Genomic DNA, 56,218 nt, shown 5'->3' on the forward strand with positions numbered 1-56,218 from the left:
CTACTTCCTTATGGTCGCTGGTAGATTGACTAGACGCTACGACCGCTTCTGGCCCGTCTGTAACCTCCGAGAATGTCCGCTCTTCGGCCGCTGTCGGGGGGTGACCGGACATCGGTCTGCCAGTCGCTTAGTGAGTCCATGCCTTAGTCGGTTGGATACTCCAACATAAAAAATGCCCCGCAGTGCGGGGCCTTCGTCTTCGCGGGGTCCGACGCGGCCTATCGCCGCGCGCCCACGCCGTATAGCTCGCGCTCGCGGCCGATATCCTCCGGAGACAGCGGCGGGCTTGCGGCATCGAAGTCGGTCCAGCGGGCCTTCTGCCGGCGAAGCTGCGGTCTCGAAGGTTCACGGACATCTCATCGAGCAGCGCATCGAGGGCGTGCGCGATCCTGCTCGGGCACTTTCGCGGCTCACGAAACACGGCTGAAACAATCCTGAAACCCGATTGTCCTGAACTCCTCAGCCGCGGGCCCCGACCAACGGATCGAAAAGGAGAGACAATCATGATCCAGATCGGTTCGAAGGAAGAAGTCGCGTTGCTTTTGGCGCTGTTCGGCACCCACACTCAGCCGGTCAGGAAGCCGAAGCCGAAATCCTCGCGCGGGTGAGGCGCGAATCCCATGTCGGGTTTGGCCGATTGCCAGAGCCTCCTGCGTCTCCTGATAGCGAGGGGAGACCCCCAGGCGATCCCGCTCGCCGAAAATGCCATCGATCAGTATCTGGCCATCACGCCGGCCGGCGCGCGTGGGCGCGGCCTGTGCGAGCTCCAGCGCGACGCACGCGACCAGCACGGGGCCGCGGTCGGCGTGCAGCGCTCGTTCGCGGAGACGGTGGACGCCTACATTGCACGAAAACTGACGGAGGAATGAGCGGGCCTGCGGGGGGCGATGGCGATCGATGTGCGCGACGACGGCGGTCCCGTGATGCTAGGTGACATTCTGGTTTGAGATCGAGAATCTCAAGACGCGATCGCGCGCGCGATCATTGAGGCGTGAGCAGGTTCGGCGGCGGCTGCTCGGGCTCCAGCACGGCGACCTTGCGGTCGAGCTGCCAGACCTCGACCTTGCCGTGCCGGGTGAACTGCTGCGCGAAGCTGAGGGCGGAGGCGTCGGACGCCGCCTCGAACGCCTCGGCGGAGCGAAAGACGCCATCATCGCCGACGAGGTAAGCGCGATATTGATGGCAGTGATCGCTCATGTCGGAGTCCTCAGGCCGGGCGAATGCAGCCAGGCGTCGATCTGCATGGCGGTCTCATCCTGCCGCGCCTTGCGCAGCAGCAGTTCGCGGCGGCGTCCCGGCGCCAACACGCGGGCTTCGTCGCGACAGCGCGCGGCCTCGTCTGCCAGCCGTTCGGAAAGTGTCTTGGTTTGTTTGAAGCGTCGCCGCTTCAGCATGGCGCATCTCCCTTTGTCTAAGTGGGGCGGGAGCGCAATCAGGCGTTCTCATCACCGATCTCATGCCACGGGCCGTGCGGTGATGGATTAACCCTACGCCTCCGCTTGTGGAGAGTCAGTATCTTTTGATATGCTGCGAGAGCTAATTTCGAGAGCAAGTTCAGTCCTTTGTGCCAGTTACTCATCTTGAGTGCAGGCAATTTGTAATATCCAGTTTTGAACAAAGGCAGCCTCAGGTCGTTGACCCGCCATCACCGGCCAAGGCTCTGTCCGTGGGCGTCGGTGGCTGAGAGACCGAGCGCGCTCCCGCCTGCAAAGCAAGGGAGCACGGCCATGCCGGCTAGCGACAATCACACGAACCGCATTCACGACGAGGCTGCCGCCATCGCGAGGCAGAACGCCTATATGCGCGATGTCGTGGCGCAATCGTTGGAGATCCTGAAGCAGGCGGTGCCGGACACGTTCCTGGGCCGCAGGACTCACGAGCCTTTCGCCAGCGAGCCTAGCTCTTCGCCAGAGGACGAGCGCTGACCGTCGGCGCGGTGGCGATCGTGGGCAGTAGGCCGGTTTGCAGCGCGCGGGTTTGGCTGGCATGGGCGCTCGCTCTCGGTGTTCGGCCATGCAAGGAACGTTAATTGACAATGTTCCTCTTTTGTTCTAAATGATGAATGGTTCAACCTTTGGGCGAGAAGCGAATTTCGTCCCAGATTTCTGCGGGGTTAGTCGATGAGTAGCTCGCTTCTCGCTTTGGTCTTATTGGACAGTCCGGCAACGCCCGACATGTCCGCCGTTGGCAAGATCCTTCGCGTCCGACATCCGGATTTGGCGACGGAGCCGACGGACAATGGAGGTGTGCAACAGGCTCAGGCAAACTCGCCGCTCATTCGCTGCGGCAATGAGCTCGTTGCGGTCATGTCGATGCCGGCTCCCATTCCGGAGGATACCGGCCTGTGGGCGCGCGCTGTCAGGACGTGGCCAGAGAGCAAGGCGGTAGCTGCCCGGCATCGAGGTCACCTGATCGTCTCAATGCTTGGAAAGAACGAGCGACCGCTCGTCGCCGCGCGTCTCACCACCGCAGTCATCGGCGCGTTGATCGCCGCAATGCCGGAATGCTGCGGCGTGGTGTGGGCCGGCCAGGTCGCGCGGCCGTCTGATCTTTGGCTGGACATGTCCAGCCGATCGTTTGCGCCGTTCCCCGACTATCCCTTCACGCTGTGGGTCGACATTCTTCCCTTCCAGTCGGATGGGAAGATCGGCGCAATCACGGTGGGATTGTCCGCTTTCGTCGGGCGCGAGATTGAGTTCAGGACCGGTAAGCTGACGTTGCCGGTACTGATCGACAAGGTGGCCGGATTTTCCGTCTATCTGATCGAGCATGGAAACGTGGTGAAGGATGGCGACACGATCGGCGCAAACGTGAGCGAGCGTATCGCGGTTCGGCACAGGAATTCCGAGGTTTTTGGTGGTTTGCCTGTGTTTTCCTGTACTGACGACTTCGCACGCTCATCTCAATGAACTGCTTCCTACTCGTAGACGCGGTTAGGTGCGCTGCTTGGACCGATCGTTTGACACGTCGGGCAAAACACTGGCAGAATGGCATCATCGAAAGAGTCCGGATCAAGCCCGCGGGATGCCGCGGGCTTTATTGTTGAGCAGTTCATCCTGGTCTCCGCTTGGTGGGAGGCCGCAATCGGCAACGCTCATATTTTTATTTTCCGTGTGGCACACTACGATGCGGCTATCATATGCGATCAAGACCTCAAGGACGCCTGCAAGTCCACGGGCCTCAAGAGAATTCGGTTTGAGGACGTTTCAAAGCTCTGAGATAGTGCTGTGAACCGAGCCGATAGGCGAAGGGAGGGACGATCAATGCCCGCGTCCGGTAATGGAGCGCGAAAGAAAAAGGCGCCAAAACTCTATAGGGTCGAACTGGATTTCAGAATTCGCAGGCCGCCCGGTTGGGAAATGGAAAATTTCGACGCCTTGGGCGTCGGCCCCGTGCTGCATTCACCACAAGGCGAGCGAAGCTTTCCTCCGCTCTCTGAAACACCGCGGCTGCTGATCGACAAATCTCTCGGGCGGCCGCCGGTCGATTGGGAGTTATTTCACGACTTTGGGCTCGCATCCGATCGGATGATGAGCGTTCTCGAAGCTGTGGATGCAGAGGGGGTGGCCTTTCTGAGGTGCGAAACGCGGTCGCTGAGAGGAGGAGCGCCCGCTTATTGGCTTTGCGATATCGTACGCACGCTCGATGCAATCGACGAGGAAAAGTCGAACGTCGAAGTCCTGGATGATGGGACGGATTTCCGGCGGTACAGTTACATGGCGGATTCCAGCTTCGTCTTTCGAGAAGAGGTCATCGGTTCGGCTCATATTTTCCGGCCACGCTTCTTGGACGGACGAGTTATTTGCGATCAAGTCATGAAAGACGCCTGTAAAGCTGCCGGTCTGAAAGACCTGAGATTCCAAGATCCCTACGCCAATTGGAAGTACGCTCGGCCTTAGTCCTTTTGCGCTGAGGTTCGTCGAAAGTCTCGTTAGCCTCCCATCTATAGACGCATACGAAAATTGCTCGCGTTCGAAGGCGTTTGCGCGACGTCAGCGCGGATAGATTCCCCAATCTTCATGATGTAGCCAAAACCTCTGCTGTCCCGAAGTCATCCGGCAGACGCCGAAGGCGACAGCAGCTACGTGGCACGCGGATCAGTCGCGCCCGAAAATGCTCGGCGCCTCACCCGGGTCAACGAGTCCAACGCGGGCAGCGTGTTCACGTCCGGGAGTGCGCCGGTCCCGTATCTGCCTTCCACGGAATTCAACGAACGGTTTGGCAGTTGGGCCGTGCCGACCGCTAAGAGCGGGCAACCGCAGCCGAGCAAGCCGATCGGTATGTTTGCCGACGAGCCAAGCTACCTCATTCCACCACCGATCTTCGGAGTGGATGGTCCGGGCAATCCGCGCAAGGACGCCGAGGAGTGGTTCTCGCGCTGGATATGGCCGTTGCTTCCGCCGGAGTGAAAACTGATTATGGAGTCGTGTAAATCGTTCGAGATCGTTCGTTTGACACGTCGGGCAAAACACTGGCAGAATGGCATCATCGAAAGAATTCGGATCAAGCCCGCGGGATGCCGCGGGCTTTGTTGTTGAGCAGTTCATCGTGGTCTCCGCTTGGTGTCGTTGCAGGCACGATGTTCAATGAGGCTCAGTCATGAGTGACGAGAAAGCAATTTCTGTTGCGAAGCCACCCAGAGCACGAAAACGCCGCCTCTACAGAATGAGCCCCGACTGGCGTGTGGGAGGCAAGCCGGGCTATTGGCTAGAGGACGAGAGTATCCTTCCTCCCTATGAGGTATCCCGTCTGCCGGCTTCTACCGCGCGTGCGCCTGTCGTGTTTGATAAATCAGTCGGTGATTTGCCGCATGACCTAGAGCCCTACTACCGCTGGTGGCTCATTTCGGACCGGACAAAGGCAGTATTCGAGAGGCTTGACCCGGAGGCCTTTGTATTTGTGCCATGCGATGTGCGAGTACCGCACGGCAGCTACGATGGGCCGAATTATTGGCTCTGCGATGTTGTCCGCGTCCTCGACGCGCTTGATGAAGCGCAATCGCGCTTGATCATCGGAATCCGGGACGATATCCGCTATCTCGATCATGGAAAGAAATATTACGAGATAATACTTGGCTCCAAACTGGTCTTCAGGGAGGCCGCGATCGGAAAAGCACATGTTTTCCGTATGGCTCACCACGAAGCGGCCGTCATATGCGATCAAGACTTTAAGGACGCCTGTAAGTCCGCAGGTCTCAAGAGAATCTGGTTTGAGGATGTCTGAAAGCTCTGAGCCGGCCCGGCCCGTTGCTGCGCAATGGGGTCTGGTTCGATCGCGGACTGCGGCGCAACCCTGAATAGGTTGGAAGGCCCTGGCTCGGAAGAGTCGAGGCGGACCAATTTCTGTTAGCGGACAAGGCCAGCGACACGCGAGCAGACGGCGGTTGGCACGCCGATACTCCTTCGTACGATTGGAAACAGAACTGCCAAGCGCCCATGTCCTTCCGACTGGCGAATAATTCAGCGCTCCGTGAGCCGCGTCCATCGCGGATGATCTGATCGAGCGCTTCGTCTCCATGCCCTAGGAATCCTCTTTGACAAGCGCGCGGGACTTCCCGTTGCGACCGCGCTCGCGCGCCTTATCCCCTAGTTCATCAGGCCACATCCTAGTGAGACCCACTCGTGAGGGTGCATGTCGATTTTCTTTGATCATCACATTATTGCCGAGCGCTTTAGAAGCCACGACGCGTTTCGCGGTATAGACAAGAAAACGTTCGATATCGACGCTCCCACAAACCGTATCTATTTGCCAGCAGATCGGAAGGTTGCCGCGGAATTAAATGTGTCTCCTCATCCCGGTAGACACGTTGATATGTACATCAAAGCGGTCTGTGGCAAACTTGATCAGATCGCAAAGATCGAGAGTCCAAGCGAGCGATATGCCGAGATAAGGACTCTCATCGACGCAATGCGCGTCGGATTCATCAACGGCGATCTCTACACAAATGTGCCCATCGACAGAACGCGAGAGGAGGTCGATCACGGCATTGCGAAGGTTTTGACAGACCACAAAGCTTACCTCGGTCAGTATCCGGATCAACTCCGAGCGGTCAGAGACCTCGAGCAAAGAGGAGCGAATGCCGGTATGGACCATCTGATCAAATGGTTGCTCTACCTGGATAACCCGGAGAGGCAGAAACTGTTAGATGAGGTGATTGCCCGCAATCCTGACGTCAACATAACGGCTGGCAATCGAGACCTGGGCGGAACGCATTGGTCCAAGTTCGAAGCGTCCGATCCCTCTTCGAGCATTCTTCACACACCCGGCTCGACACCACCCAACCCGAGCGACTTTCCGCCGCTGCCGGGCTACAGTTTACCTTCTCTCGCCGGGCTGAACGAACAAGAAAGGCTCACGCGAATTGATCCGCGCTACACAGGTGTGCTGCCGGCTTTTCCCGTGCCAAGTCCGGCTCAACATCGGCTCGGTCAATTGCCTCCGACCACCGCCACGCCGTCGGACCCGTTGGTTCTCAAATTCGACCCGATGACCGGTTGGCCGCTCCCATTCTACGACAATCCCCCGATCGGCGGTCCTTCGAGTAACGGCTCATCTCTGGCCCAAGATCTTCTCCCGTGGATGGCCGGAGCGGCCGCGTTCAGTGTGGCGGCTCCGTTCATTCCCGCTTGGCTGCTGCTTCTCTTGGGGGGCGCGGCGGCGGGTAGCATCCCCGCAAGGGCGCAGAGCGTTAAAGGCGAGGCTACGGGGAGCGCGGCGGCCAGCGACAGAGGAGTTTTCTCCGCGGGCGCGCCTGCATATAACACGTTCGGCAATGGCGGTATTGCCGACAACCCCACCAACAGCACCGGCTATTCCGCATCATTCGGATGGCCGCTAGCCGGATTCTCCCCGTTTGATAAAGAAGCGGGTCACGCCAGCACCTTTACCGATCGCTTCGGAAACTGGACCGACACTCCAGTTGGCACCATACCTGCCCAAGGCGGACCTGAGGTGCCGCCCTCTCCAGCCGCAGGAACTGTCGCGCCCGAAGATGTCCGGCGTCTTACCCGCGTCAATGCCTCGAACGCGGGCAGCGTGTTCACGTCCGGGAGTGCGCCGGTCCCTTATCTGCCTTCCTCGGAATTCAAGGAGCGGTTTGGCAGCTGGATAGTGCCGACCGCTGACGGCCGGCCACCGCAGACGGGCAAGCCTATTGGTGCGTTCGCGGATGAGCCGAGCTACCTCATTCCACCACCGATCTTCGGAGTGGATGGTCCGGGCAATCCGCACAACGACGCGGAGGAGTGGTTCTCGCGCTGGATAGGGCCGTTGCTTCGCCCGGAATGAAGACACTGATTATGGAGTCGTGTATGCCGTCGAGCTCGTTCGTTTGACACGTCGGGCAAAACACTGGCAGAATGGCATCGTCGAAGAAGTCCACATCAAGCCCGCGGGATGCCGCGGGCTTTCTTTCTTTGGAGCATCCGACACGTGCGTGCGCTACGCGGCAGCCGGTCCGAACCACCTCGTCAGCGCGTCCTCAAGTCCGCTCTCGTCTCCCACCCAGGCCACATGCCCGTCGGGCCGCACCAGCACTGCGCCTGGCGCGACGACCTGTCCGATGGCCGGTAGCTCCCATGGGCCGTCATAGGCGACATCGAGGACACCGATGCGATCCGCCCAGGGCGCAATCTCTATGCCGCCTCGCTTGCCAAAATTGAGCAGCACGCCGCGCGCGCCGTGCAGCAGCGTGAACAGTTTTAGCTTCTGACCTTCGACCGTCAGATCGAGATTCGGCATGCGGCGCCCGAGCAGCGCATGCCCTTCGCCGAGATCATAGCGGATGTCGAGCCCGCTCATCATCGCACCAAAACGCCGGCGCGGCTCGTCCATGGCGAGCAGATCGGAGATCACGTCGCGCGCGGCCTTGCGGCCATCGTCGCCGCGGCGGAGCAGGGCGATTTGCGCCATGGTGTTTTGCAGGACGCGCGCGGCCACCGGATGGCGTTCGGCATGGTAGCTGTCGAGCAGGCTGTCGGGCGAGATGCCTTTGACCACCTGCGCCAGCTTCCAGCCGAGATTGACGGCGTCCTGCACGCCGGTGGTGAGGCCTTGCCCGCCGACGGAGTGATGGATATGCGCGGCATCGCCGGCGAGCAGCACGCGTCCCCTGCGATAGGACACGGCCTGCCGTGCAGCATCGGTGAAGCGGGAGATCCAGGCGGGATTCTTGAGACCGAAGTCGGTGCCGTAGACCGCGACGAGGGCGTCGCTGAGATCGCGCAAAGTGGGCTCGCCGGTGCGCGCGAGCGTTGCTTCCGTCACGACGACCAGCACGCGTCCGCTCTCCGTTTTGCTGAGGCCGTGAAAGCCGAGCGCGTCGTGACGCAGGCCCAAGGCCGGCGCCTCGCTCATCTCGACCTCGGCCATGAGATTGCTGAGCGTCGGATCGAAACCGGCGAAGTCGATGCCGGTGGTTTTGCGCACCAGGCTGTGACCGCCGTCGCAGCCGACGAGATAGTTTGCGCGCAGCGTCTTTCCGCCCGTCAGCGCGATATCGATGCCGGTCTCGTCCTGCGCAAAACCCGTCACCTCGGCATTGCGATAGACCGGCACCGCGAGCTCCTCGACCCAGCCGGCCAGGATGCGCTCAATGCGGCTCTGCCGCAGCGCGAGGCCGTAAGCGTGGCGGGTGGGGAGATCGCTGATGTCGAGCCTCGTCCAGGCGAAGCCGGCGAGCTGGGTGATCTGGCCCTCGCGCAGAAAGCGGTCGGCGACGCCGCGCTGATCGAGGATCTCGATCGTGCGGGCGTGCAATCCGCCGGCGCGCGTCTCGACTAGCTCCTGGTTCGCGCGCCGCTCGACCACGGCGACCTCGACGTTGGCGAGCGCGAGCTCCGCGGCCAGCATCAGGCCGGTTGGGCCAGCGCCGGCGATCACCACGGCATGATGGGCCATCGCCGCGGTCCTCGCGCCGGCGCGATGCGCTTGCTGGCGTGAACAGGCAGTCGGAAGCAATACAGGCATGGCGTGACCCCTCGACGTGTTGTTGGGCCACGGGTTCTACGGCAGGGACGGGGACTTGAAGCAAGCCCCTCGCGCACCACATATCTAGCTGGGAGGAAGGGCTTGCCGCTCCGCGTTTGCCGCGTTGACACGTCGGGCAAAACACTGGCAGAATGGCATCATCGAAAGAGTTTGGTTCAGCCCGCGCGGGAGCAATCCGCTGCGGGTTTTCTTTTGGCATGCTGGTCAGCAAATGCCGGCGGTTCGCTGCATGATGTCGGCGAGTTCCTCGAACGAGAACGGCTTCCTGATCATCGGCAGGCCGCCGCGCCGGGGTTCGCGACCGGATAGTTGAAGCACCGTCAACTCGGGGCGGACCCGTTTGGCCAACTCGGCCAGTTCATGACCATCCATGCCGGGCATGTTGATGTCGGTGATCAGGATGGAGATGTCCTGGTTCTCGTTGAGCTGATCGAGCGCATCCGGACCGTTTTGGGCGCTGATCACCTGGCAGCCAAGATCTTCCAGCATGCCGACGATCACGTCGAGGACGGCGGCGTCGTCGTCAACAACCAGGACAGTGTGACTCATCGAACGAACGTTCCTTCTGACGACCGAATAAACGCGCCTCTCGTCGGGTAAGTTCCGGCAAGCCTAATCGTCCTTCGACAAATCGCCGGGTTTCGTGGGAAGGTCGATGGTGCCGCCATCGCCGTGCACGAGGTCGCGATCTCCGTCCTCGGTCTCGCCGGAATCTTCAATGATCGCTTGTTGCGTATCGCGCGCCTTGTCGATGCGCGGCTTGTTATCGCTGTGCGGCCTATTATCGCTGCGCGGCTTGGCCCCGGGCAGGTTTCGCGATGTCTTTGGTGACGTAGCCTTCAGTGTCATTGCCGATCCTCCTGATCGGCTAACTATCGCCGGGCCCGTAAGTTCGTTTGACACGTCGGGCAAAACACTGGCAGAATGGCATCATCGAAAGAAGTTTGGTTCAGCCCGCGCGGAGAATATCTGCGGCGGGCTGTTTTATTTTCAACATAGGTTTTGACACGTCGGGCAACACACCGGCATAATGACATCATCGAGACGAGTTTGGTTCACCCGCGCGGACAACATCCGCCGCGGGTTTTTTCGTTCTCGATTCCAGAATCGGACGGCGGCCCACGCATTGCGGCCACGCACTTGCTTGATACGCGTTGAGGGAGCGCCGATCGGCGTGCCGCCGTCCGAACCATTGCTGGCCGTGCACGCGCGAACGTGCCGGCCCGCGGCGCAGGGCCCGTTGCCCGCGCCGCTGCGGTCTCCGGGACCGGAGATAGGGTTCGCGCCCGAAACGATCGCGCCGCATTGCGCGATCTGCCGCGCATTTTCTTACTTAGGGAGGGACGATGACCGCTTACCTGATATCGCTCGCGCTCGCGAATCTCATCGCAATCGTGCTGTGGGAAACGTTGTCTTGAGCGGGGAGGCCGAAGGCGAGCTTGAGAGCGCGCCGGTTCGTTTGTCCGCGACGAGAAAAACGTCCAGAGCGCGGACGTTGACCGAGATCCGCTCGCTGGCGCGCAGCCACACCAGGACAGCCATCCGAGTGCTCGTCGGCATCATGCGCAGCGATGACGCAACGCCCGCAGCTCGTGTCTCGGCGGCCAACGCCATCCTCGACCGCGGTTGGGGCAAGGCCGCGCAGCCGGTCGAGAACGGCGACGACTTGCCGCTGGAATTGGTTCATCGGGTCGAGCGCGTCATCGTGCATCCGAAGGATGCGAGCGATGCCGATGTCGAGCGCGAAGCCTGAGCTAATGGAAATCTCGATTCGGAATTTTCGATTGATCGTTTGACACGTCGGGCAAAACACTGGCAGAATGGCATCATCGAGATTGAGTTGGTTCAGCCCGCGCCGCGCAATGAGCGCGGGTTCTTCGTCACGGTAATTCTCTCGCTAGTTCCTGGTCTGCTTGTTGGTCCGGCGTTGCCCGGCATAGGCGCGCTGCACCTGGTCGCTGCAATAGGACAGCTTTCGGCCGTCGCCGGTGAAGTGTCTGTCCTTGATGATCCAGAGGATGACGGTCTTGTCGTCGATCTTCTTGAACATCAGGTTCTCACGGTCCGGAGTGATGTCGAGATTCTGTACGCTGACGGCGTCCCCGCCTGAATCGGGCTGCAATGCGCAATCGGCACCGACCCTGACGGTGTCGGGGAGTTGAACACGCGTGCGGTGGATATCGCACTTGTTCGAGGCAGTAACGATCGACTTTCTTGCGAACGTAACGACCGTGTCGCTGAATTTCGCGCAACGGTCCTCGAAATCGGCGCCCGGCGCGGCATAGACGCCATCTTGCGGATGAGCGCTCTTGAGAGTGAGCTCCACTTCGGCCTTCCGCTTGGCTTCCTCGGCCTTCTGCTTGGCCTCTACCTTGGCTCTCAACGTGGCCTCGGCAAGCGCGCGCTGTGTCTTCAGAGGGCAGTAGGCCGCACGCCAGGGAGGATCCTTGAGCTTCCCATTCAGGCTCTTCTGGACGGAGATCGCCGCCGTATCGAGCCGTTTGATGAACATCACCTCGTTGAATTGTCTGGTTGCCCAGTTGGGATCGCGAGGGTTGAGGTTCTGCGCCAGATTGTAGTCGTCACAGACCATGTCAACGTTCAGCGAGCCCAAGCTAAGATCGGTGATTTTCTTGACGTCGCAGACCCATTCGTAACCGCTGACCGATTTCTCGCCGAGATCGATCGTAAGGCCGCCGCTTTCATTGCAGTTGGACTGGAAATTCTTGCCGGGCTCGGCATAGACGCCGGCCTTGGGACGCCACTTGTCGAATGCCGGTGCAGGCCCGCCCTGTGCGAAGGCGGCGGACGTGAATGTGGCCAGTGTGAGCACCAGCATTGCATCATCCAGAACTCTGAGGACTGACGACTTCCTCGAGCAAACCTCCCGTGCCTAGTTGGATCGAATGTCCGCACCTGCGCACCCCTGCGGGTGAGATAGTTAAGCGATTATTTTTAGTTGAGCAAGCCGACCGAAGTTGCGGATCGCAGGGTATGGGTCGGGCGTGTCGGCTTGCGTCTCATGAAATGGAGAGTTGGATATGTCCTGGGAAGACATGATGCGGCGCATTTTGCAACCCGCCGGGCGCGTGGCACCTCATGTTACGAGCGGATATGGAGAGACGACGAACAGGCCAACTGGCTCATCCAATCCGCATCGAGGTATCGACTTCAACTATGTGGGCGGACGAGAGGCTTCGTCTGAACAAGAGCAATCCGGCCGTGCGATCGCCGGTGGATGGCGTGGTCGAGAATGCTGGTGAGGATAAGTGGGGAACGATCTCGATCAGAGACAAGAACGGCCTCCTTCATCAGATTCTTCCTGACCCGAGCTCAGCAGGGACAACCCGACACCCCGAACAACGAAGACTGGTCCGCAACGTGGCGCAGGCGCATCGGCCTGCCCTAGGGCGAGCGAGCGCACCCATTGTCCATTCTAAAAATTCCAACCGCCAAGATCTTCGAGCCGCTGCTCAAACCTGCGCGCTACAAGGGCGTTTACGGTGGACGCGGCTCGGGCAAATCGCATTTCTTCGGCGAACTGCTGGTCGAGACCTGCCAGGCCGAGCGCGGCACGCTCGCAGTCTGCATTCGTGAGGCGCAGCGGACGCTGGCGCAATCTTCCAAGCGCCTGATCGAAGGCAAGATCGCGAGCCTTCGCCTCGGCCACGGCTTCAAGCTCTACAGCGACAAGATCGAGACGCCCGGGGACGGGCTCATCATCTTCCGCGGGCTTCAGGATCACACGGCCGACTCGATCAAATCATTGGAGGGGTTTCGCATCGCCTGGATCGACGAGGCGCAAAGCTTGAGCGCGCGCAGCCTTGCGCTGCTGCGGCCGACGATCCGTGCCAAGGACTCCGAGCTATGGGCGAGTTGGAATCCGCGTCGCAAGAGCGATGCGATCGACGATTTTTTGCGCGGGCGACAGCCTGACGGGGCCGTCGTCGTCAAGGCCAACTGGCGCGACAATCCCTGGTTTCCTGACGTGCTCGAGGAGGAGCGATTGCTCGACCAGAAGCTCTATCCGGAGCGCTACGATCACATCTGGGAAGGCGAGTATGCAAGCGCCTTCGAGGGCGCCTATTTCGCCTCGCTGTTGTCGGAGGCTCGCGCTCAGGGACGGATCGGAAAAGTCGCGGCCGATCCGCTGCTGCCGCTGCGCGCCTTCATCGACATTGGCGGCGCGGGCGCTGCGGCGGATGCCTTCACGATCTGGATCGTGCAATGGGTTGGCAGCGAGCTCAGGGCAGACTTCCAGCACCTGCGGCGATGGCGGAAGAGTGTGGAACAGGCTCAGAGCTATACGTTCAAAGCCGTGATCACGGTGCTCGCCACCGGTCTGATGGGGGCCGTCTGGCTGGGCGTCAAGGTCGTGCTGGGCAAGTGAGGCCTGTGCGGCGACGACGTCGCCGCGCGACGGATCGTGGTCGCTCCTCGCTAATGGGTATGCCATGTACAGAATTCGTGTGGTCGATGCGTCTGATGATGACGTTGCCGACACCTTGGCCGATCTGCACCAGCTGACGTTTTTCGATGCCGCGGCGATGCCTCGGTTCGACATTGGAGCGTGGTGGCTGGCCTATCACGGCGATGACGCGGTCGCCTTTGCCGGTGTTGTACCGTCGACGCACGTGCGAAATGGCGGCTACTTCTCAAGAGTTGGGGTCTTGCGGCGGCATTGGGGGCACGGGCTTCAAATCAGGTTGATGCGGGCGATCGAGGCAAGGGGGCGCCGTATCGGATGGGACAGCGTCGTTTCGGATACGACGGACAATCCGGTATCCGCCAATAATTTCATCGAGGCGGGCTATCGGCTCTATGAGCCCGAGATACCCTGGGCCTGGTCGCATACGCTCTACTGGCGAAAGTGGCTGCGCTGAGCGGTGGAGCGGTGTTTCCCGTGATGCGGAACGCGGCCCGTAACGTCGAATAGTCCGTAAGAGATGTGGCGCAGCCTATATGCGCAGAATGTCGAGAGGCCCGGCAGCCCGATGGCTGCCGGGCCTTTTTTGCGTTTTCAGGCGATGCAGGTGAAACACTTGCGAAGTCGGTGGCGCCGCGCTTTAAGTTCGATCTTGCAGGAAATTCGGCGGCTATAAGCCGATGTAAAGGAGCGCTTTCAATGCCCACCAAGCCTCAATTGCCGGAACGTTCGTCGCGGGCGACGGGAGGGCAAACTGCGCTCGATGGTCTGCTGGTCGTCGATTTTACGCGTGTCGTCGCCGGGCCGGCCTGCACACAGACGCTTGCTGATTTCGGCGCGCAGGTCATCAAGATTGAAAACCCCGACGGCGGCGACGACACACGCGCCTACGAACACGCCGAAATCGGTGGAGAGAGTGCCGCCTATCTCAGCCTGAACCGCAACAAGCGCGGCATCGTGCTCGACCTTACCGTGCCGGAGGCTCGCGAGATCGCGCTCGACCTGATCCGCAAGGCGGACGTCGTCGTCGAGAATTTTTCCAGCGGGGTCATGAAGAAATTCGGCCTCGATTACGAAGCTGTCGCTTCGCTCAATCCACGGCTGGTCTACTGCTCGATCTCCGCCTACGGACGCACCGGACCGTTCGCTTCGCGTCCGGGCTTCGATCCCATCACGCAGGCGGAAAGCGGCTTCATGTCGCTCAACGGGTTTGCCGACGGCCCGGCGGTTCGTACCGGTCCGCCGATCGTGGATATGGCCACGGGAATGTCGGCCTGCAACGCCATCCTGCTGGCCTTACTGGCGCGGGACCGGCTCGGTCGCGGGCAGCATGTCGAGGTCGCTCTGTTCGACATTGCGATGGGGATGACCGGTTTCTACGGCATGGCCTATCTGATCAACGGCGAGAATCCTGGCCGGTTTGGCAATTCGCCGAGCGGATCTCCCACCGTCGGCGTCTACGAGGCCTCCGATGGGCCGCTCTACATGGCTTGCGCCAACGACCGGCTCTATCGCCGACTCGTGGTCGAGGTGCTCAACCGGCCCGATCTGATCAACGATCCGCAATTTGCGACGCGGAAAGCGCGCTCCGAGAACAAGGAGCTCCTGCGGGCGGCTATCGCCGAGGTCTTCGCAAGCGATACACTCGAGAGCTGGATGGCAAAGATGAAGCTGGCCAATATCCCGGTCGGCTATCTCCGGACGGTGGAGGAGGGGTTCAATGCGCCGGAAGCGCGCGAGCGCCACCGCTTGAGCCGGATTCCGCATCGTACAGCAGACTGGGTCCCCAACATCGAGCCGCCGATTGCGATGAGCCTGACTGGGGCCATTGATCCCGTGGCTGCTCCGCTGCTGGGTGAGCATACGAAGCAAGTCTTGCACGATACGCTCGGCTACGACGAACGTCGCATCGCGGAGTTCGCCGAAAAGGGCGCCTTTGGATCGGCCAAGCCTTCGACCGATTTGAGCTAGGCAGGTACCACGCGACCGCACTGCGAGCGCGGCCTCGACTTGATTTGGCGAAGGTCCCGCCGCATAAATGTGTGAGAGCGAGGGATACGAATGGCGCCTGGTCGAGAGCCGAGCATGAGCGAGCCCGCTGGACTGGAAGCCGGTGAACGCGCCTATGCGGCAATGATCGCGAAGGCCCGGGCGCTCCTCCCGCGGCTGCGAGAACGGGCGGCGCGGACGGAGGAGCTACGGCATCTTCCGCCGGAGACTGAAAAGGATCTTCACGACGCCGGCCTGTTCCGGATGCTCCAGCCGAGACGGATTGGCGGCGCGGAGCTTGACTATGTCGCCCTGATCGACTGCGCCGAGCTGCTCGGATCGGCGGATGCCTCGGTGGCTTGGAACCTCGCCAATTTGGCGAGCCATCATTGGATGCTCGGCATGTTCGAGCAGAAGGCGCAGGATCTGGTCTGGGACGGTGATCCGGACGTGCTGATTGCGTCGTCGTTCATTTTTCCGGCCGGGCGCGCTACGAGGGTCGCGGGTGGATATCGGCTGCATGGTAGCTGGCCGTTCTCCTCGGGCGTCGCCTCCTGCGAATGGAATATGCTTGCAAGCGTTGTTTACTCCGACGACGAAGCCGATGGCATCGCATACCGGATCTTTTTGCTGCCGAAAGGCGACTATAATGTCCTCGACACCTGGAATGTCGCGGGATTGCGCGGGACGGGATCTTGCGACGTGGAGGTCAAGGACGCCTTTGTGCCTGATTATATGACGGTCGCCGTCGGCGATCTCGCCGGGGGCCCAACGCCGGGAAGCAAGGTCAATCCGAATCCGCTGTATGCGCTCCCTGTGTTCTCGCTGTTTCCTTACGTCCTCTCCGGTGTCGCGCTGGGAAACGCGCAGGCGTGCCTCGACGATTATGCCGAGGTCGCGCGTCATCGCATCTCGACCTACAACCGTGCCAAGCTGAGCGACTTTCAAAGCACGCAGATCAAGATCGCGGAGGCCTCGGCGAAGATCGATGCGGCGCGCCTGATCATGCGCTCGGCCTGCCTGGAAGCGATGGAGGACGCTCGGTGCTGTCGTATTCCTGATATGGCGACCAAGACCAGACATCGGCGTGATGGAGCCTTTTCGGTAAATCTGTGCACCGAGGCGGTCTCCATGCTGTTTGCCGCGAGCGGAGCGCGCGGCCTGTTCACGACGGGCGTGCTGCAGCGGCAGTTCCGCGATGCGCACGCGATCAACTCGCATCTCGCGTTCAACTTCGACGCGGCCGGGACCAATTACGGACGCGTGGCGTTGGGCCTGCCGTCCGAGAATCTCACGCTGTGAGGCCGGCCGATGAATGATCTGCCGAAGCAGCCGGCCGTTCCCGATCCAGCCAACGAATTCGCGAGCGACAGCTCGTCGATCGATCCACGCGATTTTCGCAACGCGCTCGGCACCTGCGCAACAGGCGTGACGATCATCACGGCCGCGGCTGCTGACGGGAAGCCCTACGGCCTGACCTGCAATTCGTTTGCCTCGGTCTCGCTGAATCCTCCGCTGGTTTTGTGGAGCCTCGTCGTCTATTCCTCGAGTCTGCCCGTATTCCAGAACGCCAGTCATTTCACGGTCAACGTGCTTGGTGCTTCGCAACAGGCGCTCGCGAACAAATTCGCAAAATCGTCCGACGACAAATTCACCGGCGTCGATTGGGCGCCGGGGCTTGGCGGTGCGCCGGTGCTGGCAGACAGCGTCGCCAATTTCCAATGCCGCTCCGTCAATCGCTACTATGGCGGCGACCACGTGATCTTTCTCGGCGCAGTCGAGGCTTATGCTTACGGCGCGAAGGAGCCGCTGCTCTTCGCGCGCGGGACGTTCGGTCGCTTTCTGGCCGACGATGAGCGCAAGAAGGCACCGTAACGCGCTGCCGCCCTAGACAGCTTGACGCTCCGACGCTGAAAGCTTGTAGATCTCCAGCGCGTCCGCTTCCGCGCCTCGCGCTGCCTTCGCCAACCTGAAAAGTTGCCCCGCAAGCGAGGCCATCGGCACCGGCGTCGACGTCGCCTGTGCGACATCGGCGACCGTGTCGAGGTCCTTGAGCATTGTGGCGATGTGCCCGAGCGGCGGGGTGTGAATGCCCTGAACCATCCGCGGCACGAAGAGCTGGAGCGGGATGGAATCCGCGAAGCCGCCGGCGAGCGCCTCGGGCAATCGGTTCGCGTCAATTCCGGCGTTCACGGCAAGGCGTGTTGCTTCCGCGAGGACGGCCATCGCGCATCCGACGATCACCTGATTGCACAGCTTTGTGGTCTGGCCGGCGCCGATCGGGCCCATGTGAGTGAACCTGCGCGCCATGGCCAGCACATAGGGCCGCACCCTCTCGATGTCGGCCGCTTCTCCGCCAGCCATGATCGCAAGGGTGCCTTCCTCAGCGCCCTTCGTGCCCCCGGACACTGGCGCATCGATCCAGCCGGTACCGTTCGCGTCTTTCAGTCGCGTTGCAAGGTTTCGTGCGGCGTCAGGATGAATCGACGAGAAGTCGACGACAAGCTTGCCGGCGCCGGGAGCCGATGAAAGACCATCGCGCCCGAAGATCACCTCTTCGACGGCGGCGGCGTCCGTCACGCACATGAAGACGATCTCCGAGCTTGCCATCACGTCGCGGGGCGTATCTGCGCGGCTTGCGCCGGCCTCGACGAGCGGAGCCATCTTGTCCTGCGATCGGTTCCAGATGGTGACCTGATGGCCAGCCCTGAGCAGGCGCCGGGTCATCGGTGCGCCCATGAGCCCAAGGCCGATATAGCCGAGACTTTCGACCTCTTGCGGGTTTGTCCTGCTCGTATCAGCCATAGGTTGCCTCCTTCTGTCGCAGCGCAACGTCGCGCGACCGCTAGCTGACCTTACATGGCGCATCGCTCGGTGGCACCGTGGCGCATGCATGGCTTGCCTGATTGTTTGAACCATGAAACATTTGGACCGGTCGGGTTGGGTGGCGCCCGTCGGCGCCGGAGCAGCGGAGTGGGCACGATGCGAACCGTTTCGAGATGGATCCTGGCATTGAGCGCGGTTGCGGCCGTGATCGCGGGCTCAGGCCCGTCGCGGGCGCAGCAGACCATCCGCGTCGGCTGGACGATCCCGGCCGAAGAATCCAAGTACTGGATGATGCGCCGCCCGGCCGAGTTTCCCAACCTCGGCAAGGCCTACAACATCGAATGGACCCAGTTTCAGGGCACCGCGCCGATGACGCAGGCACTTGCAGCCGGGGCGCTGGATTGCGCGACACAGGCGCCGCTGTCGCTCGCCAATGGCGTGGTCGGCGGCAATCTCAAGGCCTATATCGTGGCACAGCACGTCTTCGAGAAGCCCGGCGGCTTCTCGGTCTATTGGGCCGTCATGGATAACTCGCCGATCAAGACGATCGCCGATCTCAAGGGCAAGACCGTCGGCATTTCGGTGATCGGCGGCGGCACGCAGGGGCCGTTCAACCTGCTCCTGAAGCAGAATGGCGTCGATCCGGGCAAGGACATCAAGCTGGTCGAAGTCGGATTTGCCGTCTCCGAAGACGCGCTCCGGCAGGGCCGCGTCGATGCAGTCAACATGAACCAGCCCTTTGCCGCGCGCGCGGAGGCAAAGGGTGGCACTCGAAAGCTGTTCTCGCTGTCGCAGGTGATGCCGAACATCGTGCATATCCTGGAAGCCTGCCGTGCCGATTTCGTCGACAAGAACCCGGAATTGGTCAAGGCCTATGTCCGCGACATCACGTCGGGCATGAAGAAGGCGCTGGCAAACCGCGAAGAGACCCTGAAGGTCGTGTCCGAGGTGCTGAAAGCGCCCGTTCCAGTGCTCGAAACATATCTGCTCAAGGACAACGATTTCGGCCGCGATCCAGGTGCGGCACCGAATTTCCCCGCGATCCAGAAGATGCTGGATATCTATGCAGAGACAGGAATGCTGCCGAAACTGGATGTCTCACAGTTCAAGCATCCGACTATCGTCGCTCCGCTGCAATAAGCGAGCGGGCGAATTGTCCGAGGAGGGATCGTGGCGTCCCGGCTCATCCGGGACGTAGCATGAAGAAGATGCACGTATGAAGAAGTTGCGATCACGGGTCACCACAGACGGTCTCGATCGAGCCCCGCATCGTGCGTTCATGCGCGCAATGGGTCTCGACGACGCCGCGATCGCCAAGCCGATGGTCGGCGTCGTCAGCATGAAGGGCGAGCAGACGCCCTGCAATATGACCCACGACTTTCAGGTCGCCGCGGCCAAGACCGGAATCGAGGAGGCCGGTGGCACACCGCGGGAATTCTCCACCGTGTCGGTTTCCGACGGCATCAGCATGAATCATGAGGGGATGAAGTTCTCCCTGTTTTCGCGCGAGCTGATCGCCGACTCCATCGAAGCAGTCGTCCATGGTCTGGCTTACGATGCCCTGATCGGATATGGCGGATGCGACAAGACGCTTCCCGGCGTGATCATGGGCATGGTTCGCTGCAACGTGCCATCCATTTTCATCTACGGCGGCAGCTCGCTGCCGGGCCGCGTGGACGGGCGGATCCTGACGGTGCTCGACTCCTATGAGGCCGTCGGCAGCTTCATGACCGGTGAGATCGACGGCGCCACGCTCGAGCGGATCGAGCGCGCCTGCCTGCCGACGATCGGTGCGTGCGCCGGTCAGTTCACCGCGAATACGATGGGGATGGTCTCGGAGGCGATGGGCCTCACCATCCCCAACGTCTCGATGGTCCCCGGTGTCTACGCCGAGCGCGCGCAGATCTCACGCCGGGCCGGACGCCTGATCATGGAGATGCTGGAACGCGGCGGCCCACTGCCGCGCGACATCGTGACGCGAAAGTCCCTGGAGAATGGCGCCGCGATTGTCGCTGCGACGGGAGGTTCGACCAATGCCGCCCTGCATCTTCCGGCGATCGCGAACGAGGCGGGCATCGCGTTCACCATCGATGACGTCGGCGAGATCTTTTCCAGGACACCGCTGATCGGGAATCTGCGGCCCGGAGGCAAATATACGGCGAAGGATGTCTACGATATTGGCGGCGCCGCCGTGGTGATCCGTGAATTGATCCAGAGCGGGCATATCGATGGTAGCTGCATCACCATCACGGGCCGCACGCTTGCCGAAGAATATGGTGCAGCCAATGCACCCGATGGCGAGGTCGTTTACGCGGCCCGCGCGCCGATCATGCCCGATGGCGGCGTGGCGGTGCTGAAGGGCAACCTCTGTCCCGACGGCGCAGTGATCAAGGTTGCGGGATTGAAGAGCCAGTTCTTCGAAGGCGTCGCACGCGTTTTTGAAGACGAGGAGGCTTGCGTCGCAGCGGTTCGCGACCGCAGCTACAAGGCGGGCGAGGTACTGGTGATCCGCAATGAAGGGCCGGTTGGTGGCCCCGGCATGCGCGAGATGCTTGGGGTCACCGCGCTGATCTACGGGCAAGGCATGGGCGAGAAAGTGGCCCTGATTACCGACGGACGGTTTTCTGGCGCGACCCGCGGCATGTGCATCGGCTACGTCTCCCCTGAGGCGTTTGTTGGCGGTCCCCTGGCGCTTGTTCGTGACGGCGACAGGATCCGGATTGATGCCGCAAACCGGCGGATGGATCTGCTGGTCGAAGAGCAGGAACTTGCGGTGCGCCGACGCGATTGGAAGCCTCGCCCGCCGCGTCATCGTGCCGGCGCGCTGGCGAAATATGCGAGATTGGTTGGCCAGGCACCGGGTGGAGCAGTCACGCATGAGGGGCCTGCGGAATGGCCCTGGTTCGGATGACGCACCGCCGGGTGCGAAAACGACCACTGTCTGGCAGGTTTCTTGCTAAGCTCGTGCCGCTGAAGGTGAACGTTCGGCAGGTTCGTCGAGTAATGTTTACGCGCAAGTGAGGCGAGCGACGGGATGACGGTAGTGCCTTCGAGATCGAGTGAATGGGTGAAACCGGTGACGTTACAAAACCGGGCTTCTGCGATCATTCAGATCGACCGCGTCTCGCAGGTTTTTCAAACCTCGGCGCGCAAGGATCATGTGGCGTTATCGGACATCTCGCTCACGATCGACGAGGGCGCATTTGTCTCAATCCTCGGTCCGTCCGGCTGTGGCAAGTCCACCCTGCTCTACATCGTCGGGGGCTTCGTCAGCCCGACCAGCGGCGCGGCGAAGATGAAGGGGCAGGCCATTAGGGGGCCGGGACCGGATCGCGGACCGGTTTTCCAGGAATTCGCATTATTCCCCTGGAAGACCGTGCTCGGCAATGTGATGTATGGCCCGCGCCAGCAGGGCGTGCGGACGGCGGAAGCTGAAGCGCAGAGCCGGGCCTTGATCGAAATGGTCGGCCTCAAGGGCTACGAGAACTTCTATCCCAAGGAGCTGTCGGGCGGCATGAAGCAGCGCGTCGCGCTGGCGCGAACGCTCGCCTACCATCCCGAAGTCCTGTTGATGGACGAGCCGTTCGGTGCGCTCGACGCGCATACCCGGACCCGCTTGCAGAACGATCTCTTGAACATCTGGGAGCGTGATCGCAAGACGGTGTTGTTCGTCACCCACTCGGTCGACGAGGCTGTCTTCCTCTCCGACAAGGTCGTCATGATGTCGAAATCGCCCGGCCGCATCCGGCAGGTCATCGACATTGATCTGCCGCGGCCGCGCCGTCGCAACGAGCTGTTGCTCGATCCACGGTATCAGAAATACGTCGTCGATATCGAGCACATGTTCGATGAGAGCGACGCAGCCGGCGCGCCCGCATGATGTGGTCGGCTGCCATAGTCAAGCGCGCTGCCCCGGTGCTCGTCTGCATCGGATTGCTGGCGGTGTGGCAGGTCGCGTCACTCGCGCTGAAGAACGACAGTTTTCCGACGGCGATCGAGGCGATCCGGGCGATCCCGGATATTCTTGGCGATAAGGAATCCCTGATCAACATTCTGGCCTCGCTCCGCCGCATGGCGATCGGGTTTGGCGTGGCCGTGCTTGTTTCGATTCCACTTGGTCTTTTAATGGGACGTAGCGCTGCGGTCGCGGCCTCCTTCAATCCGCTTCTGATGGTGATCTATCCGGTGCCGAAGGCGGCGTTGATGCCGATCATCATGCTGTGGCTGGGCGTTGGCGACATCACGAAAACGTTGGTGATCTTCCTCGGCGTCAGCCTGCCAGTGATTTATCACAGCTTCGAAGGCGCCAAGGCTGTGGAAGAGAAGATGCTGTGGTCAGGCGCCGCGATGGGGCTTTCTCCGGCGCAACGCCTGGTGCGCATCGTGTTGCCCGCGGCACTGCCGGAAATTCTGACCGGCTGCCGCACGGGATTGGTGCTGGCGCTGATCACGATGATCACCAGCGAGATGATCGCCCGCCAGTCCGGCGCCGGGAACATCCTGTTCAACGCGCTCGACATGGGCCAATATGACACCGTCTTTGCGATGATCATCATCGTGGGGGCAATGGGAATCTGCCTCGACGCGATTTTCGAAAGGGTTCGTGCCCGCCTTGTGCGCTGGTCCGAGCCTCAGTTCGACATGCCGCTGAGCTTCTCATGATGTCGCGCCTTCTCGCCCCAAACGTCGTTCTTGGCATTGCCCCGATCGTGCTGGTTGTCGCGTTGTGGCAAGGCTTGGTGTCATTCGGCTTCGCACCCGCGATTTTGCTGCCGCCTCCAGGCTACGTCTTCAGCCGGTTATTCCAGCAGCTCGTGACGTGGACGTTTCAGCAGGAGATCACGGCCACCCTGATCCGGCTGTTTGCCGGGTTCGCGATTGCGGTCGTGCTGGGTGTCAGTATCGGCATCGCCGCCGCCGCCAATCCCGCGATCAACGCAGTGGTTCGGCCGATCGTGCGCGTATTGGCGCCATTGCCCAAGGTCGCTCTCTATCCAGCATTGCTGCTGCTGCTCGGCTTTGGCCACGGGTCGAAGATCACATTGGTGGCTGCCGATGCTCTCTTCCCCATTCTATTGTCCACCTACTACGGCGCGTCGACCGTGGAGCAGAAGCTGATCTGGTCGGCCATGGCGGCGGGGACGCCGCGCTATGAAATCCTCTTCAAGGTCGTGCTGCCGGCGGCGATGCCGTCGATCCTGACCGGCTGCCGGATCGGTCTTGTCATCTCCTGCATCGTGGTGTTTCTGGCCGAGATGATCACCTCGACGGATGGGCTAGGTCATGCGCTCGTGACGGCAGCCCGAACCTTTCAGGCCGTGGACATGTTCGTCCCCTTGATCACGATCTCGCTGCTGGGTTTGATCCTGAACGGCTTGCTGGGGGCCGTGCGATCGTATCTGCTCCGGGGCTTCCCCGAAGCGTAACAGACAAATAAGAATTCTGAAGACAGGGAGTGAACCATGCTGGCTGATCGCATCGAGGCAAAATGGATCGACGCATTCTGCGAGATCTTTGAGCGATGCGCCGTCAAGGCCGGCGATACCGCGGCGATCCTCTCGGAAACCCAGTCGCGTGCGTTGAACGTGCACCTGGCGGAGCTCGCGCTGCTGCGGATGGGAGCACGACCGTTTCATGTGGTGATGCCGACATCGCGTAACCGTCATGTCGTTCCGGTTCGCTCGACCGGGGCGAGCGAGGCGATCCAGCGGCTGGGGCCGGTGATCAGCGCGCTTCAGCAGGCCGGCTTTGTGGTGGATTGCACCATCGAGGGCCTGATGCACGCGGTGGAGACACCCGAAATTCTCAAGGCGGGCGCGCGCATTCTGGTGATTTCGAATGAGCATCCCGAGGCGCTGGAGCGGATGGTGCCAGATCCCGCGCTCGAGAAACGCGTTCGTGCCGCGGCAAAAATGCTGCGCGGGACCAAGCGGATGCGGGTCACTTCAAAAGCAGGAACGGCTCTCGATGTTGATATGGTCGGAGCCTCCACGGTCGGTGTGTGGGGCTGGACCGACAAACCCGGCACGCTGGCGCATTGGCCCGGTGGAATCGTCGTCAGCTTTCCCAAGAGCGGCACCATCAACGGCACGCTGGTGATGGCGCCCGGTGACATCAATCTCACCTTCAAGCGTTATCTGACGTCGCCGGTGAAGATGACGCTGAAGGACGATTATGTCATCGAGCTGGAAGGCGAAGGTACAGATGCCGCGATGATGCGCAGCTATCTCGCCGCCTGGGGCGATCGCGAAGCCTATGCGGTCTCGCATGTCGGTTTTGGCATGAACCCCGGCGCGCGGTACGAGGCGCTCTCGATGTACGACCAGCGCGATACCAATGGCACGGAGCTTCGCGCTGTGTCCGGCAATTTCCTGTTCTCGACCGGCGCGAACGAATTCGCAGGCCGCTACACGGCAGGTCATTTCGATCTGCCAATGATGGGAACCACCATCGAACTCGACGGCGTTGCCGTCGTCCGTGAAGGTGTGCTTCAGGACGTCTTCGGCTAGCCGCGATCGACCACCGGCGGCCGCGCCAGGCCAAAGTGGCGGAGCAGGTCGACCATGGCTTTGAGTCGCTCGACACGATAGGCATCGACATCGAGGCCGGAATAGTCGAGGAAGCCCGCGCCCGTCCGCAGGCCAATTCGTCCCTCGCTCATGTTGCGCGAAATCACCTCTGGCGCCCGATAGCGGTCGCTGCCGAGTGCGCCCTCGAGATAGCGGCTCGCATAGTAAAGGATGTCGCCGCCGCCCCAGTCGATGAATTCGAGCAGGCCGAGCACGGCGTAGCGGAAGCCGAAGCCGTAGCGGATCGCCTTGTCGATTTCTTCCGCGCTGGCGACACCCTCCTCAACCATACGAGCGGCCTCGTTCATCGCCAGCGCCTGGATGCGCGGGACGATGAAGCCCGGCGTCGCTGCGCAGACCACGGGAACTTTGCCGATGCCCTCGAGCAGCACCTTGACCTCGTCGATGATGGCGGGATCGGTGGCCTTGCCAGGCGAAACCTCGACCAGCGGGATCAGATAGGCCGGATTGAGCCAATGCACGTTGAGGAAGCGGCGAGGATTCACGATCGCGCCGGAGAGATCGTCGACGAGGATGGTCGACGTCGTCGATGCAATGATCGTGTCCGGGCCGACTTGCCTTGAGGCGGCCGCCAGCACCTTCCGCTTGAGCTCGACGACCTCAGGAACGCCCTCGAAGACCATAGCGGCCTCGGAGAGCGCTGCACCGCTTTCGCCGGCCGCCACTACTGAGACCCGCGCGATGAGCGGATCGACGTCCGCATCGGTCAATAGCCCCAGCTTCGACAGGCTGGCAAAGGTCTTCCTGACTTCGCCGAGCGCGTCCGCCTCCAGCTTGGCGAAATCGTCCGCGGAGCGCGCCTTGATGTCGATCATCGTGACCCTGTGCCCCGCATAGGCGAATGCGACGGCGATACCGCGTCCCATGCGGCCGGCCCCGAGACAGACGATATTGACGCGATTGGTCATCGATCAGAATCCATTGCGAAGCAGCGTCTGCAATTCAGCCTTGCTGAGATTGCCGAGGCCCAGCGTCTCGAGCGTTCGGCCCCCTCGCGCAAAATCCTCGCCACAGACCGCGCCGCCGATCGCCAGGAACGCTTTGGCCAGCGGTGTGGCCTCGCCAGCCAGGCCGGCGACGGAGACCAGCAACGACAGCCCGAGCCGCAGATCCTCGCGCATGTAGCGGTGCTCGGTCAGCACGATCCGTTCGCGCCAGTCGCCGGAATCAGTCAGCCGGTCGTGCGAGCCACGGCCATACATCCAGATCTCGCCTTCCTTCGCGTAGTGATGAGCGAGCGGGAAATGCGGCGCGCCGTAACCGAGCGCCTCGCGCACCGCGATGCGCTCCGCGTCGAGAGCGTCGGTGACCCGGCGGATCGCGGCTTGCGTGCCTTCCTTGTGAATGTCCCAGCGCTCGAAATGTTCGATCGGGCCGGCGTTCATCACGATCAACGGCGGATGGATGATAGGTCCTGCATTCATCAGCGCGCCGGACAGCGCATCTCCGCACGGTTCGATCGCACCCGGGAAAGCGCGTCCAATGACTTCGAGCGCATGCGCTGCCTGATCGAGCGGGAACACGCCGACCGGCAGTCGCTTGGCGCGGATGGTGATCGCGACCTCGAACGGTCCATGCTTGCGGGTCAGCCAGGGCAAGGTTCCGGTCTCGGCAAAGCTGGCCTTGGCATGGTTGCCGGCATCTCGGGCCGCTTGGGCGAAGATCATCGAGCCGAATGTCGCCGGCGGTAGAAAAACGACCTGGCCGTCCCGCAGATGCGGGGCGAGCAAACCGGCAATATCCGGCTGTGCGAAGGCCGGGGCGGGGCAGAGGATCAGCTCGACGCCGTTGACGGCTCCGGCGATGTCGGCCGTGACCAGCGCGAGCTTCACGTCGTGGCGGCCGTTATGATCCTTGACCAGGATGCGCGAGCCGGCAGCGCGATGCGCTGCGACCTGATCCGCGTCGCGGCGCCAGAGCCGGACCTCATGCCCCGACAGCGCAAAATCCCCCGCGGCCGCGAAAGAACCGTTTCCCCCACCCAGAACCGCAATCTTCAAGATGTTTCTCCTTGCGCGCGCGATTGCGCATCGAGCTGCTTCAGCAGGAAATGCTGCACCTTGCCCAGCGCCGTGCGCGGCAAGTCGGTGACGAAGACGATATCGCGGGGAACTTTGAATCGCGCGAGCTGCGCCTGGATGTGCGTTCTGAGCTCATCCGCTTCGAGATGCGAGCCGGATCGCCGGATCACATAAGCGATGGGGACTTCGTCCCAGCGCGGGTCCGGCCGGCCGATCACGGCGCATTCGCTGACATCGGGATGTTCGAGCAGGACGCGCTCGACCTCCGCTGGGTAGACATTCTCGCCGCCGGAAATGATCAGGTTCTTCTTGCGGTCGCGCACCCAGAAATAGCCGTCCGCATCGCACAGGCCGATATCTCCGGTGCGGTACCAGCCGTCCTGCAGCGCTGCGCGCGTGGCGTCCGCATTGCCCCAATATTCGAAAAACACGTTGGCGCCGCGCACCGCGATTTCGCCCGGTGTGCCAGCCGGCACCTCGACACCGGCCTGATCGACCACCTTTGCCTCACAACACAAGCCAGCGAGTCCAGTCGATCCCACACGCGACAGATCGCCGCCGAGGCGGGTGTAGATTGCGATAGGGCAGGTTTCAGTGGAGCCGTAGACCTGAAGCACGGGAACGCCCCGCGCGGTGAAGCGGTCGATCAAGTGCGGCGGTACGATGGTCGAGCCTGTGGCGACGGCCTTGAGCGACGAGAGATCGGCCGTCGCCCAGGCGGGATGCTCGCTCACGGCCTGGATGATCGCCGGCACCATCACGGTCAGCGTCGGCCGCTCGCGTTCGATCGCCGCGAGCGCCGTATCCGGCGTGAAGCGGGCGTGGATCGTGACGGTTGCGCCCAACTGCAGCGCGGGCGTGGTCTGGATATTGAGGCCTCCGACATGAAAGAACGGCAACACGGTCAGCACGTGGTCGTCCGACGTCATGTTGTGCATGTGCTGGCTCATGACGCCGTTCCAGAACAGCGCCTCTTGCCGCAGCACCGCGCCCTTCGGCCGACCCGTCGTTCCTGAGGTGTAGACGATGAGGAGCGGGCAGGAGAGGTCGGTGTGCGGGTTGCGGCCGCTGCCATGGCTGCGAGCCAGCAGACCTTCGAATGTCGTGCCGCCAGGCGGCGCGAAGTCGAGGCCGACGACAGATGTCCCCGGCGCAGTCCGCCCAAGCTCGGCAAGCACTCCCTCAAATGCCTGCTCCAGCACCAGGACCTTAGCGCCGGCATCACTCAGAATGAACAGCTGCTCGGCGATCGCCAGCCGCCAGTTCAGCGGCACCAGCATCGCCCCGAGCCGTGCACAAGCGTAGAGCAGAACGAGGTAGTCCGGCCGGTTCAGGCTCAGGATCGCGACACGGTCGCCGCGACCGACGCCGAGTTCCTGCTTCAAGGCGGTTGCAGTCCGTTCGATGCGTGCGGCGAACGCGCCATAGCTCAGCCGTTCCCTTTCGAAGGCAATGGCCGTCTTGTCTGGCGCGAACGCCGCGTTGCGGTCGATCAGGCTACAGAGGTCCACCGTCAGTCGTCCGTCTCGCCGGCCTCGTACAGCGCCTCGCGTCCGATCCGGTCGAGGCACAGCTCGGCGGTCCATGGCAGCATCAGCGAACCGCAGCGGCTGTCGCGATAGATCCGCTCAAGCGGCAGCGACCGCAGCATGGCCTGACCGCCGCAGGTGCGGATCGCGAGCGCGGCGAGCTCATTGGCGCCTTCCATCACCGAATATTGTGCGGCGTAGGCGCGCAGAACCTGTTCCTTGCTCGGATTGGCGCGGGCTTCGGTCACAGCCTGGAACCAGATCGCCTTGATCTGCTCGAGCTTGATTTGCATCTGCGCGACCGCGATCTGCTTGGTCGGGTACATCCGGCGCTTGACCGGCGGCATGCCCGGCACCTCGCCGCGCAAATAACGCACGGTGAAATCATAAGCGGCTTGCGCGAGGCCCATATAGGTCGGCGACAGCGTCAGGAACATGTGCGGCCAGCGCATTGCGGCCTGGAAATAGACGCCGCGCGGCATCAGCGCGGAATCCTCCGGCACGAACACGTCCTTGAACAGAAGCGTCCGCGAGACGGTGCCGCGCATGCCGAGTGGATCCCAGTCGCCGACGACCGAGACGCCCTGCAATTTGGCGGGGATGGCCAGATAAAGTGTATTGCGGCGCGATGCCTTGCCGCCTTCCTCGATCTCGGTGCAGAGCACGCCGTAATAGTCGGCATGACCGGAGAGCGATGCAAAGATCTTCTTGCCGTTGACGATCCAGCCGCCCTCGACCGGTCTTGCTTCCGTGCCGAAAGCGACACCGCCCGCAGCCGCCGCGCCGCCTTCGGAGAAGGGCTGCGAATAGATCGCGCCGTCCTCGATGATGCGCCTGTAGTGCACCGCGCGCCGTCGTTCGTGCGCGGCGCGGGTGTCCGCGTCCATGTCGAGATCGTCTGCCAGCGGGCCCGACCACAGCGTCGAGCACACATGCATGTTCCAGGTCAGCGCCGTCGCGCCGCAATAGCGGCCGATTTCGGCGGCGGCCAAGGCATAGGTCTGGTAGTTCGCGCCGAGGCCGCCGTGCTTCTTGGGGATGGCAATGCCGAGCAGGCCGGTGCGGTGCAGATCGCGATAGTTCTCGGTCGGGAAGGTCGCCTCGCGATCGTAGGTCGCGGCGCGCCCGGCGAACACGCTCTGGCCGATCTCGCGGGCGCGCGCAATGATGCCGCCCTGCTCGTCACCCAGGCGGTATGCGACGGGATCGAAGATCGGCGCGTCGAGCACGGCCTTGTCGCTTGCGCCGATATTCTTGCCAACTTGCATGGTCATGGCGCAATCACCTTACGCTTTGGTCGCGAGAGAGTTCAGGAACCGGCCGAGCGCTTCGTTGAAGGCATCGGGGCGCTCGAGATTGGCGAGATGGCCCACGCCAGCGAGCTCGACATATTCAGCTCCCGGAATAAAGGTCGCCGTCTTCGCCATCATCGGTGCGGGCGCGTTGTTGTCCTTCGAGCCGGACAGCAGCAGCGTCGGGACGGAAATATCCCTGAGCGTGCTGCGCTGATCGAACCCGATGAGAGCCAGCATCATGGCGCGATAGCTGGCCTCGGGCACGCTTGCCATACACTCACGTGCCAGCTCCATCCCCTTTGGATCGGGATCGTCGCCGACCAGCTCCTTCACCAGCGAAGGCGCCAGCGACGTCATTGTCTCCCCGCGATCGAGCGGCCCGAGTCGAGCCGCGATGAAGGATCTCTGCCAATCGCCATCGGCCTTGCCGAAGGCCGGACTGGTCTGCGCCAGGACGACTGCGCACGCCAGTTTCGGCGACTGCACCAGCCATTTCTGGACGATCATGCCGCCGATCGAATGGCCGACCAGAACAGGCCTGCTTGCGCCGAGCTGCTCGATGAACTGCTGGAGCGCATCTGCGAGGGCAACGATGCTGACACTGGCCAGCGGCGCCGATCCGCCATAACCCGGCATGTCCCATGCGATCGCGCGGAAGCGGTTGCCGAATGTGGCGAGCTGGTGCCGCCAGGCTCGCGCCGCGCCGCCAATGCCGTGCAGGAAAATCAAAGGTGTCGCACCCGGATCGCCCGCTGCTTCGTAGGCGAAGCGTCCGTCCTTTGTTATCATTGGCGCAGGCTGCGACATGCGACATCCTTTTGCTTGGCTCTTTGATGCTAACAGGCTCGCGGGCGATGGGAAGGGATAATTTTATGCTTAAAGCAATTTTCGGGCCGGTGGCCATGCGGCCATTCCCCAGATCGATCGGCGCTTTCGTTGCAAAAATTTGAAGGTTAAAATATATCGAGGGGACGATCAGGATCTCAGGGAGCGAGCGCATGTCCGGATTGCCGCATTCGCCGCACGCGCTGGTGACCGGTGGTGGTCGCGGCATCGGCCGCGCCATCGCGGCTTCGCTTGTCGGTGCTGGCGCGACCGTGACGGTGCTCGGTCGGAATGCGGCGCCTCTTGCAGAGGCCGTCAACGTCGGCGCCGCGCATTTCGCGGCCGTAGCCGACGTCTCTGATGAAGCGTCGTTGAAGGCGGCCATCCTTGAAGCGAGTGCACGCAAGCCGATCGACATCCTGATTGCCAACGCAGGCAGCGCTGAATCGGCGCCATTCGCGAAATCGGACAGTGCCCTCTTCAGCCGCATGATGGATGTCAATTTCATGGGCGTGGTCCATGCCATCCGCGCTGTGTTGCCGGGCATGAAAGACCGTCCCTATGGCCGCATTGTCGCAGTTGCGTCCACGGCCGGGCTCAAGGGCTATGCCTATGTCAGCGCCTACGCTGCGGCCAAGCACGCCGTGGTCGGCCTCGTGCGTTCGCTCGCTCTCGAGATGGCCGGAAGCAATGTGACGGTGAATGCAGTGTGTCCCGGCTTCACCGACACCGATCTGGTCGCCGGCAGCATCGAAAACATCATGACGAAGACCGGCCGAACCCGCGAGCAGGCGATCGCCGAACTCGCGAAACATAATCCGCAAGGAAGACTGATCACGCCTCAAGAGGTGGCCGATGCCGTGCTGTGGCTGTGCGGTGAGGGGGCCGGCGCGATCACCGGACAGGCGATCGCGGTTGCCGGTGGTGAAATCTAGCGTGTGTGGCGCAGGCGCGGAACAAGGAAGCTAAGGAGATCGCATGAGCAGACCAGCCAATCCCGTCACCATACCGCTTGCGGATTACTCGCCGCAGCACTTCCTGCTGGCCGTGGTCGACGGTGTCGCGACGGTTACGCTCAATCGCCCCGACCGAAAGAATCCGCTCACCTTCGAAAGCTACCGGGAACTGACCGATTTCTTCCGCGCCTGCGCGTTCGATGATGCGGTCAAATCCATCGTCGTCACCGGAGCCGGCGGCAATTTCTCGTCCGGCGGCGACGTGTTCGAGATCATCGGCCCGCTCGTGAAGATGGATACCAAGGGGCTGACCGCCTTCACACGCATGACCGGCGACCTCGTCAAGGCGATGCGGGCCTGCCCGCAGCCGATCGTGGCTGCGGTCGAGGGCATCTGCGCCGGCGCCGGGGCGATCATCGCCATGGCGTCGGACATGCGCCTCGCTGCGAGCGGCGCAAAGGTCGCGTTCCTGTTCAACAAGGTTGGCCTTGCCGGCTGCGACATGGGCGCCTGTGCGATCCTGCCGCGGATCATCGGTCAGTCACGCGCCTCCGAACTGCTCTACACCGGCCGGTTCATGACCGCGGAGGAGGGCGAGCGCTGGGGCTTCTTCAGCCGCCTCGTCACGCCCGAGCAGGTGCTGCCCCAGGCGCAATTGCTGGCCAAGCAGGTCGCGGAAGGACCGAACTTTGCCAACACCATGACCAAGCGGATGCTGGCGATGGAATGGGCGATGTCGGTGGAGGAGGCGATCGAGGCCGAGGCCGTTGCCCAGGCGCTGTGCATGACGACGGCGGATTTCGAGCGCGCCTTCGAGGCTTTTGCCAACAAGGTCAAGCCGGTCTTCAGGGGCGACTAGGACGCTCGTCTTTACGGGGCACACCGGGCAACGGGGGGCTTGCGCAAAATTATTTTAGGCTTAAAATAGTTTTCGTGACCAGGTGAATTGGCGAGGCTCCCATGAAAGTCGCGATCATCGGTGGCGGACCTGCGGGTCTCTACGCTGCGATCCTGCTCAAGAAGCAGCGCCCCGGCGCCGAAGTCACCGTGTATGAGCGCAATCGGGCCGATGACACGTTCGGCTTCGGCGTGGTGTTCTCCGACGCCACGCTGGACAATTTCGAGAAGCACGATCTTCCGAGCTACCGCCGCATCACTCAGGAATTCGCCTATTGGGACGACATTGCCGTGCATTTCCGTGGCACGGTGCACCGGGTGGGTGGCAACGGCTTTTGCGGCTGCTCACGGCAGAAGCTGCTGCTGATCCTTCAGGAGCGGGCACGCGAGCTCGGCGTCGCCCTGCATTTCGAAGTGGATATCGACGACGAAATCCGTTTCGCCGACGCCGACCTCATCCTGCTTGCGGACGGTATCAACAGCCGCTTCCGCGAGAAATACATCGATCATTTCCAGCCCGAGGTCGACGTTCGCTCCAACAAGTTCGCCTGGATGGGCTCGACCAGACCGCTCGATGCCTTCACCTTCATCTTCCAGGAGACCGAGTGGGGGCCCTTCATCGCCCATGCCTATCAGTATGAGGCCGGGCATTCGACCTGGATCTTCGAGACTGATCCCGAGACGTTCGCGAGGGCGGGGCTGACGGGGCTGGACGAGGCTCAATCCGCGGCGCGGATGGCGGACATCTTCGGCTGGTTCCTCGATGGGCACAAGCTGCTGACCAACCGCTCGATGTGGCGCAACTTCCCCATGATCCGCAGCAAGCGCTGGGTCAAGGACAACATGGTCCTGCTCGGCGATGCCAAGGCGAGCGCGCATTTCTCGATCGGCTCGGGCACCAAGCTCGCGATGGAAGACGCCATCGCGCTGGCCGAAGCGATGGAGAAGGCGCCCAGCATCGCGGCGGCACTGGAGGTCTATGAGAACGGCCGCCGCGAGGAGGTCGAGAAGACGCAGCATGCCGCCGACGTCTCGCTGGTTTGGTTCGAGCATGTCGACCGCTTCTGGGATTTTGACCCCGTGCAGTTCGCCTTCGGCGTCATGACGCGCTCGAAGGCGATCACCTACGACAATCTCAAGCTCCGCGCGCCGGATTTCGTGGCCGAGGTCGACAAGTCGTTCGCCAAGCAGGTGCGCAGCAGCGGCTTCGATGTCGACACCGACCGGCCGATGGTGCCGCTGTTCCAGCCGTTCCGCTTGCGCGAGATGGAGCTGGCCAATCGCGCGGTGATGTCGCCGATGTGCATGTATTCGGCGCGGGAGGGAGTGCCGACAGACTTCCACCTGGTGCATTATGGCTCGCGCGCGATCGGCGGCGCCGGGCTGATCTTCACCGAGATGGCCTGCGTCAGCCGCGATGCCCGGATCACGCCCGGCTGCGCCGGTCTCTGGACTGACGAGCAGGAAGCCGCGTGGCGGCGCATCGTGAATTTCGTCCACGGCAATTCAGCCGCGAAAATCTGCCTGCAACTGGGCCACGCCGGCCGCAAGGGCGCGACCAAATTGATGTGGGACGGCATGGACCGACCGCTGGAGCAGGGCGGTTGGGAGGTCTTCTCGGCATCGCCGCTGCCCTATTTCCCCGATAGCCAGGTGCCGCGCGAGCTCGATCGCGCCGGCATGAACGCGGTGAGGGACGCTTTCGTCGCGGCGGCCGAGCGCGGCGAGCGCTGCGGCTTCGACATGCTCGAATTGCACTGCGCCCACGGCTATCTGCTCGCGAGCTTCATCTCACCGCTCACCAACACCCGCACGGACGACTATGGCGGTTCGCTCGAAAACCGGCTGCGGTTTCCGCTCGAGATCTTCGAGGCATTGCGGGCGGTGTGGCCGTCGCACAAGCCGATGTCGGTGCGTATCTCTGCGACTGATTGGGCGGAGGGCGGCATCACCGGCGACGACGCCGTCGCCGTCGCGCGCGCCTTTGCCGAGGCGGGTGTCGATCTCGTCGACGTCTCGACCGGGCAGACCGTGCGCGATGCGCAGCCGGTGTACGGCCGCATGTTCCAGACGCCGTTTTCGGACCAGGTCCGCAACGAGGCGCGGGTGGCCACCATGTGCGTCGGCAACATCACGACGGCGGACCAGGCCAACACCATCTTGGCCGCCGGCCGGGCGGATCTCGTCGCGCTCGGCCGTCCGCATCTGGTCGACCCGTTCTTCACCATGAAGGCGGCGGCTTGGTATGGGGCAAACGACGCTTTCTGCCCGCCGCAATATCTGCCCGGAAAGGATCAGATTTTCCGTAACAGCGTCCGCGACCGGCAGGACTTCGAGGAGCTGAGAATTAAGGCTAAGCCCAAGACCCGGGCCGAGCTCAAGGCGGAGGCGACAAAGCCGCTTGCGGCGGAGTGACCGCCCGTGCGACCTTGACCCATTGCCTGTGTTTCGAGTGGAGTAAGGGCGATGAAGGCGATTATCGTCGGTGGCGGTATCGGTGGTCTCACCACGGCATTGATGTTGCGCTCGCGCGGCCTGGATTGTGAGATCTTCGAGCAGGCCGACACCATTCGCGAGCTCGGCGTCGGGATCAACACGCTGCCGCATGCCATGCGCGAGCTGGCCGGGCTCGGCCTGTTGCAGAAGCTCGACGAGGTCGCGATCCGCACCGATCAGCTCTATTACCTCAATCGCCACGGCCAGGAGGTCTGGCGCGAAGCTCGCGGCATCGACGCCGGCCACGACGTGCCGCAATTCTCGATCCATCGTGGCCGCCTTCAGGGCGTCATCCATCGCGCCGTCGAGGAGCGGCTCGGGCAGCAAGCGATTCACACCGGCTGCCGGCTGGGTGCGTTCACGCAGGACGAGGGCGGCGTCACGGCCTATTTCTTCGATCGCGTCGGCGCACATGTCCACACCGCGCGCGGCGATATCCTGATCGGCGCCGACGGCATCCATTCGCGCGTCCGCGAGACACTGTTCCCGAACGAGGGGCCGCCGTGCTGGAATGGCCTGATGCTGTGGCGCGGCGCCCGCGACTGGCCGCTATTCCTCACCGGCAAATCGATGATCGTGGCCGGTGGACTCAATGCCAAGGTGGTGATCTATCCGATCGCGGAAGGATCGAGCCCGGCGAGCCGTCTGACCAATTGGGCGGTGCTGGTCAAAGTGGGCGAAGGCAATGCACCCCCGCCGCGGAAAGAAGATTGGTCGCGGCCGGGCCGCCGCGAGGAGCTGATGCCGCATGTCGCGCGCTTCTCGGTGCCCTATATCGACGTGAAGAGCCTGATCTCGGCGACGCCCGAATTCTACGAATATCCGACCTGCGACCGCGATCCCTTGCCCTATTGGTCGTCGGGGCGCGTCACGCTGCTCGGCGATGCCGCGCATCCGATGTATCCGGTCGGCTCCAATGGCGCCTCGCAGGCGATCCTCGATGCGCGCTGCCTTGCCGACGTGCTGGTGCGCGCCGAGCACCCGCGTCAGGCGTTGCTCGAATACGAGAAGAAGCGTCTGCCGATGACGGCCGAGATCGTCCGCTCCAACCGGCGCGGTGGCCCCGAAGGCGTCATTGACGCCGTCGAGCAGCTTGCGCCTGACGGATTCGACAATGTCGATAACGTCCTGAGCTATTCCCAGCGCGAAGCGATCGTGCGCGGCTATGCCACCAAGGCAGGCTTTGCCGCAGTGCCGGGACTTGCGGCGGTGCGCGCCTGAAGTCGGCGGTAGAGCGGGATGAGTTTGAGGAATCGGCGCTAGCCCGGGACTCAGATCACCTCTCCCGTAGGGAGAGGTCGGATCGCATCTTAAGATGCGATCCGGGTGAGGGGTTAGGTCCTCGTGGAGCGCTGCGGCCCCTCACCCGGATTGCTCTGGACGATGCTCCGCATCGCCAGGCGCAATCCGACCTCTCCCCGCTGGGGAGAGGTGGAGCCCGAGCCGCCGACCGAGGCAAACTTCATCCCGCCTTAGCTAACCGCCGGGCGGCGGCGGCAGGAAGTGGATGTTGAACTCGGCGGCCATCGCCACCACGTCCTCGGGCTTCTGCTCCTTCATGTTGTGAAGGCCCCAGAACAGGTCGAACAGCTTGCGGCTGGGCGACACCCAGAACAGCACCTTCGCGGTCTGCTCCGACTTATTGAAGATGCCGTGCGGCACGCCCATGCCGAGGCGGATCAGGTCGCCCGCGGTCGCCTGCGCCTCCGAATTGCCGAGCATGAAGTCGAGCTTGCCCTCCAGCATGTAGAGATACTCGTCCTGGTCAGGGTGAATATGCGGCGGCACGAAGGTGCCTGGCGGCAGCGTCGCATGCCAGGAGAAGCTGTTCTCGGCGTAGCTCTTCGGCACATAGGTCTGGCCGAGGATGTTCCAGGAGATGCCCTGGATGCCCTCATTGGCCCGGGTGATGCCGGTGATTTCGCTCTTCATTGCAGTCCTCCGCGATACACGCCCTTAGTTCGCCGCCTTGCAGTCCTTGGCATAGCGGTCGCCGTAATTCTCGAAAACCTTCTGCACAATTTCGGTCTGGAACTTGCCATCCGGACGCTTGGCGACCTTGGTCAGGTAGAAATTCTGGATCGGATAGCCGTTGGTGTTGAACTTGAAGGCGCCGCGCAGCGAGGTGAAGTCGGCCTTCTTCAAAGCGGCGGCGACCGCGTCCTTGTTGGAGAGATTGCCCTTCACGGCCTTGACCGCGCTGTCGATCAGCATCGCGGCGTCATAGGCCTGGAAGGCGTAGGTACCAGGCACGCTGTTATAGGCGGCCTCATAGGCGGCAACGAACTTCTTGTTCTGCGGATTGTCCAGATTGGGCGCCCAGTTCGCGCCGCCGAACATGCCGACGGCCGCGTCTTGCTGCGCCGGCAAGGTCGATTCATCCACCGTGAACGCCGAGAGCACCGGAATGTTGTCGGCCAGTCCTGCCTGCCGGTATTGCTTGACGAGATTGACGCCGAGGCCGCCCGGCATGAACGTAAACAGCGCATCGGGCTTCTGCGACGAGATCTTGGAAAGCTCCGGCTGGAAGTCCAGCGTGTTCAGCGGCATGTAGGATTCCTCGACGATCTCGCCCTTGTAGTCGAGCTTGAAGCCCGCCACCGAATCCTTGCCGGCCTGATAGTTCGGGACCATCAGATACATGCGCTTGTAGCCGCGATCTTGCGCGACCTTGCCCAGGATCTCGTGCACCTGATCGTTTTGGTAGGAGGTCACATAGAAGAACGGGTTGCAGTCCTTGCCGGCAAACGTCGACGGGCCGGCATTGGGGCTGATCAGGAAGGTTTTCGATTCTGTGATGGGCCGGTGGATCGCCTGGAGGATGTTGGAGAAGATCGGGCCGACCACGAAGTCGACCTTGTCGCGCTCGAGCAAGCCCTTGACCTTCGTCACTGCCGCATCCGGCTTCAGTTCGTCATCCGCGACGATCACCTCGACATCGCGGCCGCCCATCTTGCCGCCGAGATCCTTCACCGCGAGCGCAAAGCCGTCGCGGACTTGCTGGCCCAACGCAGCGGCAGGTCCCGACAGGGTCACGACCACACCCAGCTTGATTTTCTCTTGGGCGAGGGCAGGGCTCATCGCGGTGCCGAGCAGCATGGCGGCTGCGGCCAAGGTCATTTGCGTCTTCATGATCCGTCCCTCATGACGATCGGCTTGCGCTGCAAGCCGCGTATTCCAATCCAAGCTTATGCCGATGATGGTCGCCGCGGCAAGCCGAGCTCAAGACGTCGCATCCGGCGGGCAGCGGCGCATGCAAGCGGCGCGCCAATTATTTGAAGCCTAAAGAAGTTGACGTGCGGTCGATTGTTGCAGCTTTGGACTTGCAGCCGGCCCCGATTTATTTGAAGCTCAAAACGTTAGGGAATCCGTGCCGGCGCCAATGCCGGCCGTGAGTGACTGCATCAACATGCTCGATTCCGAGACCAAGGCCGTCGAAACACCGGAGGACCATGCCGAAGAGCTTCGGCTGTGGCTGCGGCTCTTGACCTGCACGACCCTGATCGAAGGGGAAGTCCGCGGCCGGCTGCGGCAGCGGTTCGACGTCACTTTGCCCCGGTTTGACCTGATGGCGCAGCTCGACAAGGCGCCGGACGGCATGACGCTATCCGATGTCTCCAAGCGCATGATGGTGTCGAACGGCAACGTCACCGGCCTCGTCGAACGTCTCGTGGAATCCGGTCACCTCGACCGGCGTACCTCGGAGACGGACCGCCGCGTCCAGGTGATCCGCCTCACAAAACTCGGCCGTGCCGAGTTTCGCAGGATGGCTGCGGAACACGAAACCTGGATTGCCGACCTCTTCGCCGATTTGACGCCGAAGGATGTGCGCGAATTGATGCGGCTCCTGGCCAGGACCAAGGCGTCGGCGCAGAAATCGGCCGCGCGCCGCCGGCCCTAAGCAGGCGGGCGGGCGGGCCGCCGAACCCATTTGCCGCAGGAAAAAGCAAGGAATGCCCAAAATCCGCTATTGCGCCAAATTGTTTTAAGCCTAAAATGTTTTCCAGATCGTGCTGCCGGGTGCAATCCATGCTGAAAGGAGCGTGCGATGGCCAACGCCGCCAAGGTTCAAGTGTCGGGCTCGTGTGACGGCAATGCTGTGACGGCCCATGTCGATACGTTCGCGCGGCAACATCTGCCGCCGCGCGAGCTCTGGCCCGAATTCACCTTCACGCGGCCGGAGCTGCGCTACCCAACGCGATTGAACTGCGTCAGCTATTTCCTCGATCGCTGGGTCGAGCAAGGTCACGGCGACGCGCCTTGCGTCATCAGTCCTGCGGTCAGCTACACCTATCGCGAGCTGCAAGCCCTGGTGAACCGCATCGCCAACGTGCTGGTCGGCAAGCTGGGTCTTGTGACCGGCGGGCGTGTGCTGCTGCGCTCGGCCAACAATCCGATGATGGTCGCGACCTACCTCGCGGTCATCAAGGCCGGCGGCATCGTCGTGGCGACCATGCCGCTCTTGCGGGCCAAGGAGCTGTCATATCCGATCCAGAAGGCGGAGATCACCCTCGCGCTATGTGACGGAAAGCTCTCCGAGGAGATGGAGAAGGCGAAAGCCGCTGCGCCCAGTCTCAAGCACGTGGTCTATTGGGGCAATGGCGCAAGCGACTCGCTTGAGGCGCTGGTCGCGGATGCAAGCCCGGAGTTCAGGGCTGTCGATACTGCCTCCGACGACGTCTGCTTGATCGCTTTCACCTCGGGTACGACAGGCGATCCCAAGGGCACCATGCATTTCCATCGGGACATGCTGGCGGTGTGCGACGGCTATGCGCGCAACATCTTGCGGGCCGAGCAGAAGGACCGTTTCGTCGGCTCGGCACCGCTCGCCTTCACCTTCGGCTTCGGCGGCGTCCTGTTTCCGATGCATATCGGCGCCTCCTTCGTGGTGCTGGAGAAGACGACGCCGGACGACATTCTGAATGCGGTCGAGCAGTACAAGACCACGGTCTGCTTCACGGCGCCGACCGCATACCGGGCCATGCTCGGCAAGCTCGCGGGCCGTGACATCTCCTCGCTTCGCAAATGCGTCTCCGCGGGCGAGACGCTGCCCAAGCCGACATTCGAGGCCTGGCTGAAGGCCACCGGCATCAAGCTGATGGACGGCATCGGTTCGACCGAACTGCTGCACATCTTCATCAGCGCGACTGAGGACGAGATCCGTCCCGGCGCAACCGGCAAGCCGGTGCCGGGCTATGAGGCCAAGATCGTCGACGATGCCGGCAACGACGTGCCGCCGGGCACGATGGGCCGACTAGCGGTACGGGGGCCGACCGGCTGCCGCTATCTCGCCGACGAGCGGCAGCGGAAATACGTCCAGAACGGCTGGAACATCACCGGCGACACCTATCTGATGGATAGTGACGGCTATTTCTGGTACCAGTCGCGCTCCGACGACATGATCGTCTCGGCCGGCTACAATATCGCAGGCACGGATGTCGAGGCAGCGCTGCTCACGCATCCGTCCGTCGTCGAATGCGGGGTCGTCGGTGCGCCGGACGAGGCACGCGGCATGATCGTGAAGGCCTATGTCGTCGCCGCGCCCGGTGTGACGCCCGACGCGCAGCTCGTGGCCGAATTGCAGGAACATGTCAAACGCGAGATCGCGCCGTACAAATATCCGCGCGCGATCGAGTTCGTGACGCAATTGCCGAAGACCGAGACCGGCAAGTTGAAGCGTTTCGCCCTGCGTCAGCTGGCGCAGGCTGCAGCGACGTCCTCAGGCGTCGCTGCGGAATGAGAGAAGGATAGAGAAGTGTCCGTGACGACGCCAAAAGGCCCGCAGCTCGCGGTGCTGCCGACAGCAGCCGAGCACGAAACCCGCCCCAAGGCACAGATCCTCCAGCCGTCCGGCTGGCCAATGCCGAAGGGTTATGCCAACGGCATGGCTGCCGATGGGCGGATCGTCGTCACCGGCGGAGTGATCGGCTGGGATGCCGAAGAGCGTCTCGCGGACGGCTTCGTCGCGCAGGTGCGCCAGACCCTGGTCAACATCGCCGCGATCCTGGCCGAAGCGGGCGCCCGGCCCGAACACCTCGTGCGTCTGACCTGGTATGTCGTCGACATGGACGAGTACCTGGCCAATCTGAAGGAGCTGGGCAGGGTCTACCGCGACGTCTTCGGAGCGCACTATCCTGCGATGGCGCTGGTTCAGGTGGTCCGGCTCGTCGAGAAGGCGGCGCGCGTCGAAATCGAGGCAACCGCCGTCATTCCTCGCTGAGCTTTGCCTCGATCAGCTCGGCTTGATCAGCTCGCCTTGGCAAGCTCGTCGTCCTCGGGCGAGTTCAGATAGACGCCGGACATGGTGTCGACCCAGCAGAGATGGTCGTGCACCGTCTTCACGCCTTCGACGTTCTCCGCCGCGACGATGGCCGCCTGCCGTGCGCGTTCTTCGGTGATGACGCCACTGAGGTGAACGATGCCGTCACGGACGATGACGTTCAGCCCGAACGGGCACCAGTCGTTCTTCTCCATGATGTCGATGATGCGGCCGCGAATGTGATCGTCGTCCGCCGTCGGATCCGGCACTTCGCGAGCGAGCCCCGCCACCGCCTGTAGCAAATTGGCGCGGGATACGATTCCGACGACCTTGTCGCCGCGCACCACCGGCAGCCGCTTCACGTTGTTCCGTTCCATGAGATCGACGATCTCCGCGAGCGCGGTGTCCTCGGTGATGGTCACGACCGATGCTGTCATCACCTCCGAGACCTTGCGGCCATGCTCGTGGACGAAGTCGCTGGCCGATTTGCCCGGACCGAGGATGAATCTCAGCCAGCGCCCCCGCTTGCGTCCGGTGCCGATTTCGCTGCGGCGGATGAAATCTCCTTCCGAGACGACGCCGACCAGCTTGCCGGTATCGTCGACGACCGTGAGGCCGCTGACATGCCGCTTTAGCATGATGTTCGCCGCCTCGACGATGCTGGTGTCGGGGGTAACCGAGATGACCGACCGGGTCATGATCTGGTGGGCGCGCATGATGAACTCCGCTGGCTTGCCGAATGTCGATGCGCAAAACCTTAGCGGGGACGTCGAGATGCGGTTTGACCCAGGTCAAGCGGACGAGGCCGCTTGGTCCTGGTTCAGCGATTGTGATCTGTGCCGGATTTGATGCAGCTCAACGCGCATCCGAAGCGTCGCCATATCCTGCGGCCGACGTAGACCGGAAGCCGGCAGGGAACATTCAGCCATGAGCGTCGTCCAGATATTTCCACGGGTCGACGAGCCGGCGGCGCACGCTCTCGTCAATCCCGTTGCCGGCCCTCGAGCCGCTGCGGCAGGCCCTGAAAAGCCCGCAGGGAAGCCGGCCGCCGCAGATCTCCCGCCTGCATCGGAGCCGTATCCGCTCGACCGCGCGTTTCATGCCATGCTGGCACGGTTCACGGGCGGGATTTCGCCAATGGCCTTGTCGCTCGCCTGGCTCGACTGGAGCTCGCATCTCGCCGCAGCCCCACAGCGCCAGATGGAGATTTCCCGCAACGTTCTTCGCGACACCGGCCGGCTGCTGGAAGCTGTCGCGCACGCGACGTCGCAAAAACCGTGGTCAGTCATTCAGCCGCAGGGACGCGATCGCCGCTTCAGGCAACCGCAATGGGAGGTCCCGCCGTTCAATCTGCTGGCGCAGGCGTTTCTGCTCGCAGAGCGCTGGTGGCACGATGCCACCACCGGCGTGCGCGGCGTGTCGCATGCAAATGAAGCCATCGTCGAGTTCTCGGTGCGCCAGATGCTCGACATGCTGGCGCCGTCGAATTTCGCGGCGACCAATCCGCAGGTGCTGGAGAAGGCGTTCCAGAGCGGCGGGCAAAACTTCGTCTTCGGCTGGCAGAATTGGTGCAGCGATTTGACGCGTCTGCTTTCGGCATCGAAACCCGCGGGCCACGCGCAATTTGTCGTCGGCAAGACGGTGGCGGCTTCGCCCGGCAACGTCGTCTATCGCAACGAGCTGATCGAGCTGATCCAATACCATCCGACGACTGCGCAAGTGCGGCCCGAGCCGATCCTGATCGTGCCGGCCTGGATCATGAAGTACTACATCCTCGATCTGTCGCCGCAGAATTCGCTGGTCAAGTATCTGACCGCTCAAGGCTTCACTGTGTTCGCGATCTCCTGGCGCAATCCGGATGCCAACGACCGCGATGTCGCCTTCGATGACTATCGCAAGCTGGGCGTTATGGCCGCGCTGGACACGATCGGCCGGATCATGCCGGATCGGAAGACCAATGCGCTGGGCTACTGTCTGGGCGGAACGTTGCTGTCGATTGCCGCTGCCGCAATGGCGCGCGACGGCGACAGGCGGCTCGGCACGATCACGCTCCTTGCCGCCCAGACCGACTTCACCGAGGCTGGCGAACTGACGCTCTTCATCAACGAGAGCCAGGTCGCTTTCCTCGAAGACATGATGTGGCAGCGTGGCTATCTCGACACGACGCAGATGGCCGGTGCGTTCCAGCTGCTGCGCTCCAACGAATTGATCTGGTCGCGGCTGTCTCATGACTATCTGATGGGCGAAAGCAGTCCGCCAAGCGACCTGATGGCCTGGAATGCCGATGCGACGCGGCTGCCTTATCGCATGCACTCGGAGTATTTGCGCCAACTGTTCCTCAACAATGAGCTGGCCGAAGGCCGCTATCGCGTCGAAGGCAGGAGCATTTCGCTCTCGGACATCCATGCGCCGATGTTCGTGGTCGGCACGCTGGCCGATCACGTGGCGCCGTGGCGGTCGGTCTACAAGATTCACTATCAGGTCGATGCCGACGTGACGTTCCTGTTGACCAGCGGTGGCCACAATGCCGGTGTCGTCGCTCCGCCGGATGACCCTGGGCACAGCTATCAGGTCATGACCAAGGCTGCGGACGCGCCCTATGTCGGTGCAGATGAGTGGCTGAAGCTGGCTCCGCGAGTTGAGGGCTCCTGGTGGCCGGAATGGGCCGGATGGCTGGCGGCGCGCTCCGCGGAGCCCTGTGATCCGCCGCAGATCGGGCTTGGCGATGCCCCTTCAGGCCTGCCCGAAGCGCCGGGAGACTACGTCCGCACCTAGTCCTCAGGCTCTGCATTTGGCGCGAGGTCCGAGGAGCGGAAGGGCTTGGCCCTGTCCAGTTTGCGGTAAGCCGCCGCGGCGGTTCGCAACAGCTTCTTTTCCCGTTTGCGGTCGAGGAAGCGAGTGCCGGCCTCGAAGCCGACACCGTTCAACGACGCCGCCAGCGTTTGCCCTCGCGCATCATCGTTCAATTGCCCGAGAGATCTTTGCGCCTTGCGCAATTGCTTGAGGATGGACTTCTGCTTCGTCGCTGATCCGTCGGCGAACAGATCCGTCAGCGATTCGACCGAATAGGTCATCCGCTTGTTGAGGAGGCGCAGCTTGTGCCGTTTCTCGACGTCGAGCTTGCTCAGCTTCCGCGCTTTCTTGAGCAGTGTCGTCTCCCACTCGGTCAACCGCGCTGTCGCGTGGTCGGCGAGCGAGCAGCGACGCAATCTGATGGCTTCCTTGCTGCGCCGCGTCGACCAGGGGCCGCTCTCGATCCAGGCTGAGGTCTGCTCGACCAGGCGGCGATAGCGTGCGGATTGCAGCGCGCGTGCCAGCAGGCGGTGGCTCTCGGCGCGCTTCTCGTCCCAGTGCTGGAGCTCGGCGATCACGGCGAGCTCGTTGCCACTTTCGGCGACGACCCGCTCGATCGCCACGTCGAGGTCCCGCACCATGCCGAGCTGGCTGTTGAGCCATTTCAGCTCGGCCCAGACATTCGGCCGCAGCGCGTCGTCGACCATCGGCGCGAAGAAGCGGATGGCGGTGCGCAGATGCGTCAGCGCGATCCGGATCTGGTGCAGAGCGTCGGGATCGCCGCGGCAGGTGCCCTCGTGCTGGGCGAGGACGGCATCGAGGTGACGGCGCGTGATGATCCGGAACGCCGTGTCGCAGGCCATGCCGGGGCTGAGGCGGCCGGGCAGCGCATTGCGCCGCGTTGCCGGCATTGCGCGGGCGGTCGTCGAGATCGTGCTGGGTCGCGCCATCCTTGCCCGCGTCAATCAGATTGCCTTATTTGACCTCAGCGATTGCGTCCCGGCAGCTCTGGAGCGTCTGCTCTGGTGTCCCGGATGCATCGATGGTCGCCCAACCGACATGACCGATATTATAGCGCTCCTGCTGCGCGGCAACCTCTTGCGTGGCGTCGGACGCATCTCCCTGGCGGCTTCCGATTCGCGCCTGCCGGGTCGCGAGGTCGGCGACGAGGAAAAGGCCGTTCAGCGGCACTTTGCGCTCGCGCGCCAGCGCGGCGATCGCGTCTCGTTCAGCCTCGGCGGCGAATACACCGTCGATGATCGCCGAATGGCCTTGTGCCAGCACGCGCCGGGCGTAACGAGCCAATGTGCCGTAAACCCGGGCCGTGACCTCTGGCGTATATGCGAATGGCGGCAGCCGCTGCGTGTCCTCGATCCCGAACATCTGCTTGCGGACGATGTCGCTGCGCAGCACGATCGCCCCCGGCTGTGGCGCGACGACCGGCGCGAGCGCGCGCGCCAAAACCGTCTTTCCGGTGCCGGACAGTCCCCCGACGGCAATCAGCCGCGGAGCTGGGGGGTGGATCAGCGCTCGAGCGAGGCCGAAATAGCGCCGTGCATCGTTAAGGATGCCGACATCATCAGAACGCGGCGGCTTTAGCCGTGCCAGCGCCACCTGAGCGCGGATCGCCGCCCGGATCGACATGAACAGCGGCAGCACCGAGAGCGCGTCGAGATTGTCGGATGGCGTCGCAGCGAGATATCGGTTCAGGACGATGTTGGCCGCGAGCGGTTGATCGTGGTGCAATAAGTCCATTAATGTGAATGCGAGATCGTAGAGCACGTCGACAGTTGCCATCTGGGCATCGAACTCGATCGCGTCGAACAGGACTGGCCGCCCGCCGATCAATACGATGTTCGCAAGATGCAGGTCGCCGTGGCAGCGCCGCACGAACCCGTGGTGGCCGCGCTCTTCGAGCAGAAGCCGGAGGCGCAGGAACATCGCGTGCGAGGCTCTGCCGAGCTGCCCGATTTCTTCAGCTTCAAAATGATTGCCTTTTCCCAGGCCATTGCAGTTGCCGTCGATCAGGCCGGGGATGGAGGAAATCCACGCCTTGCCGTCGGAGCGGCTCGCCGCCGCATGCGAAGCCACGATCGCGTCGGCGGCAGCCGAAGCTAGATTCTTATCGAGCGGGCCGGCCTTGGCCAGATGATCCAGCGTCTGGCTTTCGTCGAAGCGCGACATGTCGACCGCATACTCGATCGGCCGGCCGGGCCCGTCGATCTGCACCGACCCATCCGGCTCCTCCGTGATCGCCACGACGCGATGATAGATCTGCGGCGCCAGCGGCCGGTTGATCCTGATCTCCTCCTCGCAGGCCGCCTTGCGCTTGTCGAGCGTCGAATAGTCGAGGAACGGAAATTGCACAGCCCGCTTGATCTTCAGCGCGCGGTCGCCGTCGAGAAATACCGAAGCCGCGTGGGTATCGATCCGTTTCACGCCAGGACGTCCAGTCAGGGACTGGAATATCCGGTCCTGGGCCTCCGTCTCATCTCTGATCGACTTTGGCATCTGCGTCACCGTCAGGGCGTCAGGACGGCCGCGCCGAGAATCTGGCCATTCCGCAGCATTCTCAGAACTTCGTTGGCCTGATCGAGCGGAAATGCTGTGGTCTCGGTGCGTATGCCAGCTTGCGGGACGATCCTGAGAAAATCGAGGCCATCCTGCCGGGTCAGATTGGCCACCGAGACCAGCTGCCGTTCCTCCCAGAGCAGCTCATATGGAAAGCTTGGAATGTCCGACATGTGGATTCCGGCGCACACGACGCGGCCGCCCTTGCGTACCGCGCGCAGCGCGGCCGGGACGAGTTCGCCAGCTGGCGCGTAAATGATGGCGGCGTCGAGCGGCTCGTCCGGCGTTTCGTCAGAGGCCCCTGCCCAGACGGCGCCGATACGGCGTGCAAGGCCTTGCGCAGCGGCATCGCCACGCCGCGTGAATGCATAGACGGATCGTCCCTGCCAGACCGCAACTTGCGCGATGATGTGGCCGGCCGCGCCAAAACCATAGAGGCCGAGCTTGCTGGCAGAGCCGGCCATTACCAGCGAGCGCCAGCCGATTAGCCCTGCGCACAGCAGAGGAGCAATCTCCACGTCATTGCCGTCTTCGCCGAGTGGAAACGCGTAGCGCGCGTCAGCGATCGTGTGCGTTGCGTAGCCGCCGTCGCGCGTGTAGCCGGTGAAGAGGGGCGCGTCACACAGGTTTTCCATGCCGTCCCGACAGAACCGACACTTGCCGCAGGTAAAACCAAGCCAGGGAATGCCAACCCGATCGCCGGGCGCATGCGTTGCAACATTCGGACCCACGAGATCGACCCGGCCGACGATCTCGTGGCCAGGCACGATCGGATAGCGAATATCGGGCAGCTCGCCGTCGACGACATGAAGATCGGTGCGGCATACTCCGCAGGCGCTGACCTTCACCCGGATCTGGCCTTCGCCGGGAATAGGATCGGGCCGCTCCTCCATCCGGAGCTGCGCTCGTGAGGCCGGCAACACCATCGCACGCATGAACCTCTCCGGGGCGAACCGCTCGGACTGACTTATTCATAGAATGGCCGAGCGGCCAGTCCTTGATGTTGGTCAACGGGCCGTCGCCAACCGACAGGACGGAGTTCCCCGGGCTTGACGAGGATCAAGCGTCCCGATGAAGGCCGGGCTATGCTGACGGCCAAGGAGAATCCCGATGGCCATCAAGGACGTCTTTCTGCCGCTTGTCGGCCAGCCGCGCCGGCCGCTTTTAGCCGCGATCGAGAAATGCGTGGCTGCCGCCGCGGACCTCGGCGCCAGGATCACCGCACTTGCGCTCGAGGAAGATGTTTTCGTGCGGCCGAAAGTGCTGCTGCCGGACGATGCCGCTGCGGCCGAGGCAACGGGGTTGCTTGGGGCGGGCGATATGCAGCTGCTCCTGAATGCCTTTACTGATGCATCGTCCCGCGCCGACATTCGCGCCCACGGCCGATCGGCCAAGGTGCCGGCAGACCAGATCGCCTCGATCCTGGCCGAACATGCGCGCTTCAGCGATCTCACGTTGCTCCCGGTGGAGCCGCACGACAGCCGAACGGAACACATCATCGAGACGCTCCTGTTCGAATCCGGGCGGCCGCTCCTGCTCTGCCCGGAACAGCACGTCGATGAGCTGCGACCGGAATTCGAGAACGTCATGATCGCGTGGGATCACTCCGCGCGTGCGGCGCGTGCGGTCGGCGATGCGCTGCCGGTCCTTCAGGCGGCCGCATCGGTCCGCGTGGTGACCGTGACGGACGAGAAGACCGACGCGATCGTGCAATCCGGAACGGCTCTCGTCGACCACCTCAGGGAACACGGCGTTCACGCCTCGTTCGAAACGACGAAATGCGGCGGCAGTTCGATCGGAAAGGTGCTCGGAAGCTGGGCGAATTCCCATACGATCGATGCGATCGTGATGGGGGCCTATCATCATTCGCGCCTGAACGAGATCGTTTGGGGCGGTGTGACAAAGACCGTCATTGGCCAGCCACCGTGCTGGGTTATGATCTCGCACTAGGCACGCAGTTTTCAGCCTGATCTTCCATCCTCGGAACCGCCAGCGACCGGGCGCATTTGCTTTCATGTCCACCTACCGCCTGAAGAATCTGCTGTCACCGCGTTCGGTCGCGCTGGTCGGCGCGAGTGCCCGCCCGGTCTCGGTGGGACGCGCCGTCCTGGAGAACATCCGCAGCGCCGAGTTCAAAGGACAGTTTGGCCTCGTCAATCCGCGCCATGCCGAGATCGGCGGCATCGCCGCGGTGAAGAGTCTGGACAGGTTGGACTTCGTCCCCGAGCTCGTGGTCATCACCGCGCCGGCGCGGGAGGTTCCCGGCATCATCGATCAGGCCGGACGTCGCGGCTCAGCGGGCGCGCTGATCGTCTCGGCCGGGCTCGGCCACGGACCGGGATCCCTGCACGAGGCTGCAATCGCCGCGGCCCGCAAGTACGGCATGCGGCTGATCGGTCCGAACTGTCTCGGCATCATGATGCCCGCCGTAAGCCTCAATGCCAGCTTCGCCGCGCACATGCCAGGCGCGGGAAATCTCGCGCTGATCTCGCAATCGGGCGCGATCGCGGCCGGCATGGTCGATTGGGCGGCGCAGCGCGGCGTCGGCTTCTCCGGCATCGTCTCGATCGGCGATCAGATCGACGTCGACCTTGCCGATCTGCTCGACTATTTCGCGATGGACCACAAGACCCGCGCGATCCTGCTCTATATCGAGGCGATCAAGGATGCTCGCAAGTTCATGTCGGCGGCGCGCGCCGCCGCACGCGTGAAGCCGGTCGTCGTGGTGAAGTCCGGCCGGATGGCGCAGGGGGCGAAGGCCGCGGCCACGCACACCGGGGCGCTCGCCGGCGCCGACGCCGTCTATGACGCCGCGTTCCGCCGCGCAGGCGTGCTGCGGGTCTCCGATCTGCGCGAGCTGTTCGATTGCGCCGAGACGCTCGGCCGCGTCGAATCGCCGGCGGGAAAGCGCCTCGCCATTCTGACCAATGGCGGTGGCATCGGCGTCTTAGCCATCGATCGATTGGTCGAGCTTGGCGGAATTCCGGCATCGATCTCGGCGGACGCGCGCAAGAAACTCGATGACGTGCTGCCGCCGACCTGGTCCGGTGCAAATCCCGTCGATATCGTGGGCGACGCCGACGCCGCGCGCTACGCAGCGGCGCTGGAGGTGCTGCTCGCCGATCCCGACAATGACGCCGTGCTTGTCCTCAACGTGCAGACGGCGATCGCCTCGGCGGCCGACATCGCCACGACCGTGACAGAGCTCGTCGGAAAATACCGTGAGCAGCACCGCCGCTGGGCAAAGCCCGTCCTTGCCGCCTGGGTCGGAGCCGACCAGAACATCATTCAGACGCTCTCCGGCGCGGGCATTCCGAACTATCCGACCGAGGATGATGCCGTGCGCGGCTTCATGCATCTGGTCCGGCACCGCGAAGTGGTGGAGGAGCTGAGCCAGGTTCCGCCCGCGATGCCCGATACGTTTGTGCCGGACGCCAAGGCGGCGAGGCAGATCGTCACTGCCGCGATCACAGACGGCCGTCAATGGCTCGAGCCTGTCGAGATCAAGCACCTGCTCGAAGCCTACGACATTGCGATGGTGCCGACCTATGCCGCAACCGATGTCGAGCAGGCGGTGGCCTATGCGAACGACATGTTCGCCAAAGGCGCGACCGTCGTGCTGAAGATCATGTCGCGTGACATCGTCCACAAGTCAGATGTCGGCGGCGTCGTCCTCAATCTGACCACGCCGGATGCGGTGCGTGCGGCTGCCACCGACATTCTCGACCGTGCGAGGAAGCTGCGGCCCGAAGCCCGCATCGGCGGTGTCATCGTCCAAGCGATGGTGGTCAAGGCGAAGGCGCGCGAGCTGATCCTCGGTCTTGCCGATGATCCCACCTTCGGCACCGTCGTCGTCTTCGGCCGGGGCGGGACGGCCGTGGAGATCATCAACGACAAGGCGCTTGCGCTGCCGCCGCTCGATCTGCAGCTCGCCCGCGACCTGATCGACCGCACGCGCGTGTCACGGCTGCTTCGCGCCTACCGGGATGTGCCGGCAGTGAAGCCGGATGCCGTCGCCATGGTGCTGGTCAAGCTGGCGCAGATGGCCGCTGACATTCCTGAAATCCGCGAATTCGACATCAACCCGCTGCTCGCGGACGAAACCGGCGTGACCGCGGTCGATGCCCGTGTTGCCGTGGGGCCGCCGCAGCGGAAGTTTGCCGGCTCCGGCCCGGCCAATTTCGCCGTTCGGGCCTATCCGTCGCAATGGGAGCGCCGCCTCAAGCTCAAGGACGACTGGCAGATCTTCGTACGGCCCATGCGCCCTGAGGACGAGCCGACCATCCACGGATTCCTGCGTCATGTCACGCCGCACGACCTCCGCCTGCGCTTCTTCGCGCCGATGAAGGAGTTCACCCACGAGTTCATCGCGCGCCTGACACAGCTCGATTATGCGCGCGCGATGGCCTTCATCGCATTCGACCAGGAGACCGGCGAGATGGTCGGCGTCGTCCGGCTCCATTCGGATTCGATCTACGAAAGCGGCGAATACGCCATTCTGCTGCGGTCCGATCTCAAGGGCAGGGGACTCGGATGGGCCCTGATGCAGCTGATCATCGACTACGCGAAGTCGGAAGGGTTGAAGACCATATCGGGCGACGTGCTCCAGGAGAACATCGTGATGCTCGAGATGTGTCGGCAGCTCGGCTTCGAGGTCAAGCCCGATCCTGCCGAGCCTGATATCTGCGACGTCAGGCTGAAGCTCTGAGCGCGCGCTTCAGGAGTGCGCTTCAGCCGACGTCGCGGTGGATTTCCTGGCCGTCGTTCGCAAATTCTTGACGATGATCGCAATCAGCGGCACCAGCACTGGCACGACGGTGCTGAGCGGATGATGCACGGCGCCTGACACCTGGGCGTGGAGCGCGCGCGCCTCGAGCTGAAGGGCTTCGATGGATGCGTCATGAATTTCGTTCGCAAGTTCGATGTCACGCCCTGACGGAGCGCGGCCGGCGATCATGAACAGAGCGGCCGCGATGGCGAAGTTGAGGGCGCCGAGGATGGCGGCTGCGGCAATCGCACTCCAGATCTGAACCAGCGCGAAATAGGCCGAGAGCTCCAGCATCAGGAGTCCGAAGGCCGCGATCAGCGCCGCGAAGGCGCGAAGGCCAAGCCCCATCAACAGATGGCGCAGCCTGATGTCCGCGATGATCCGATCGGTGCGCCACAGCACGCGCAGATGTTTCACGACATTCTCGGTATTCACCTAATGCCTCCTCAGCATGAAGCCGACCATCACGCCGAGCGCGAAGACGGAGGCGAGCGATGTGATCGGCCGATCCGCAATGAGGCCCTGAAGCTGCTCCTGCTCTTCGTCGACGGTCTCGCCGAGCTCGGTGAGCGCAGCCCTGATCTGATCGGCCAGCGCCTCGGCCCGATCTTTCGAACTGTCGTAGATCTCCTCGCCGGCGGTGCTCAAAAGACGCGTGACGTCAACCTTCAGCGCTCGCAGTTCGTCGCTCATCTTGTCGCTGTCGAACATGGATTTGATATCCCCATTGATCGTCAGCGAACCTAGGATCCTCGGGCGCAACGGTACTTGATATGCGTCAAGGAGGTGCGGTGTTGCCCTGGTCTTGAGACAGGTCAACCCGGCCGCCACATGCTGGCCTAGAAATCCCGGCTGAATGGGCGCCAATCGTCCCGATGAGGTGGAAGCGTGAACCCCGAACCGCTGTTGCTGGCGACGCCGTCCGGCGATGTGCTGAAATTGCGCCCGGAAGGGCCGTGGACCGCAGCGAATGTGGTGACGCTCGAAACGCTGTCCCGGTCGGTCGGGGCGGATGTCGATCGGTCCAGAGCCGTGACCCTGGACATGTCGGGCGTCAGCGCGCTCGACACGCTCGGCGCCTGGGTCCTGGAGAAGCTGTCGCGCCGCGCTGCATCATCCGGCAGATCGGCTGAATTCGTTGGTGTCGCCGATCATTTCAGCGGCCTGATGGACGAGGTGCGCCAAGTCAACCGCGACAGGCCGGCACCCGTGGCCGTGCCGAATCCGGTTTTGCTCAGGCTCGGCGATCTCGGCAAGGCCACGGTCGGTGCGCGGGAGGACGTCACGATCTTCCTGCAAATGCTCGGCGCATTGTTCATGGCCGTGATCGGCGTGCTGCGCCGGCCACGATCGCTGCGGCTGACCTCGCTGGTCTATCAGCTTTACCGCATCGGATGGCAGGCGATTCCCATCATCGTGCTGATCACCTTCCTGATCGGCGCCATCATCGCCCAGCAGGGATTCTTCCATTTCCGCAGGTTCGGCGCGGAGTCCTACACCGTCGACATGGTCGGCATCCTGGTGCTGCGCGAGCTCGGCGTGTTGATCGTCGCCATCATGGTCGCCGGACGGTCGGGAAGCGCCTATACCGCCGAGCTCGGCTCGATGAAGATGCGCGAGGAGATCGACGCGCTCTCGACCATGGGCCTCGACCCCGTCGACGTCCTGATCCTGCCGCGCGTTGCCGCGCTCGTCATCGCGCTGCCGATCCTCGCCTTCATCGGATCGATTGCCGCGCTCTATGGCGGCGGGCTGGTCGCACAGTTCTACGGCGACATGGGACCGGCGATCTACATCGCACGGCTGCATGACGCCATTTCCATCACTCATTTCGAGGTGGGGATCCTGAAGGCGCCGTTCATGGCGCTGGTGATCGGGATCGTCGCCTGTAGCGAAGGATTGCGCGTGAAAGGCAGCGCCGAGTCGCTGGGACGGCAGACCACGACATCGGTGGTGAAGTCGATCTTCCTGGTGATCGTGCTCGACGGCCTGTTCGCGATCTTCTTCGCTTCGATTGGAATGTGACGATGGAGGAATCGCAGGAAGAGTTCGCGATCCGCGTCCGCGACCTCGTGGTCGGCTTCGGCCGCCAGATCGTGCTCGACCATCTGTCGCTCGACGTCCGCCGCGGTGAGATCCTCGGGCTGGTCGGAGCGTCCGGCGGCGGCAAGTCGGTGCTGATGCGCACTATCATCGGCCTCATCCCGCGCCGAAGCGGCACCATCGAAGTCATGGGACAGCCCATCGGCGGCCGCGCTCAAGGCGCGGCCACCACTTGGGGCATCCTGTTTCAGCAGGGCGCGCTGTTCTCATCGTTGACCGTGAGACAGAACGTCCAGTTTCCGCTGCGGGAAAATCTCGTCCTGTCGCAGGAGCTGATGGACGAGATCGCGATTGCCAAGCTCGAGATGGTCGGGCTGCGGGCGCAGGATGCGGACAAATTTCCCGCGGAGCTGTCGGGCGGCATGACCAAGCGCGTGGCGCTGGCGCGCGCTCTCGCGCTCGATCCGCCGATCCTGTTCCTGGACGAGCCGACCTCCGGCCTCGACCCGATCGCCGCCGGCGATTTCGACGCGCTGATCAAGACGCTGCAAAAGACCCTGGGCCTCACCGTGTTCATGGTCACCCACGACCTTGCGAGCCTGACCACGGTCTGCGACCGCGTGGCCGCCCTGGCCGACGGCAGGATCGTGGCGATCGGCCCGATGCGCGAACTGCTGCAATCCGAGCATCCCTGGGTGCGGGCCTATTTCCACGGCAAGCGCTCGCAGATGCTGCAACACGAAATGAGATGACACATGGAAACCCGCGCTCCTTACGTGCTGATCGGCACCTTCGTGCTGGCTGCGATCCTTGCGGTGTTCGGCTTCGTCTATTGGCTGAACAACACCGGCGGCATCGGGCCGCGCACGAACTACCACGTCCAATTCCAGGGACCGGTGCCGGGCCTGCTGGTCGGCGCCGGCGTGCTGTTCAACGGCATCCGCGTCGGCGAGGTGACCGAGCTCGGGCTCGCGCCGGATAACCCGCGTTTCGTCAATGCGACGATCTCGGTGGCCGCGGCGACGCCCGTGCGTGCCGACACCAAGGTCGGGCTCGATTTCCAGGGCTTGACCGGTGTGCCGGTGGTGACGCTGGAGGGCGGCATGATCGTCGCCAGGTCGGGCGCTAAGTCCGATGCCAAGTCCGATGCCAAGTCCGGCGAGCCGCTGACCTTGATCGCCGAGGCCGGCGCAGGCCGGAGCATGACGCAGGCGGCGCGCGATGCGCTGCGGAAGGTCGACACCGTGTTGGAGGACAATTCCGGCCCGCTAAAGGACACCATCGCCAATTTGAAGACGTTCTCCGACGGGCTCGCGCGCAACACCGGCAAGATCGACGGCATTCTGGCGGGCCTCGAGAAGATGACCGGTGGCGGAGCGCCCGCGCAGAAGGTCACCTACGACCTGCGCACGCCGAAGAATCTGGGGCCGGCCGGCAAGACGCTGTCTGCGTCACTGGCCATTCCCGAGCCGACCGCGGTCGCGATGCTCCAGACCCAGCGCATGCTGTTCTCGCCGGTCGGGGACAATCCGGGCTTTGCCGATTTCCTCTGGGCCGACAGCATTCCAAAACTGGTGCAGGCACGCCTGATCGACAGTTTCGAGAATTACGACATAGCCCACGCCCCGCTACGCACGACCGATCTCGGTCAGGCGGACTACCAGCTCCTGATCGACATCAGACGCTTTCGGATCGCGACAGACGGTGAGGCGAAAGTCGAGATCGGACTGTCGGCGCGGATCGTCGACAAGAACGGCAAGGTGATTGCCTCGCGCCTCGTTGAGACCAGCGAGAACCTCGACAAGGTCGAGCCGGCCGCTTCAGTCGCAGCGTTCGATGCCGCCTTTGCCCGGATCGCAAAGGAGCTGATCGGCTGGACCGTGCAGGCGGTGTGATGCCTGCTATTCCAGGGTCTTCAGGTAGGACAGGAGGTCGTGGATCTGGTCCGGATTGAGCTCGAAGGCGGGCATGTCGGCATGGCCGGTGTAGATACCTTCGGCCAGCGCCTCACCAAGGGTCTCGATCGGATAACGCCGATGCAGGGTGCGCAGCGCTGGCGCGCTCTTGAGCGGACTCTCGGAGACACGGTCGATCGCATGGCAGCGAGCGCAATTTGCCCGTGCAAAGGCCTTGCCGCGCTGCTCGGCAGTCGTTGCGGCTAGCGCGGGCGTGATCAGGAGCAGCCCAATCAGGCCGTGACGCAGCGCGCTTTGCAGCATGGAAAGTGATCCCCGTCGTACTCTGGAAGGACAGAATAAGGCGGGGACCTCGGCCAAAATTGATCTGAGTCAATCGGCTTTGTCACAGCGCAGTAAAATGCAGGTGCGTGGCAACTCGGCCTGGGGGCAGAGCTGGGCCGACGCTTGGAGCGGTGGATGAAGCCTTCCGTGGTCACGATTGAGCCGAACGGGCATTTCTGCAGCGATTGTGCCGTACGCGCATCGGCGGTTTGCTCGTCGCTGGATGCAGCCGAGCTCAGGGAATTCGAGCATCTGGGGCGCCGTGTCCATTTTGGCCCAGGCGAGACCGTGTTTTCCGAAGAGGACATCACGACCTCGTTCTACAACGTGCTCGAAGGCGTCATGCGGCTGTACAAGCTGCTGCCCGACGGTCGGCGGCAGATCGTGGGCTTTGCCCTGCCGGGCGATTTCCTGGGAATGAATATTTCCGGCCGCCACAATTTTTCGGCCGATGCGATCGACGCGGTGACCGTGTGCCAGTTCGCCAAAGCACCTTTCGGCCGTTTCATCGAGAGCCGGCCGCAGCTGCTCAGGCGGATCAACGAGCTGGCCATTCGCGAGCTGAGCCAAGCGCGCGACCACATGGTCCTGCTCGGCCGCCGCTCGGCGGACGAGAAGGTCGCAACGTTTCTGCTCGGCTGGCGCCAGCGTCTGTTGGCGCTCGGGGGATCGCTGGACACCGTTCCGCTTCCGATGAGCCGTCAGG

54 protein-coding genes and 1 pseudogene (1 of these 55 cut by a window edge) are annotated in these 56,218 nt (G+C 62.9%); 34 read left to right on the forward strand and 21 right to left on the reverse strand.

Going from position 1 to position 56,218, the window contains the following annotated elements; all coding sequences use genetic code 11:
* Window positions 1-620 precede the first annotated feature (620 nt).
* Window positions 621-869 carry a hypothetical protein gene (locus AAE027_RS33840; RefSeq protein ID WP_370989745.1) on the forward strand — a complete coding sequence of 83 codons (249 nt, stop codon included), beginning with the start codon at window positions 621-623 and terminating at the stop codon, window positions 867-869.
* A 112-nt stretch (window positions 870-981) separates the two neighbouring features.
* On the opposite strand, the gene AAE027_RS33845 is transcribed toward AAE027_RS33840, so the two are convergent.
* Both AAE027_RS33845 and AAE027_RS33850 read right to left on the reverse strand, forming a co-directional pair.
* The gene (locus AAE027_RS33845) at window positions 982-1,197 is read right to left on the reverse strand and encodes a hypothetical protein (RefSeq protein WP_370989744.1); all 216 of its coding nucleotides are present in this window, start codon (window positions 1,195-1,197) and stop codon (window positions 982-984) included.
* On the reverse strand, window positions 1,194-1,394 hold the full coding sequence (locus AAE027_RS33850) for a hypothetical protein (protein ID WP_370989743.1): 201 nt from the start codon (window positions 1,392-1,394) through the stop codon (window positions 1,194-1,196). The genes AAE027_RS33845 and AAE027_RS33850 overlap by 4 nt, the downstream gene beginning before the upstream one ends.
* Window positions 1,395-1,727: 333 nt before the next feature.
* Here AAE027_RS33850 and AAE027_RS33855 point away from each other — a divergent pair, with 333 nt between their 5' ends.
* The 7 genes from AAE027_RS33855 to AAE027_RS33885 all read left to right on the forward strand — a co-directional run bounded on the left by AAE027_RS33855 (window position 1,728) and on the right by AAE027_RS33885 (window position 7,287).
* Window positions 1,728-1,925 (forward strand): hypothetical protein, encoded by a 198-nt coding sequence (locus tag AAE027_RS33855; protein ID WP_370989742.1) that lies wholly within the window; start codon window positions 1,728-1,730, stop codon window positions 1,923-1,925.
* Between the two features lie 195 nt (window positions 1,926-2,120).
* On the forward strand, window positions 2,121-2,909 hold the full coding sequence (locus AAE027_RS33860) for a DUF4261 domain-containing protein (protein ID WP_370989741.1): 789 nt from the start codon (window positions 2,121-2,123) through the stop codon (window positions 2,907-2,909).
* A 78-nt stretch (window positions 2,910-2,987) separates the two neighbouring features.
* Entirely contained in the window at window positions 2,988-3,218 is a 231-nt protein-coding gene (locus tag AAE027_RS33865) for an imm11 family protein (protein ID WP_370989740.1), read from the forward strand.
* A 45-nt stretch (window positions 3,219-3,263) separates the two neighbouring features.
* Complete coding sequence (locus AAE027_RS33870; RefSeq protein ID WP_370989739.1) at window positions 3,264-3,899, forward strand: imm11 family protein; 636 nt, start codon at window positions 3,264-3,266, stop codon at window positions 3,897-3,899.
* Window positions 3,900-4,085: 186 nt separating this feature from the next.
* Window positions 4,086-4,409 (forward strand): hypothetical protein, encoded by a 324-nt coding sequence (locus AAE027_RS33875; protein WP_370989738.1) that lies wholly within the window; start codon window positions 4,086-4,088, stop codon window positions 4,407-4,409.
* 190 nt (window positions 4,410-4,599) lie between these two features.
* Window positions 4,600-5,223, forward strand: a complete 624-nt coding sequence (locus AAE027_RS33880; RefSeq protein ID WP_370989737.1) for an imm11 family protein — start codon at window positions 4,600-4,602, stop codon at window positions 5,221-5,223.
* A 408-nt stretch (window positions 5,224-5,631) separates the two neighbouring features.
* Complete coding sequence (locus tag AAE027_RS33885) at window positions 5,632-7,287, forward strand: AHH domain-containing protein (RefSeq protein WP_370989736.1); 1,656 nt, start codon at window positions 5,632-5,634, stop codon at window positions 7,285-7,287.
* A gap of 153 nt (window positions 7,288-7,440) precedes the next feature.
* Here the strand turns inward: AAE027_RS33885 and AAE027_RS33890 are convergent, their stop codons facing one another.
* From AAE027_RS33890 to AAE027_RS33900, 3 genes are all read right to left on the reverse strand, one after another.
* Complete coding sequence (locus AAE027_RS33890; protein WP_370989735.1) at window positions 7,441-8,967, reverse strand: FAD-dependent monooxygenase; 1,527 nt, start codon at window positions 8,965-8,967, stop codon at window positions 7,441-7,443.
* A 225-nt stretch (window positions 8,968-9,192) separates the two neighbouring features.
* Window positions 9,193-9,537 carry a response regulator gene (locus AAE027_RS33895; protein WP_370989734.1) on the reverse strand — a complete coding sequence of 115 codons (345 nt, stop codon included), beginning with the start codon at window positions 9,535-9,537 and terminating at the stop codon, window positions 9,193-9,195.
* A gap of 63 nt (window positions 9,538-9,600) precedes the next feature.
* On the reverse strand, window positions 9,601-9,837 hold the full coding sequence (locus tag AAE027_RS33900; protein WP_370989733.1) for a hypothetical protein: 237 nt from the start codon (window positions 9,835-9,837) through the stop codon (window positions 9,601-9,603).
* A 646-nt stretch (window positions 9,838-10,483) separates the two neighbouring features.
* On the opposite strand from AAE027_RS33900, the gene AAE027_RS33905 reads away from it, so the two are divergent.
* Window positions 10,484-10,741, forward strand: a complete 258-nt coding sequence (locus AAE027_RS33905; RefSeq protein WP_370989732.1) for a hypothetical protein — start codon at window positions 10,484-10,486, stop codon at window positions 10,739-10,741.
* A gap of 144 nt (window positions 10,742-10,885) precedes the next feature.
* Here the strand turns inward: AAE027_RS33905 and AAE027_RS33910 are convergent, their stop codons facing one another.
* Window positions 10,886-11,827, reverse strand: a complete 942-nt coding sequence (locus tag AAE027_RS33910) for a hypothetical protein (RefSeq protein WP_370989731.1) — start codon at window positions 11,825-11,827, stop codon at window positions 10,886-10,888.
* Between the two features lie 588 nt (window positions 11,828-12,415).
* On the opposite strand from AAE027_RS33910, the pseudogene AAE027_RS33915 reads away from it, so the two are divergent.
* The 5 genes and pseudogenes from AAE027_RS33915 to AAE027_RS33935 form a co-directional block, all read left to right on the forward strand.
* Window positions 12,416-13,036, forward strand: a pseudogene (locus AAE027_RS33915) (PBSX family phage terminase large subunit); the annotation flags it as partial.
* Window positions 13,037-13,442: 406 nt separating this feature from the next.
* Complete coding sequence (locus AAE027_RS33920) at window positions 13,443-13,871, forward strand: GNAT family N-acetyltransferase (protein ID WP_370989730.1); 429 nt, start codon at window positions 13,443-13,445, stop codon at window positions 13,869-13,871.
* Between the two features lie 242 nt (window positions 13,872-14,113).
* On the forward strand, window positions 14,114-15,385 hold the full coding sequence (locus AAE027_RS33925; protein WP_370989729.1) for a CaiB/BaiF CoA transferase family protein: 1,272 nt from the start codon (window positions 14,114-14,116) through the stop codon (window positions 15,383-15,385).
* Between the two features lie 114 nt (window positions 15,386-15,499).
* Window positions 15,500-16,705, forward strand: a complete 1,206-nt coding sequence (locus tag AAE027_RS33930) for an acyl-CoA dehydrogenase family protein (protein ID WP_370989728.1) — start codon at window positions 15,500-15,502, stop codon at window positions 16,703-16,705.
* A 9-nt stretch (window positions 16,706-16,714) separates the two neighbouring features.
* A complete protein-coding gene (locus tag AAE027_RS33935) occupies window positions 16,715-17,278 on the forward strand; it encodes a flavin reductase family protein (protein ID WP_370989727.1) in 564 nt (187 codons plus the stop codon).
* A gap of 12 nt (window positions 17,279-17,290) precedes the next feature.
* Here the strand turns inward: AAE027_RS33935 and AAE027_RS33940 are convergent, their stop codons facing one another.
* Window positions 17,291-18,208: an NAD(P)-dependent oxidoreductase gene (locus AAE027_RS33940; RefSeq protein ID WP_370989726.1), complete on the reverse strand. Its 918-nt coding sequence runs from the start codon at window positions 18,206-18,208 to the stop codon at window positions 17,291-17,293.
* Between the two features lie 177 nt (window positions 18,209-18,385).
* Between AAE027_RS33940 and AAE027_RS33945 the strand changes: the two genes are divergently transcribed.
* The 6 genes from AAE027_RS33945 to AAE027_RS33970 all read left to right on the forward strand — a co-directional run bounded on the left by AAE027_RS33945 (window position 18,386) and on the right by AAE027_RS33970 (window position 24,738).
* A complete protein-coding gene (locus AAE027_RS33945) occupies window positions 18,386-19,369 on the forward strand; it encodes an ABC transporter substrate-binding protein (RefSeq protein ID WP_370989725.1) in 984 nt (327 codons plus the stop codon).
* A 76-nt stretch (window positions 19,370-19,445) separates the two neighbouring features.
* Window positions 19,446-21,140 (forward strand): dihydroxy-acid dehydratase, encoded by a 1,695-nt coding sequence (ilvD, locus tag AAE027_RS33950; RefSeq protein WP_370989724.1) that lies wholly within the window; start codon window positions 19,446-19,448, stop codon window positions 21,138-21,140.
* Between the two features lie 123 nt (window positions 21,141-21,263).
* A complete protein-coding gene (locus AAE027_RS33955) occupies window positions 21,264-22,109 on the forward strand; it encodes an ABC transporter ATP-binding protein (protein WP_370989723.1) in 846 nt (281 codons plus the stop codon).
* Window positions 22,106-22,891: an ABC transporter permease gene (locus AAE027_RS33960; protein WP_370989722.1), complete on the forward strand. Its 786-nt coding sequence runs from the start codon at window positions 22,106-22,108 to the stop codon at window positions 22,889-22,891. Before AAE027_RS33955 ends, AAE027_RS33960 begins: the two co-directional genes overlap by 4 nt.
* The gene (locus tag AAE027_RS33965; RefSeq protein WP_370989721.1) at window positions 22,888-23,655 is read left to right on the forward strand and encodes an ABC transporter permease; all 768 of its coding nucleotides are present in this window, start codon (window positions 22,888-22,890) and stop codon (window positions 23,653-23,655) included. The genes AAE027_RS33960 and AAE027_RS33965 overlap by 4 nt, the downstream gene beginning before the upstream one ends.
* A gap of 36 nt (window positions 23,656-23,691) precedes the next feature.
* The gene (locus AAE027_RS33970) at window positions 23,692-24,738 is read left to right on the forward strand and encodes a 2,5-dihydroxypyridine 5,6-dioxygenase NicX family protein (protein ID WP_370989720.1); all 1,047 of its coding nucleotides are present in this window, start codon (window positions 23,692-23,694) and stop codon (window positions 24,736-24,738) included.
* Here AAE027_RS33970 and AAE027_RS33975 read toward each other — a convergent pair.
* The 5 genes from AAE027_RS33975 to AAE027_RS33995 are packed head-to-tail and all read right to left on the reverse strand — an operon-like array spanning window position 24,735 to window position 30,471.
* The gene (locus tag AAE027_RS33975; RefSeq protein WP_370989719.1) at window positions 24,735-25,727 is read right to left on the reverse strand and encodes a 3-hydroxybutyryl-CoA dehydrogenase; all 993 of its coding nucleotides are present in this window, start codon (window positions 25,725-25,727) and stop codon (window positions 24,735-24,737) included. The genes AAE027_RS33970 and AAE027_RS33975 overlap by 4 nt on opposite strands.
* 3 nt (window positions 25,728-25,730) lie before the next feature.
* Complete coding sequence (locus AAE027_RS33980) at window positions 25,731-26,819, reverse strand: NAD/NADP-dependent octopine/nopaline dehydrogenase family protein (protein ID WP_370989718.1); 1,089 nt, start codon at window positions 26,817-26,819, stop codon at window positions 25,731-25,733.
* Entirely contained in the window at window positions 26,816-28,351 is a 1,536-nt protein-coding gene (locus tag AAE027_RS33985) for a class I adenylate-forming enzyme family protein (RefSeq protein WP_370989717.1), read from the reverse strand. Before AAE027_RS33985 ends, AAE027_RS33980 begins: the two co-directional genes overlap by 4 nt.
* A gap of 2 nt (window positions 28,352-28,353) precedes the next feature.
* Window positions 28,354-29,643 carry an acyl-CoA dehydrogenase family protein gene (locus tag AAE027_RS33990; RefSeq protein WP_370989715.1) on the reverse strand — a complete coding sequence of 430 codons (1,290 nt, stop codon included), beginning with the start codon at window positions 29,641-29,643 and terminating at the stop codon, window positions 28,354-28,356.
* A 12-nt stretch (window positions 29,644-29,655) separates the two neighbouring features.
* Complete coding sequence (locus AAE027_RS33995) at window positions 29,656-30,471, reverse strand: alpha/beta fold hydrolase (protein WP_370989714.1); 816 nt, start codon at window positions 30,469-30,471, stop codon at window positions 29,656-29,658.
* A 191-nt stretch (window positions 30,472-30,662) separates the two neighbouring features.
* Here AAE027_RS33995 and AAE027_RS34000 point away from each other — a divergent pair, with 191 nt between their 5' ends.
* From AAE027_RS34000 to AAE027_RS34015, 4 genes are all read left to right on the forward strand, one after another.
* Window positions 30,663-31,424, forward strand: a complete 762-nt coding sequence (locus AAE027_RS34000) for an SDR family NAD(P)-dependent oxidoreductase (protein WP_370989713.1) — start codon at window positions 30,663-30,665, stop codon at window positions 31,422-31,424.
* 43 nt (window positions 31,425-31,467) lie between these two features.
* Entirely contained in the window at window positions 31,468-32,304 is an 837-nt protein-coding gene (locus AAE027_RS34005) for an enoyl-CoA hydratase family protein (RefSeq protein ID WP_370989712.1), read from the forward strand.
* A gap of 101 nt (window positions 32,305-32,405) precedes the next feature.
* Entirely contained in the window at window positions 32,406-34,757 is a 2,352-nt protein-coding gene (locus AAE027_RS34010) for a bifunctional salicylyl-CoA 5-hydroxylase/oxidoreductase (RefSeq protein ID WP_370989711.1), read from the forward strand.
* A gap of 51 nt (window positions 34,758-34,808) precedes the next feature.
* On the forward strand, window positions 34,809-36,059 hold the full coding sequence (locus AAE027_RS34015; RefSeq protein ID WP_370989710.1) for a flavin-dependent oxidoreductase: 1,251 nt from the start codon (window positions 34,809-34,811) through the stop codon (window positions 36,057-36,059).
* 255 nt (window positions 36,060-36,314) lie between these two features.
* On the opposite strand, the gene AAE027_RS34020 is transcribed toward AAE027_RS34015, so the two are convergent.
* A complete protein-coding gene (locus AAE027_RS34020; RefSeq protein WP_080136282.1) occupies window positions 36,315-36,770 on the reverse strand; it encodes a cupin domain-containing protein in 456 nt (151 codons plus the stop codon).
* 24 nt (window positions 36,771-36,794) lie between these two features.
* Window positions 36,795-37,970: an ABC transporter substrate-binding protein gene (locus tag AAE027_RS34025; protein WP_370989709.1), complete on the reverse strand. Its 1,176-nt coding sequence runs from the start codon at window positions 37,968-37,970 to the stop codon at window positions 36,795-36,797.
* A gap of 250 nt (window positions 37,971-38,220) precedes the next feature.
* Between AAE027_RS34025 and AAE027_RS34030 the strand changes: the two genes are divergently transcribed.
* The 3 genes from AAE027_RS34030 to AAE027_RS34040 all read left to right on the forward strand — a co-directional run bounded on the left by AAE027_RS34030 (window position 38,221) and on the right by AAE027_RS34040 (window position 41,058).
* Window positions 38,221-38,739 (forward strand): MarR family winged helix-turn-helix transcriptional regulator, encoded by a 519-nt coding sequence (locus AAE027_RS34030; RefSeq protein ID WP_164934521.1) that lies wholly within the window; start codon window positions 38,221-38,223, stop codon window positions 38,737-38,739.
* Window positions 38,740-38,886: 147 nt separating this feature from the next.
* Window positions 38,887-40,578 (forward strand): benzoate-CoA ligase family protein, encoded by a 1,692-nt coding sequence (locus tag AAE027_RS34035; RefSeq protein WP_370989708.1) that lies wholly within the window; start codon window positions 38,887-38,889, stop codon window positions 40,576-40,578.
* 21 nt (window positions 40,579-40,599) lie between these two features.
* Entirely contained in the window at window positions 40,600-41,058 is a 459-nt protein-coding gene (locus AAE027_RS34040) for a RidA family protein (protein ID WP_370989782.1), read from the forward strand.
* Between the two features lie 26 nt (window positions 41,059-41,084).
* On the opposite strand, the gene AAE027_RS34045 is transcribed toward AAE027_RS34040, so the two are convergent.
* Window positions 41,085-41,813: a CBS domain-containing protein gene (locus tag AAE027_RS34045; RefSeq protein ID WP_370989707.1), complete on the reverse strand. Its 729-nt coding sequence runs from the start codon at window positions 41,811-41,813 to the stop codon at window positions 41,085-41,087.
* Between the two features lie 211 nt (window positions 41,814-42,024).
* On the opposite strand from AAE027_RS34045, the gene AAE027_RS34050 reads away from it, so the two are divergent.
* Complete coding sequence (locus AAE027_RS34050) at window positions 42,025-43,872, forward strand: PHA/PHB synthase family protein (RefSeq protein WP_370989706.1); 1,848 nt, start codon at window positions 42,025-42,027, stop codon at window positions 43,870-43,872.
* On the opposite strand, the gene AAE027_RS34055 is transcribed toward AAE027_RS34050, so the two are convergent.
* From AAE027_RS34055 to AAE027_RS34065, 3 genes are read right to left on the reverse strand one after another with little or no spacing between them, the layout of a single operon-like run.
* The gene (locus tag AAE027_RS34055) at window positions 43,869-44,840 is read right to left on the reverse strand and encodes a CHAD domain-containing protein (protein WP_370989705.1); all 972 of its coding nucleotides are present in this window, start codon (window positions 44,838-44,840) and stop codon (window positions 43,869-43,871) included. The two genes, AAE027_RS34050 and AAE027_RS34055, sit on opposite strands and share 4 nt — an antisense overlap.
* Window positions 44,841-44,865: 25 nt before the next feature.
* Window positions 44,866-46,401, reverse strand: a complete 1,536-nt coding sequence (locus AAE027_RS34060; RefSeq protein ID WP_370989704.1) for a bifunctional aminoglycoside phosphotransferase/ATP-binding protein — start codon at window positions 46,399-46,401, stop codon at window positions 44,866-44,868.
* An 11-nt stretch (window positions 46,402-46,412) separates the two neighbouring features.
* A complete protein-coding gene (locus AAE027_RS34065) occupies window positions 46,413-47,396 on the reverse strand; it encodes a zinc-dependent alcohol dehydrogenase family protein (RefSeq protein WP_370989703.1) in 984 nt (327 codons plus the stop codon).
* Window positions 47,397-47,571: 175 nt separating this feature from the next.
* Here AAE027_RS34065 and AAE027_RS34070 point away from each other — a divergent pair, with 175 nt between their 5' ends.
* Complete coding sequence (locus tag AAE027_RS34070; protein WP_370989702.1) at window positions 47,572-48,411, forward strand: universal stress protein; 840 nt, start codon at window positions 47,572-47,574, stop codon at window positions 48,409-48,411.
* A gap of 64 nt (window positions 48,412-48,475) precedes the next feature.
* Window positions 48,476-51,169: a bifunctional acetate--CoA ligase family protein/GNAT family N-acetyltransferase gene (locus AAE027_RS34075; RefSeq protein ID WP_370989701.1), complete on the forward strand. Its 2,694-nt coding sequence runs from the start codon at window positions 48,476-48,478 to the stop codon at window positions 51,167-51,169.
* Window positions 51,170-51,178: 9 nt separating this feature from the next.
* On the opposite strand, the gene AAE027_RS34080 is transcribed toward AAE027_RS34075, so the two are convergent.
* A complete protein-coding gene (locus AAE027_RS34080; RefSeq protein WP_370989700.1) occupies window positions 51,179-51,664 on the reverse strand; it encodes a phage holin family protein in 486 nt (161 codons plus the stop codon).
* Window positions 51,665-51,940, reverse strand: a complete 276-nt coding sequence (locus AAE027_RS34085) for a hypothetical protein (protein ID WP_091890004.1) — start codon at window positions 51,938-51,940, stop codon at window positions 51,665-51,667.
* A gap of 177 nt (window positions 51,941-52,117) precedes the next feature.
* Here AAE027_RS34085 and AAE027_RS34090 point away from each other — a divergent pair, with 177 nt between their 5' ends.
* From AAE027_RS34090 to AAE027_RS34100, 3 genes are read left to right on the forward strand one after another with little or no spacing between them, the layout of a single operon-like run.
* On the forward strand, window positions 52,118-53,254 hold the full coding sequence (locus AAE027_RS34090; protein ID WP_370989699.1) for an ABC transporter permease: 1,137 nt from the start codon (window positions 52,118-52,120) through the stop codon (window positions 53,252-53,254).
* Window positions 53,255-53,256: 2 nt separating this feature from the next.
* Entirely contained in the window at window positions 53,257-54,024 is a 768-nt protein-coding gene (locus AAE027_RS34095; protein ID WP_176945709.1) for an ABC transporter ATP-binding protein, read from the forward strand.
* A 3-nt stretch (window positions 54,025-54,027) separates the two neighbouring features.
* Window positions 54,028-55,167, forward strand: coding sequence for an ABC-type transport auxiliary lipoprotein family protein (locus AAE027_RS34100; RefSeq protein ID WP_370989698.1), 1,140 nt, complete (start codon window positions 54,028-54,030; stop codon window positions 55,165-55,167).
* A gap of 6 nt (window positions 55,168-55,173) precedes the next feature.
* Here AAE027_RS34100 and AAE027_RS34105 read toward each other — a convergent pair whose 3' ends face one another.
* Window positions 55,174-55,491, reverse strand: a complete 318-nt coding sequence (locus AAE027_RS34105; RefSeq protein ID WP_128932586.1) for a c-type cytochrome — start codon at window positions 55,489-55,491, stop codon at window positions 55,174-55,176.
* A gap of 156 nt (window positions 55,492-55,647) precedes the next feature.
* On the opposite strand from AAE027_RS34105, the gene AAE027_RS34110 reads away from it, so the two are divergent.
* Window positions 55,648-56,218 carry the 5' portion of a helix-turn-helix domain-containing protein gene (locus AAE027_RS34110; RefSeq protein WP_370989697.1) on the forward strand. The gene runs 143 nt beyond the window's last position, so only the first 571 of its 714 coding nucleotides appear in the window; the start codon lies at window positions 55,648-55,650; its stop codon lies off the right edge, out of view.

The sequence above is a fragment of the Bradyrhizobium sp. DN3 genome, from assembly GCF_041357655.1.
GTDB lineage: Bacteria > Pseudomonadota > Alphaproteobacteria > Rhizobiales > Xanthobacteraceae > Bradyrhizobium.

Bases quoted from the DNA above. Each gene is read 5' to 3' on its own strand.
- AAE027_RS33840 (WP_370989745.1), top strand. From the start codon at position 621: ATGTCGGGTTTGGCCGATTGCCAGAGCCTCCTGCGTCTCCTGATAGCG.
- AAE027_RS33845 (WP_370989744.1), bottom strand. From the start codon at position 1,197: ATGAGCGATCACTGCCATCAATATCGCGCTTACCTCGTCGGCGATGAT.
- AAE027_RS33850 (WP_370989743.1), bottom strand. From the start codon at position 1,394: ATGCTGAAGCGGCGACGCTTCAAACAAACCAAGACACTTTCCGAACGG.
- AAE027_RS33855 (WP_370989742.1), top strand. From the start codon at position 1,728: ATGCCGGCTAGCGACAATCACACGAACCGCATTCACGACGAGGCTGCC.
- AAE027_RS33860 (WP_370989741.1), top strand. From the start codon at position 2,121: ATGAGTAGCTCGCTTCTCGCTTTGGTCTTATTGGACAGTCCGGCAACG.
- AAE027_RS33865 (WP_370989740.1), top strand. From the start codon at position 2,988: ATGGCATCATCGAAAGAGTCCGGATCAAGCCCGCGGGATGCCGCGGGC.
- AAE027_RS33870 (WP_370989739.1), top strand. From the start codon at position 3,264: ATGCCCGCGTCCGGTAATGGAGCGCGAAAGAAAAAGGCGCCAAAACTC.
- AAE027_RS33880 (WP_370989737.1), top strand. From the start codon at position 4,600: ATGAGTGACGAGAAAGCAATTTCTGTTGCGAAGCCACCCAGAGCACGA.
- AAE027_RS33885 (WP_370989736.1), top strand. From the start codon at position 5,632: ATGTCGATTTTCTTTGATCATCACATTATTGCCGAGCGCTTTAGAAGC.
- AAE027_RS33890 (WP_370989735.1), bottom strand. From the start codon at position 8,967: ATGCCTGTATTGCTTCCGACTGCCTGTTCACGCCAGCAAGCGCATCGC.
- AAE027_RS33895 (WP_370989734.1), bottom strand. From the start codon at position 9,537: ATGAGTCACACTGTCCTGGTTGTTGACGACGACGCCGCCGTCCTCGAC.
- AAE027_RS33900 (WP_370989733.1), bottom strand. From the start codon at position 9,837: ATGACACTGAAGGCTACGTCACCAAAGACATCGCGAAACCTGCCCGGG.
- AAE027_RS33910 (WP_370989731.1), bottom strand. From the start codon at position 11,827: ATGCTGGTGCTCACACTGGCCACATTCACGTCCGCCGCCTTCGCACAG.
- AAE027_RS33920 (WP_370989730.1), top strand. From the start codon at position 13,443: ATGTACAGAATTCGTGTGGTCGATGCGTCTGATGATGACGTTGCCGAC.
- AAE027_RS33925 (WP_370989729.1), top strand. From the start codon at position 14,114: ATGCCCACCAAGCCTCAATTGCCGGAACGTTCGTCGCGGGCGACGGGA.
- AAE027_RS33930 (WP_370989728.1), top strand. From the start codon at position 15,500: ATGAGCGAGCCCGCTGGACTGGAAGCCGGTGAACGCGCCTATGCGGCA.
- AAE027_RS33935 (WP_370989727.1), top strand. From the start codon at position 16,715: ATGAATGATCTGCCGAAGCAGCCGGCCGTTCCCGATCCAGCCAACGAA.
- AAE027_RS33940 (WP_370989726.1), bottom strand. From the start codon at position 18,208: ATGGCTGATACGAGCAGGACAAACCCGCAAGAGGTCGAAAGTCTCGGC.
- AAE027_RS33945 (WP_370989725.1), top strand. From the start codon at position 18,386: ATGCGAACCGTTTCGAGATGGATCCTGGCATTGAGCGCGGTTGCGGCC.
- ilvD (WP_370989724.1), top strand. From the start codon at position 19,446: ATGAAGAAGTTGCGATCACGGGTCACCACAGACGGTCTCGATCGAGCC.
- AAE027_RS33955 (WP_370989723.1), top strand. From the start codon at position 21,264: ATGACGGTAGTGCCTTCGAGATCGAGTGAATGGGTGAAACCGGTGACG.
- AAE027_RS33960 (WP_370989722.1), top strand. From the start codon at position 22,106: ATGATGTGGTCGGCTGCCATAGTCAAGCGCGCTGCCCCGGTGCTCGTC.
- AAE027_RS33965 (WP_370989721.1), top strand. From the start codon at position 22,888: ATGATGTCGCGCCTTCTCGCCCCAAACGTCGTTCTTGGCATTGCCCCG.
- AAE027_RS33970 (WP_370989720.1), top strand. From the start codon at position 23,692: ATGCTGGCTGATCGCATCGAGGCAAAATGGATCGACGCATTCTGCGAG.
- AAE027_RS33975 (WP_370989719.1), bottom strand. From the start codon at position 25,727: ATGACCAATCGCGTCAATATCGTCTGTCTCGGGGCCGGCCGCATGGGA.
- AAE027_RS33990 (WP_370989715.1), bottom strand. From the start codon at position 29,643: ATGACCATGCAAGTTGGCAAGAATATCGGCGCAAGCGACAAGGCCGTG.
- AAE027_RS33995 (WP_370989714.1), bottom strand. From the start codon at position 30,471: ATGTCGCAGCCTGCGCCAATGATAACAAAGGACGGACGCTTCGCCTAC.
- AAE027_RS34000 (WP_370989713.1), top strand. From the start codon at position 30,663: ATGTCCGGATTGCCGCATTCGCCGCACGCGCTGGTGACCGGTGGTGGT.
- AAE027_RS34005 (WP_370989712.1), top strand. From the start codon at position 31,468: ATGAGCAGACCAGCCAATCCCGTCACCATACCGCTTGCGGATTACTCG.
- AAE027_RS34010 (WP_370989711.1), top strand. From the start codon at position 32,406: ATGAAAGTCGCGATCATCGGTGGCGGACCTGCGGGTCTCTACGCTGCG.
- AAE027_RS34015 (WP_370989710.1), top strand. From the start codon at position 34,809: ATGAAGGCGATTATCGTCGGTGGCGGTATCGGTGGTCTCACCACGGCA.
- AAE027_RS34020 (WP_080136282.1), bottom strand. From the start codon at position 36,770: ATGAAGAGCGAAATCACCGGCATCACCCGGGCCAATGAGGGCATCCAG.
- AAE027_RS34025 (WP_370989709.1), bottom strand. From the start codon at position 37,970: ATGAAGACGCAAATGACCTTGGCCGCAGCCGCCATGCTGCTCGGCACC.
- AAE027_RS34030 (WP_164934521.1), top strand. From the start codon at position 38,221: ATGCCGGCCGTGAGTGACTGCATCAACATGCTCGATTCCGAGACCAAG.
- AAE027_RS34035 (WP_370989708.1), top strand. From the start codon at position 38,887: ATGGCCAACGCCGCCAAGGTTCAAGTGTCGGGCTCGTGTGACGGCAAT.
- AAE027_RS34045 (WP_370989707.1), bottom strand. From the start codon at position 41,813: ATGCGCGCCCACCAGATCATGACCCGGTCGGTCATCTCGGTTACCCCC.
- AAE027_RS34050 (WP_370989706.1), top strand. From the start codon at position 42,025: ATGAGCGTCGTCCAGATATTTCCACGGGTCGACGAGCCGGCGGCGCAC.
- AAE027_RS34055 (WP_370989705.1), bottom strand. From the start codon at position 44,840: ATGGCGCGACCCAGCACGATCTCGACGACCGCCCGCGCAATGCCGGCA.
- AAE027_RS34060 (WP_370989704.1), bottom strand. From the start codon at position 46,401: ATGCCAAAGTCGATCAGAGATGAGACGGAGGCCCAGGACCGGATATTC.
- AAE027_RS34065 (WP_370989703.1), bottom strand. From the start codon at position 47,396: ATGCGTGCGATGGTGTTGCCGGCCTCACGAGCGCAGCTCCGGATGGAG.
- AAE027_RS34070 (WP_370989702.1), top strand. From the start codon at position 47,572: ATGGCCATCAAGGACGTCTTTCTGCCGCTTGTCGGCCAGCCGCGCCGG.
- AAE027_RS34075 (WP_370989701.1), top strand. From the start codon at position 48,476: ATGTCCACCTACCGCCTGAAGAATCTGCTGTCACCGCGTTCGGTCGCG.
- AAE027_RS34085 (WP_091890004.1), bottom strand. From the start codon at position 51,940: ATGTTCGACAGCGACAAGATGAGCGACGAACTGCGAGCGCTGAAGGTT.
- AAE027_RS34095 (WP_176945709.1), top strand. From the start codon at position 53,257: ATGGAGGAATCGCAGGAAGAGTTCGCGATCCGCGTCCGCGACCTCGTG.
- AAE027_RS34100 (WP_370989698.1), top strand. From the start codon at position 54,028: ATGGAAACCCGCGCTCCTTACGTGCTGATCGGCACCTTCGTGCTGGCT.
- AAE027_RS34105 (WP_128932586.1), bottom strand. From the start codon at position 55,491: ATGCTGCAAAGCGCGCTGCGTCACGGCCTGATTGGGCTGCTCCTGATC.